Below are 56405 nucleotides of genomic sequence, written 5' to 3'. Positions count from 1 at the left end.
AGATCTCGCCGACTTCCGGCTCGGCGACGATGGTGTGGATCCACTTCTTCGCCGCCTCGATCTCCTTGGCGTTGGCCGACGCGATCTTGACCGTGCCGTCATCCTCGATATTGATCTTGGCGCCGGTCTTCTCGACGATCTCGCGGATCACCTTGCCGCCGGAGCCGATGACGTCGCGGATCTTGTCGGTCGGGATGTGCATGACCTCGATGCGCGGCGCAAATTCGCCGAGCTCGGCGCGCGAGGAAGATATGGCATGCGCCATCTCGCCCAGGATGTGCAGCCGGCCTTCCTTGGCTTGGCCGAGCGCGATGCCCATGATCTCCTCGGTGATGCCATCGATCTTGATGTCCATCTGCAGCGAGGTGACGCCGTTGGCGGTGCCGGCGACCTTGAAGTCCATGTCGCCGAGATGATCCTCGTCGCCAAGGATGTCGGAGAGCACCGCGAAGCGCTCGCCTTCCTTGATCAGGCCCATGGCGATGCCGGCCACGGGCTTGGCGATCGGCACGCCGGCATCCATCAGCGCCAGCGAGGTGCCGCAGACCGTCGCCATCGAGGACGAGCCGTTCGACTCGGTGATCTCCGAGACGACGCGCAGCGTGTACGGGAACTGGTCCGCCGAAGGCAGCATCGGGTGGATCGCGCGCCAGGCAAGCTTGCCGTGGCCGATCTCGCGGCGGCCCGGCGAGCCCATGCGGCCGGTTTCGCCAACCGAATAGGGCGGGAAGTTGTAGTGGAGGAGGAACTTCTCCTTGTACATGCCGGTCAGCGAATCGACGAACTGCTCATCCTCGCCGGTGCCGAGCGTGGCAATGACCAGCGCCTGAGTCTCGCCGCGGGTGAACAGCGCCGAACCATGGGTACGCGGCAGGACGCCGACTTCGGCGACGATCTTGCGCACGGTCTTCAGGTCGCGGCCGTCGATGCGCGAGCCGGTGTCCAGGATGTTCCAGCGTACGACCTTGGCCTGGAGCTCCTTGAAGACGCTTGCGATCTGCTCGGAGGAGTATTTCGGATCCTCGCCTTCGGCCGGCGTGAACGCGGCCTTGACCTTCGCCTTGACGGCGTCGACGGCCGCGTAACGGGACTGCTTCTCGATGATCTTGTAGGCGTCGCGAAGCTCGTCGCCGACAACCTTCAGCATCTCGCCTTCGAGCTGCGAATGGTCCGGCGCGGTGAAGTCGCGCGGATCCTTGGCGGCGACCTCGGCCAGCTTGATGATGGCGTCGATCACCGGCTGGAAGCTTTTGTGACCGAACACGACGGCGCCGAGCATGAGCTCCTCGCTGAGCTCCTTGGCCTCGGATTCGACCATCAGCACGGCGTCGGCGGTGCCGGCGACGACGAGGTCGAGCTTCGATTCCTCCATCTCGTCGATATGCGGATTGAGCACATACTCGCCGTTGATGTAGCCGACGCGGGCGCCGCCGATCGGGCCCATGAAGGGCACGCCGGACAGCGTGAGCGCGGCCGAGGTAGCGACGATCGACAGGATGTCCGGATCGTTCTCGAGATCGTGCTGGACGACGGTGACGACGATCTGGGTGTCGTTCTTGTAGCCGTCAGCAAACAGCGGGCGGATCGGGCGGTCGATCAGGCGGGAAACCAGCGTTTCCTTCTCGCTCGGACGGCCCTCGCGCTTGAAGTAGCCGCCCGGAATTTTGCCGGCGGCATAGGTCTTTTCCTGGTAATTGACGGTGAGCGGGAAGAAATCGAGGCCGGGCTTCGGCTCCTTCATCGAAACGACGGTGGCGAGAACCACGGTCTCGCCGTAGGTGGCGAGCACCGCGCCGTCAGCCTGGCGAGCGATCTTGCCGGTTTCCAGGATGAGCGGACGGCCGCCCCATTCGATTTCCACTTTGTGTTGATTGAACATATCTTGTCCTTCATGTGCGGAAAGGGCCGCGCCGTCTCAACGGTCGCGGAGCATCCCTTCCCTGGCTTCCTTCGGGCAGCCACGGGCAAGACAACGGGAAGCTCGACAGGTGGCGATTGCCGAGCGAGCATCCTGCAATCCTGCCCCATGACCGTCCATGGGCGGTTCCGAACGGCCCTTTGCGCTTCCGGAACCGGGTCTGGCCGACCGGTCGGCCGGTCCTTTGCGCACGACGCCGGAAACCCCTGTTTCCGAGACGCGCCATGCGCGAATGCGAATTTCGAGAGCGCGGCGCGCTCCACTCCAGCATCGGGCACCGGAGCGACCGGTCCGCCAATGCGCGACCGGCGGGCTCTCCGCAGAGAGCCCGCCGGTCAATTCGTCAGCGACGGAGACCGAGCTTGTCGATCAGCGTCTGATAGCGCGTGTCATCCTTGCGCTTGAGGTAATCAAGCAGGCTGCGGCGCTGGGAAACGAGAGCAAGCAAACCACGGCGGGAATGGTTATCCTTCTTGTGGTCCTTGAAGTGCTCCGTCAGGTTCTTGATGCGCTCGGAAAGGATGGCAACCTGGACTTCCGGGGACCCGGTATCGCCCTTCGCGGTCGCGAATTCGGCCATCAGTTCTTTTTTGCGATCGGCAGTAATCGACATCGTGTTTTTCCTTATCTGTTCGAGGAAACGGGACGCCCTCAGCCGGGATGTCGTCCAGCAGGGGCCGGTGCAAGCAGCGCGTCAGGGCGCGAAGCTGCCGCGCATATAGTGCAATTTCCCGCAAAACACCAGACTAATTGTCAAGCCGGCTTGTCGCATGTCCTGCCGCAAAAACAGAGGGTTCTGCTGCTACAGCCACTTCTTCCATTTGAAGAAGGCGACGAGCCCGACAGCAACGACCAGCATGAACAAAAGTGCCGCCGGGTAGCCGTAGTAGGCCTTGAGCTCCGGCATGTTCCAGGGCGAGCTATCCGGGTCGAAGTTCATGCCCCAGACACCGACGAGGAAGGTGAGCGGCATGAAGATCACCGAGACGATGGTCAGATAGGAGATGACGTCGTTGGTGCGTGCCTGGGTCAGCGACAGATGCATTTCGATCAAGCCGGTCAGCATGTCGCGCTGGGTCTCGACCAGTTCGATCAGCCGCAGCGCATGGTCGAGCGTGTCGTTGAAGAATATCTTGGTCTCGGCCTGCACGAAGGGCACGTCGTTGCGGATCAGCGTCGCCAGCGCGTCGCGCATCGGCCACAGAACGCCCTTCAGCACATTGGCGTCGCGCCGCAATTCGTGCAACTGCCGCATCTGGTGCTTGTGGGGCGTGTTGAGCATCTGGTCTTCGATGCCGTCGACCAATTCGCTCACCGTCTCGATCGGCGGGAAATAGCTGTCGACGATGGCGTCGATCAGCGCATAGGCGAGATAGTCGGCGCCGCGCGAGCGCAGCCGGTTGGGCATGGGAGCCGCGATGCGCTTGCGCACTGGATCGAACGGGTCGCCCTCGCGCTCCTGAAAGGTGACGACGAAATTCTCGCCGAAGAACACCGCGATCTGCTCGTAGCGATGCGCGGCGACATCGTCGATCATGCGCATGACGACGAAGGCGTGGTCCTCGAAGAAATCCACCTTCGGCCGCTGGCCGGTGTTGACGACATCCTCGAGCGCCAGCGGATGAAGGTCGAAAATCCGGCCGATCTCTTCGATCAGCGGGATGTTCGCGAGCCCCGTGCAATCAAGCCAGACGACCGGCCAGCGGTCGCAATGGGTGTTGAGCTCGTCGATGCTGGCATTGTCGATGGTTTTGTATTTCTCCGGCGAGATCAACGTCAGCCGAAGCTCGCTGCGCCGCGCCGCCGGATCGGCGATCAAGGTGCCGGGCGAAGCGCCGACCGGCGGCCGGCGGATTTTCAGCGGCGCCCGCTTTCCGACGGTCTCAGCCATTGCCACAATCCTCTGGGCCATAATCCTCTGGGCCATGATTCCTCTGGGCCATGATTCCTCTGGGCCATGAGCTCCCCTGGGGCGCGACGTCATAGCAGTTCGGGGATCGCTGAACTGCTCTAACCGTCGGTTTTCATGCAATTCCGACGAGAACCGTTACACGTTTTCCTGGAACTGCGAGCCGAAACTAGCCGAGTGCCGTCAACCGGCAAAGACCCGCTTGGGCTTGAACATGCCCTGTTCGATGGCGCCGATGGCGACGAGCTTGCCGCGCGCCGTGGCACAGGCCTCGTCGGCCTCGACCGGCGCGTCGCGCCCTCGAATGATGACGGGATTGCCGAGGCGGATCTTGGTCGCGGCGTCGTCGCTGACGGCGACCTGCGGCAAGCAGTCAAGCGCTGCGGCGGTCTCGACCAGCAGCGCATCGATGGCGCCGAAATCGACCGGCACCTCGGCTTCTTCGTCCGAATTCTCATCCGTCTTGCCGCCGAAGCGCGCCGCTTCGAGCTCGGCGACGGTGACGAAATCGTCCGCCGTGAACGGCTCGACCTCGACGCGGCGCAACTCGGAGATGTGGCCGAAGCAGCCCAGATCGCGACCCATGTCGCGCGCCAGCGAGCGCACATAGGTGCCCTTGCCGCACTCGACCTCGAAGACGGTTCTATCGACACCGTGCTCGACGATGTCCAAACGGCCGATTTCGATCTCGCGGGCGGGAATGTCGACCGTCTCGCCGTCGCGGGCAAGATCGTAGGCGCGCTCGCCGGCAATCTTGACGGCAGAGAATTGCGGCGGCGTCTGCATGATGACGCCGGTGTATTTCGGCAGCAGCGCCCGCACCTCGGCCTCGGCCGGGCGGCGGTCCGAGCTGTTCGTCACCGGCCCTTCGAGGTCGTCGGTCGACCGCTCCTCGCCCCAGGCGACGGCAAAGCGGTAGACCTTGGCGCCATCCTGCACGTAAGGCACGGTCTTGGTCGCCTCGCCGAGCGCGATCGGCAGCATGCCGGAAGCCAACGGGTCGAGCGTGCCGGCATGGCCGGCCTTCTCCGCTTGGAACAGCCATTTGATCTTGGAGACGGCTTCGGTCGAGCCCATGCCGACCGGCTTGTCCAGCACCACCCAGCCGGAGACCGGCCGGCCCTTCTTCTTGCCGCGGCGCGCCACCTATTCCTCGTCCTTGTCGTTGTTTTTATTCTGGTGGTCGAGATCGCGCGCGACCTCGGGCGATTTCAGCAATTCGTTGATCCTGGCGAAATTGTCGAAAGACGTATCGAGCCGGAAGCGAAACTCGGGCATGTACTTCATCTGCCTGAGCGCGCCCGAGACGCGGCCGCGAATGAATTTCGCATGCCTGTTGAGCGCCCCGACCACGGCATCGGCGTCGCCGACACCAAGCGGAGAAACGAAAGCGGTGGCGATCTTGAGGTCGGGCGACATGCGTACTTCCGAGACCGAGACGACACTGTTCTCGATCACCGGGTCGATGATTTCGCCGCGCTGCAGGGTCTCGGATAGGGCGTGACGCACCTGCTCACCGACGCGCAGCATGCGCTGGGAGGGGCCTGATGTTGTCGAACGGGACATTTTTCTTCAGTCCTGAAATCGTGAAGCGCGGGATGGGACCGCGCCACATGTCTCAACTACGAAACAAGGATCTCGGGCGGCAGCCTTGCGGCCGCCGCCCGGTGAATTCCGGCAAGTATATCCGAAATTAGAGCGTCCGGCTCACCATCTCGACGCGGAAGCACTCGATGACGTCGCCGACGCGCATGTCCTCGTAGTTCTGGAAGGCCATGCCGCATTCCTGACCGCCCGGCACTTCCGAAACCTCGTCCTTGAAGCGCTTCAGCGTCTTCAGCGTGCCTTCGTGGACGACGACGTTGTCGCGGATCAGGCGCACGCCCGCGCCACGCTCGACCTTGCCTTCGGTGACGCGGCAGCCGGCGATCTTGCCGACCTTCGAGATGTCAAAGATCTCGAGGATCTCGGCATTGCCGATGAAGGTCTCGCGCCGCTCGGGCGAGAGCATGCCGGAAAGAGCTGCCTTCACGTCATCGACGAGGTTGTAGATGATCGAATAGTAGCGGATCTCGATGCCGGCAGCGGCAGCAGCCGTGCGCGCCTGCGCATTGGCGCGGACGTTGAAGCCGATGATCGCAGCGCCCGAGGTCTCGGCAAGCGAGACGTCGGTCTCGGTGATGCCGCCGGCGCCCGAATGAACGATCCGTACCCTGACCTCGTCGTTGCCGAGCTTTTCGAGCGCAGCGTTGATCGCTTCGATCGAGCCCTGCACGTCGCCCTTGATGACCAGCGGAAACTCCTTCAGCCCGCTCGCTTGCAACTGCGACATCATCTGCTCGAGCGAGCCGCGCTGGCCGGCATGCTTGGCCACCGCCTTCTCGCGCGCCAGGCGCTGGCGATACTCGGTGATCTCACGCGCACGCGCCTCGTTGTTGACGACCGCGAAGCGGTCGCCTGCCTGCGGCGTGCCCTGGAGGCCGAGCACCTCGACCGGCATTGCCGGCGGCGCTTCCGGCACATGCTCGCCGCGATCGTTGACCAGCGCGCGGACACGGCCCCATTCGTTGCCGGCGACGATGATGTCGCCGGGCATCAGCGTGCCGGTCTGCACCAGCACGGTGGCGACCGGACCGCGGCCCTTGTCCAGCTGCGCCTCGATGACCGCGCCTTCGGCGGTGCGGTCGGGATTGGCCTTGAGGTCGAGGACTTCGGCTTGCAGCAGAATCGCTTCCAGCAGCTTGTCGAGATTGGTGCCCTTGGTCGCCGAAACCTCGACGTCCAGCACCTCACCGCCCATCGATTCCACGAACACTTCGTGGCGCAGCAGTTCAGTGCGCACCTTCTGCGGGTCGGCGTCGCGCTTGTCGATCTTGTTGATCGCCACGATGATCGGCACGCCGGCCGCCTTGGCGTGATTGATCGATTCGATCGTCTGCGGCATGACGCTGTCGTCGGCCGCCACCACCAGCACGGCGATGTCGGTCACCTGGGCGCCGCGAGCGCGCATCGCCGTGAAGGCGGCGTGGCCGGGCGTGTCGATGAAGGTGATCTTCTGACCGTTCTTCTCGATCTGGTAGGCGCCGATATGCTGGGTGATGCCGCCGGCCTCGCCGGAGACGACATTGGCGTTGCGGATGGCGTCGAGCAGCGAGGTCTTGCCGTGGTCGACATGGCCCATGATGGTCACCACGGGCGGACGCGACACCAGGTCTTCCGGACGGTCGGCGATGTTGAACAGGCCTTCCTCGATGTCGGACTCGGCGACGCGGCGGACCGTATGGCCGAATTCGGAAGCGACCAGCTCGGCCGTATCGGCGTCGATGACGTCGCCCGGCTTCAAGATCTGGCCCTGCTTCATGAAGAACTTGACCACGTCCACGGCGCGCTCGGACATGCGCTGCGCCAGTTCCTGGATGGTGATGGTTTCGGGCAGGATCACTTCGCGCATGACTTTCTCGCGCGGCTCGTTGTGCATCGCGCGCTTGAATTTTTCCTGGCGGCGGCGCATCGACGACAGCGAGCGGCCGCGCGCATCTTCATCCGACAGCGCGGTGTTCAGCGTCAGCTTGCCGCGGCGACGGTCTTCCTCGCCCTTGGTCGGCTTGGCCGGCCGCGCGACTTCCGGCGTGGCCAGACGGCGCACAGGCGCTCCGGCGCCGGCACCACCAGGGCGCCGCGGCTTGACCTCCTCTTCCTCGTCGGCCGTGGCCAGCTCGGCGGCTTGCGGGGCGCGGCGGCGCGCTTCTTCCTCGGCGCGGCGGCGGGATTCGGCCTCGGTTTGCAGACGTGCCTCCTCCTCGGCCTGACGGCGGGCGGACTCCTCACGCTCGCGCTTGCGGCGCTCTTCCTCCTCGGCGCGGCGCTTGGCCTCTTCCTGGGCGCGCTGACGATCTTCGATCTCACGCGCCTTGGAGCCTTCGAGCGCCCTGCGGCGCGCTTCCATCTCGCCGCGCGACAACTCGTTCAGCACCATTCCGGAGCGTTCCGGCTGCGGCGGCGCCTTCGGCGCTTCCGGCACGGCAGGCGCGGGTGCCGCGGCTGCGGGCTTCGGGGTGAAGACGGACGGCGCCACCGGCTCCGGCTTGTCGCCGGGCAGCGAGAACTTGCGCTTCTTGGTCTCGACCACGACCGACTTGGTGCGTCCGTGCGAGAAATTCTGGCGCACGGTGCCCTGCTCGAGGCCAGGGCGCTTCAGCGTCAAGGTCTTCTTCGGCGTAACGCTCAACGTCTTGTCGTCGCCCGATTTCGTATCGCTCATTCCATATCCTCTGCGGCATCATCATCGTCAGCAACGGCCGCAAGCATTGCCAAATCGTCCGGGGTTCCGCCCCGATAACGGTCGAGCGCAACCATGCGCTTCTCAACCGCCTTACCCGCATCCTGCGCGAGGACGGCAGCATGTATCACATTTGTACCCCCCAATGCCAAGCTCAACTCGGCTTCGGGGAAAAGTTTGTAGGCCGGTGTAGCGGGGCCGCCGAGATGAACGGTTGCCCGCCGCGCCTGACTGATCTTGCGCACGCCGTCGTCCGAGGCTTCCCTCGCGTGCAGCACGAAGAGCGCCTGCCCGTCGCGCACGGCAGCCTCTACCTTGGCGGCGCCCAGTACGACCGCTCCGGCCTTGCGAGCAAGACCCAACATGCCCAGGGCGGATCTGGAAAGCAGCCCGTCGACCATGTCGCCGAGTTCGGCTGGAACGGTGACCTGCGCCTTGAAAGCGCGGGCAAACAGGTTCTTCGCCGCTGCCTTGTCGATATGTAGGCGATCGGCGGTGACCCAGCAACCGCGGCCGGGCAGATTTCGCTTGATGTCCGGAACGACGGCCGAATCCGGGCCGACGACGAAGCGGATCAGTTCATCCGCTTCGGCCTGCCTGCGCGTGACGATGCAAGTGCGATCGTTCATGTCGTCCACGGGTTTTGCGATTGGTGGTCACCTCACGCACCGACGGTTTCACCGGCCGCTTCCTCAGCGGCCAGTTCTTCCTCGGAAATCCAGCCGGCCTTCTTGCGAGCGGTCAGCACCATCTGCTCGGCATCGGCGCGCGAGACGCCGTGATCGGCGAGCACACCGGGATAGACCTTGGTCTCGCCGTCCTTGCGTTCCTTCCAGCCGATCAGGTCGTCGGCGGCATAGCCGGCGAAGTCCTCGATCGTCTTCACGCCGTCCTCGCCGAGGGTCACCATCATGGCCGTGGTGATGCCGGGGATCTCGCGCAGCTCGTCCTCGACGCCGAGCGCCTTGCGCTTCTCGTCGTGCTCGGCCTCGATCTTCTCCAGATATTCGCGGGCGCGCGACTGGATTTCCGAAGCGGTGTCCTCGTCGAAGCCGTCGATCGAGGAGATTTCGCCAGAATCGACATAGGCGACTTCCTCGACGCTGGTGAAGCCTTCCGAGGCAAGCACCTGGCCGACCATCTCGTCGACATCGAGGGCTTCCATGAAGAGGGCCGAACGCTCGACGAATTCCTTCTGGCGGCGCTCGCTCTCTTCCTGCTCGGTCAGGATGTCGATGTCCCAGCCGGTGAGCTGCGAGGCAAGACGCACGTTCTGGCCGCGGCGGCCGATGGCCAGCGACAGCTGGTCGTCCGGCACGACCACCTCGATGCGCTCCGCATCCTCGTCGAGCACCACCTTGGCGACTTCCGCCGGCTGCAGCGCATTGACGATGAAGGAAGCGGCCGAAGGCGACCACGGAATGATATCGATCTTCTCGCCCTGCAATTCGCCGACCACCGCCTGGACGCGGCTGCCGCGCATGCCGACGCAGGCGCCGACCGGATCGATGGAGGAATCCCGCGAGATGACGGCGATCTTGGCGCGCGAGCCCGGATCGCGGGCGACCGACTTGATCTCGATGATGCCGTCGTAGATTTCCGGCACTTCCATGGTGAAGAGCTTGGCCATGAACTGCGGATGCGTGCGCGACAGGAAGATCTGCGGGCCGCGCTGCTCGCGGCGCACGTCGTAGACATAGGCGCGGACGCGGTCGCCATATTTGTAGTTCTCGCGCGGGATCAGCTCGTCGCGCCGGATGATCGCCTCGCCGCGGCCGAGGTCGACGATGACGTTGCCATATTCGACGCGTTTGACGGTGCCGTTGACGATCTCGCCAATACGGTCCTTGTACTCGTCATACTGACGATCGCGCTCGGCCTCGCGCACCTTCTGGACGATGACCTGCTTGGCCGACTGCGCGGCGATGCGGCCGAAATCCATCGGCGGCAGCTGTTCGGCGATGAAGTCGCCGAGCTGGGCGTCGGGATTGCGCTCGCGCGCCGTGGAAAGGGCGATCTGCGTCGCGTAATCCTCGACCTTCTCGACCACTTCCATCAGCCGCTGCAGCTTCATCTCGCCCGTATTGGGATTGATGTCGGCACGGATATTGGTTTCCTGCCCATAACGCGAACGCGCCGCTTTCTGGATCGCATCGGCCATCGCGGCGATGACGATCTGCTTATCGATCGACTTTTCACGCGCGACCGCATCGGCGATCTGCAGCAGTTCGAGCCTGTTGGCGCTTACAACCATTGTCTTTCTCCCGACTTCGCTCCGGGCATCGGCCCTGAAGCTCGATCAACTTTCCTGTTCGGTTTCGCTTTCTTCGCCGGCGACTGCATCTTCTTCCGCTTCGCCTCGGCGTTTTTTTGCTTCCTTGCGGGCCCTGTTGTCCTTCGACAGGGCCTCGCGAATAAGATCGTCGGTCAGCACCAGACGCGCCTCGGCAATCGCGTCATAGGGCACGCGCACCGTCGGCTTTTCGCCATAGGCCGCCTTGTCGCGCTCCAGCAAGATGCCGTCGGAGTCCGCCTCGGCGATCTTGCCTTTGAAGCGCTTGCGGTCGCCAATGAGGACCGACGTCTCCATCTTGACCAGATGGCCGGTCCAGGTGGTGAAATCCGATTTGCGCACCAGCGGCCGGTCGATGCCCGGCGACGAGACTTCGAGATGATACGCCTTTTCGATCGGATCTTCGACATCGAGCGCGGGCGAAACCGCGCGGCTGACCTCTTCGCAATCCTCGACGGTCATGGTGCCGTCGTCGCGCTCGGCCATGATTTGCAGCGTCAGCCCGTTCTGGCCGGTCAGTTGAACCCGCACGAGGCGGAAGCCGATGGCCTTCAGCACCGGCTGTATGATCAGCGCAATGCGCGCATCGATACCGCTTTCGCGGATGATACGGTCGTCGGCCTCGCTTGCCGCTGCGGTCATAAGTTTCCTGTCGCCTTGTCGCTCCGGCCGGCAGGTAACAAAAAAGAGCGGGACCGGGTGGACCCACTCTTCGTCATACCGACCAAGAATTTGAGGCTGATATAAACGATCCCGCCCGGCGTTTCAAGCCTGACCATGCATCGGACAAGCCCCGGGGGTAGCAGCGTTGCGTGCCGAGCGTGGCGGCTATGCGCCGGCGCCTCTGTAATCTTCGCCTGCCGGCACCCATCTATGTTGCAGTGCAGAAAGAAAGGTCGCGCGCACTGGCGCGCGAAGGTATTTGTCATGGACCGTGGATTGTTTTTTGTGATTGGCGATTTTCTTGGCACGTTCGGCAGCGCGGCTGCCGCATCGCGGGCCGTCGAGGCGAACCGCAAGCCGCGCCGCAGCGACCTGAAGAAACTCGGCATCGACCCGGCCGCTTTCGACAAGCTCGGCCGCTTTTAGGCCGCCCACGGAAGAAACGGACAATAGCTGAGTTCGAGCTTAAGCCTCGAGGCGCAGAATTCGTTGGCGGTCGCGGCTTCTTCGAGAGGCAGCCCTCGCCCCTACTTCTGGGCTTCTACGAGCGACGCAGCGATTGCAGCAATCGAACGGAACAAGACAAGCGGATCGTCCTTCGTCGGCAGAAATCCCCGTCTTTGCCAGAATTGCGCCGCCTCCCCGTCGATTGCATTGACCATGAGCGCACGTCCTCCAATCAGATCTGCAGCCTGAACGCAGCGCTGGAGCGCGTGCTTCAGCAAGCCAGTGCCGACACCGCGCCCAGCCCATTCTGTATCGGTCGCAAGCTGGCCAAGGAGAAGACAGGGCACCGGATCGGGCGGTTGCCCTGTGCGAATCGACCGGGGCAAGATCGACGGCACCACAGCCGTCGGCGCCAAGCTATAATATGCGACCACTCGGCCGGCCTCGTGGACAACGAGAACGGCCGTGAAGCCTTTCTCCTGATTGGAGAGCGCGCGCGTTTTCAGCCAGTGATCAAGTGTAGGTTTCCCGCAGGAAAACCCGGAAACGTCGTGAGCTGCGCCAAGCGGTTCGGGAGCCGATAAGGCCACGGCCTAGCGCTTTGCTGCGTAACCGGCTTCCCAGGGCGCGGGCCGCTTTGCCAATTCCACCATGTCGGGAACCGGAGCGACCGGGGCTGACAGAACCTCGATAAACTCCGCGAAGCCTTCCGGGCTCATGCGGATAAGGCGGCTGTCCATCAACACATCTTCGGCCGCGCGCACGGCAGCATCGCGCACGAAATCCGTGCGGGACCGGCCGCGGAGAGCGGCGGCACGATCAATGATCGCCACGTCCGCCTCCGGCAGGCGCATCGAGATCGGGTATTCCTTACGTTCCACGGTGGCGGCCATAATTATCTCCCTGCCGTTAATATGGCAGCATGTAGCGCGAATAATATGGCAGCATGTAGCTCGAACTGCAATACATGAATCATCCCAGGCCGGCCGCAAGCCGGGTTCTCTGCGACCGGGAAGACCACTTTGCAAGCGATCGCCCGCTGCTGAGCGGCTGGTTACCGGTTCCTGGGAAGTTAGTGCTCGGTCGGCCTACTTCCGGATAAAGGTCAGATAGGCGGGCCGCCTTCCCGCGCGAAGGGCCTTCGCCTCGTAGCGGGTGCCGGGCCAGCCCTCATAGGGCGTGTGCCAGTCGGCAGCCTCGTTTGCCTGCCAGGCGAAACCGCCAATTGCGCGGCAGGCGAGCAGCGTCCAGTTCACATAGCTGTCGATATCGGAGGCGAAGCGGAATCTCCCGCCCGGCTTCAGCACCCGGGCGAACCGGTCGAGATTGGCGGGGCTGACAAAGCGCCGCTTCCAGTGCTTCTTCTTCGGCCACGGATCGGGATAGAGCAGGTCGATGCCGTCGAGCGAGGCTGGCGGCAGCCAGTCGAGCAGACGCGTGGCGTCGTCGTCATAGACTTTCAGATTGGCGAGCGGGCGCTTGTCGAGCGCCGTCATCATCTTGGCCATGCCGTTGACGAAGGGCTCGACGCCGATGAAACCGGTCGCCGGAGCCTCCGTCGCGCGATGCAGAAGATGTTCGCCGCCGCCGAAGCCGATCTCGAGCCGACAGGCTGAAACGTCCGCCTTGAACAGCGTTCCAAGGTCCGCGGGTGCCTCCGCCGTCAGGTCGAGGCGATAGGCGCGCAAGCCACGTTCAAGCGCCTTGGCCTGCTGCGGACGAATGGTCTTGCCGTGCCGGCGGCCGAAAAATGCTTCGGTCGCGCGGCTTGGCCTGTCGGTTGGCTCCATGAACAGGTCTGGCGAAGCCGTCAGGCGGCAATCGCATCGGCAACCGCGTCCTTGAGCGCCTTGGCAAGGTCCGTCTTCTCCCAGGAGAAGGAACCGTCCCGGCCGGCCTTGCGGCCGAAATGGCCATAGGACGAGGTTTTCGCGTAGATCGGCTTGTTGAGGTCGAGATGACGGCGGATGCCGGAAGGCGAGAGGTCCATCACCTTGCGCAGCGCCTCCTCGAGCCTGGCCTCGTCGACCCTGCCGGTGCCGTGCAGGTCAACATACACCGACAGCGGCTGGGCGACGCCGATGGCGTAGGAAAGCTGGATGGTGCAGCGGTCGGCGAGCTTGGCCGCTACCACGTTCTTGGCGAGATAGCGCGCCGCATAAGCAGCCGAACGGTCGACCTTGGTGGTGTCCTTGCCGGAGAAGGCGCCGCCGCCATGGGGCGCAGCACCGCCATAGGTATCGACGATGATCTTGCGGCCGGTCAGGCCGGCATCGCCGTCTGGCCCGCCGATCACGAACTTGCCGGTCGGGTTGATGTACCAGTTGCAGTCGTCGGCAACCTTGAGTTCGCCAAGCGCCTCGCGGACGTATGGCTCGACGACATTGCGGACCTTCTTGGAATCCCAGCTCGAGTCGAGGTGCTGGGTGGAAAGCACGATCTGCGTCACTTCCGCCGCCTTGCCGTTGGCATAGCGCACGGTGACCTGGCTCTTGGCGTCCGGGCCGAGCTTGGCGGCCTCGCCGTTGCCTTCGTGGCGCGCGGCGGCAAGCAATTCGAGGATCTTGTGGCTGTAGTAGATTGGTGCCGGCATCAGGTCCGGCGTCTCGCGGCAGGCATAGCCGAACATGATGCCCTGGTCGCCCGCGCCTTCCTCGCCCTGGCGGTCGGCGGCATTGTCGACGCCCTGGCCAATGTCCGGCGACTGGCCGTGCAGCAGCACCTCGATCTTGGCCGTCCTCCAATGGAAGCCGGCTTGCTCGTAGCCGATCTCACGGATGGCCCTGCGGGCGACCGATTTGAACTTGGTCGGATTGACGACCGGGTGGCCCGCCGCATCCTTGAGGATGTTGCCTGCCTTGTCCTTCTTCAGCAGCGTCTCGGGAACCCTGACCTCGCCGGCGATGACGACGCGGTTGGTGGTGGCCAGCGTCTCGCAGGCAACGCGCACCTTCCACGGGTCCATGCCCGTCTTCCTGGCCTCGCGATAGACGAGATCGACGATCTCGTCGGAGATACGGTCACAGACTTTGTCGGGATGGCCTTCGGAGACGGATTCCGAGGTGAAGAGATAGTTCTGCCGCGTCACGGGTGTCCCCTCTTGAAAAGGATCGGCAAGGCTGCCGATTTTGGCGCGCCACGTGTTAGCGGTGCCGGGCGCCGCTCGTCAAGCGGCGCGACAGATCTGGCATGACTATCGGCACAATCAACTTGTGCCACCGGCGGCAGGGCACCGCCGGCGACATGAGCCTGGATTCACTCGGCGTCGTCCGGCGAAAGGGACTTCACAAGATCGATAATCCGGCGCCGCACCTTGACGTCGGGAATCTTGACGAAGGCACGATTGAGCTGAAGCCCTTCCGGGCTGCCGCAGAATTCGATCGCGAAAGTCATCGAGGCATCCTCGGCAAATCCCCGATTGCCGGTGACCGCCTCCTGACCGGGGGCGTCCTCGAAGAAGAAGGCGACAGGGACGCTCAGGATGGAGGCGATTGCCTGCAGGCGGCTGGCGCCGACCCTGTTGGTCCCCTTTTCGTACTTCTGTATCTGCTGAAACGTGATGCCGAGATTTTCACCCAGCTTTTCCTGGCTCATTCCAAGCATATTGCGACGCAGCCGAATACGACTGCCGACATGAATGTCGATCGGATTCGGCTTCTTCTTGTTCTCTTCTGTCATTTTTTCCTCGCCGAATTTTTCCGGCTTTTTCTATTTTTGCCGCCCAAACGAAACCGGAGCCACCTGCCCCAACAGACCCCTCCAACCGACTTCGAGAAAATTTTAGGCGTTACAGTATGAGTTTCTAATGTGCCGACTGTCAATTCACCCGTAGCCGCTGCCTTACATTCAATGTGAGGGCCGCGAGGGCAAACAGCAACATGATCAGCAATCCGTTAATTCGCCGCTGATCGGCGGTTAGCAGGGCGCGCCCGGAAACCGGCACATGGGCGTCGATGGCGCCGCGCGCATCGACCGCCAGGGCATCGACGATGCGCCCACGCGAATCGACAACGGCGGAGATGCCGTTGTTGGCCGCACGCAACAAAGGCACTCCATTCTCCACCGCACGAATCTGCGCCTGCCTGAAGTGCTGGTAGGGGCCTGGCGTGTCGCCAAACCAGGCGTCGTTGGTGACGTTCACAATAAGCTCGGATGACGCTGCTTCGATTGCAACGAGGTCAGGAAAGATGACCTCGTAACAGATGAACGGAACCGCGCGCAGGCCGTTCGGCACCGCGATCGGATGGCGTTCGTTGCCGGCGGCGAAATTCATCGGTCCGGCAACGAGCTGGCCTATGCCGAAACGCTCGAACAGGCCGGCAAAAGGCAGATATTCGCCGAACGGCACCAGATGCACCTTGTCGACAGCATCGACGATCTCGCCCTTGTCGTTGATCGCCACCACTGAGTTGTAATAACGGCTGCCGGCATTGCCTGCGCCACCCTCCTCGCGCACCACGCCGGCGATCAGCATCTGGCCGTCGCCCAGCATATCGCCCAAGGCCGTCAGCGCGTCCGGACGCTCCGTGAACAGGAACGGCACGGACGTTTCCGGCCACAGGATCAGTTGCGGCTTGGCATGGCCTTGCTCCGGTGCCTTCGCCGAAATCCCCATCAGCGTGGCGAAGATGCGGTCGCGCACCGAGGCATCCCATTTCTCGGTGAGGTCGACGGCGGGCTGAACGATGCGCACGTCGATCGAGCGGGTGGCCGGCGGGGCTGGGACGGCAAGCCTGAAATAGCCGAAGCCGACGTGAGCGGCAACGAGAGCGACGAACAAGGCCAAGCCCAGCCTGAGATGCCGGCGCGCCGCGACAAGCGCCGGCAGGGAAAAGACAAAAACGGCGAGCGCGTTCATGCCGATCATGCCCGTCACCGACACGCTTTGCATCAGGAGGGGCACCGGCATTGCGGCATAGCCGACGGCATTCCAGGGAAAGCCGGTGAACAGGAAATCGCGCAGCCATTCCGCAAGGCCGAAGCCGAAGGCAAGTGCGGCGATGCGGCCGATATCACTGCTCCAGCAAAGCCGCGCCACGAGCGTCGCGAAACCATAGAAGAAGGCGAGCCCAAAGGGGATGCCGACGACGGCGAAGGGCAGCGCCCAGGCGAAGCTGTCGGCCTCGACAAGAAGGGCCTGGCCGATCCACCAGAGGCCGGCGAGGAAATAGCCGAAGCCGAACCACCATCCGATGGCGAAAGCCGGGCGAAGGCGACGCAGCCAGCCGTCGGAGGCTTCACCGGTGGCGCCGTCGAGCAGCCAGACAAGCACCGGAAACGAGACGAAACAGACGGCGAAGAAATCGTAAGGCGCCTGGGCGAGAACCGCGAGCGCTCCCGCGACAAACGCTACCAGCGACCGCCGCCACCCCCACAGCAGAATTATCCGGCCGGCAAAGCGCTGCATTCAACTTTCCAAGTCGCGCGAATCAGGCAGCCAGAGATTTAACAGGCCGAGCCGGATGCTCCAAACACGAGTAAGCGCAACCAAATTCACGGTCGCGCTAACGGTGCCACCCTTCAATGCTGAGGCCGCTCAGTCGCTCGGCCTCCTCTTTGGGCACAATGCGCACGGTCTGTGTGGTCATCGATCGGCATGAGGCGAATATCAGGCCTGCTCGGTGCGCGCCGCGCGGCGGCGCTGCCGTTCGCCCTTCGGGCTCTGCACGATGCGCACCCGCTTGACGCGGCGCGGATCGGCGTCGAGCACGTGGAATTCGAAGCCCGGTATGGCCTGCACCACTTCGCCACGGGCCGGAACCCGGCCGAGCGTGTTGAAGATCATGCCGCCGATGGTGTCGACATATTCGCCGTGCTCGCCGGCGGCGAAATCCTCGCCGATCATCTTGGCGACTTCGTCGATCTCGGCCTTGCCGTCGACCACGAACACGCCCTCTCCGATCCGGGTGATCATCGGCTCGTCGTCGTCGTGCTCGTCCTCGATGTCGCCGACCACCATCTCGACGATGTCTTCGAGCGAGGCGAGGCCGTCGGTGCCGCCATATTCGTCGATGACCAGCGCCATCTGGGTCCGCGTCGTCTGCATGCGTCCCATCAGGTCGGAAGCAAGCATCGATGGCGGCACGAACAGCACCGGACGGATCAGGTCGAGATCGCCGATGGTGCGGGCGAGATCGACCTGGGCCAGATCGAGGATGGTCGGCGCCTGGGTCTTCCTGTTCGCCCGGCCCTTCTTGACGCGGGCGACCTTGGTAATGTGGGCAAGAACGTCGCGTATGTGGACCATGCCGCGCGGATCGTCGAGCGTTTCGGAATAGACCGGCATGCGGGAATGACCGGACTGTTCGAAGAGGCCAAGCAGATCGCCAAGCGAGGTGGTGATCTCGACCGCCTCGATATCGGCACGCGGCACCATGACGTCCTCGACGCGCACTTCGCGCAGCCGCAGGATGTTGTTGAGCATCGCACGTTCGCCGGGCGAGAAGGATTCGGCATCGGTGGCCGTCTCGGCCAGCGCGTCGGCGATCTCCTCGCGCAGGTTGGTGCCGTTGCGGTGCCTGAACAGGCCTAGCACGCGATCGAAGAGAGAAGGACCGGCATGCGGAGGCTCGGCGGCCACGCTGCCGGTCGGAATACTCGGACTGGAGCCCTCTTCCGATTTTTCGGAAGGCTTGGCCGCACTGCCGGCGTCCGGACGGGCGGCAGTTTCTGGTTTATCGTTCATCGCCATCAGGTCAATTGGTCTTTTTTGTTACGCGTAGGGATCGGGAATGGCAAGCCTCGCAAGCGCCGCGCGCTCGATCGCTTCCATCTCCTCGGCCTCGGCGTCGGTCTCGTGATCATGGCCCAGAAGATGCAGCAGGCCATGGATGACGAGATGGGTGATATGGTTCGCTAGCGGCTTGTCTTCCAGTGCGGCCTCACGCCCAACGGTCTCGGAAGCAAGCACGATGTCGCCCAACATCGGCGGCAACTCGGCGCCTTTCGGAACGGAAAAAGCCGGGAAAGACAGTACGTTGGTCGGCTTCTCCTTGCCGCGCCATTCGGCGTTGAGAGTGCGGATATGGGCGTCGTCGGAAAAAACGACGCTGAGCTCCGAAGCGCCGCTCGCGCCGGTTTCGGCAAAGGCGGCAGCGACGGCCTGATCGACCAGGTGCGCCAGCTCGGCCTCAGGGGGCCAGTCGCCGGCCTCGACGAAAATATCGATGTCGACCGGCGTCTTGCCGCTGGATCCCGGATTTTCAGCCATGGGGCTTGGATCAGCTCTCGGCGCCGAGGCCCCTGGCGAACTTGCCGTCCCGGTCATAGGCCTTGACGATCTCGGCAACCAGCGGATGGCGCACGACATCGCCCTCGTTGAAGCGGACCGTGACTATGCCCGGCACGCCGTCGAGGATGCGCAGCGCCTCGACCAGGCCCGACTTGGTGTTGGGCGGCAGGTCGATCTGGGTCGGATCGCCGGTGACGATCATGCGCGAGTTCTCGCCGAGACGGGTGAGGAACATCTTCATCTGCATCGGCGTGGTGTTCTGCGCCTCGTCGAGGATCACCGCGGCATGCGCCAGCGTGCGGCCGCGCATGAAGGCTAAAGGCGCGATCTCGATGACCTCGGCGGCGATCGCCCGCTCGACCTTGTCGGCCGGCATCATGTCGTATAGCGCGTCGTAGAGGGGCCGCAGATAGGGGTCGACCTTCTCCTTCATGTCGCCGGGCAGGAAGCCGAGCCGCTCGCCGGCTTCGACCGCCGGGCGCGACAGCACGATGCGCTCGACCATGCCGCGCTCGAGCAGCATCGCCGCATGCGCCACCGCCAGATAGGTCTTGCCGGTGCCGGCCGGGCCGATGCCGAAGACCATTTCGGAGCGCTCCAGCGCGCGCATATAGGCGTCCTGGTTGAGCGAGCGGGCATAGATCGTGCGCTTGCGCGTGGCGATCTGGGCGGCCGAAACCTTGCCCTTGCGCTCCATGGTGGGCAGCGTCAGCTGGTCGTCGGCGGCGATCGCCATGCGCACGGCGCCGTCGACGTCGGACTGGCCGATATCGACGCCCTTCTGCAGAATGCCGTAGAGCGTGTCGAGCGCGCGGCGCGCCTGCTCGGCGGCCGAAGCTGTGCCCTTGATCGCAAGCTGGTTACCGCGCGAACGGATATCGACGCCGAGCTTCTGCTCGAGACGGGCCAGATTCTCGTCGAACTGGCCGTATAGGGCGCTGGCAAGCTTGTTGTTGTCGAAGGTCAGTACGATGTGCGCCATGTCGGAGGCCCCGGATGCCTGGTTCTGGGGCGGATTCTTCAGTTCAGCAGCGCTCAACCGTCTCTCCTCATCTGCCGAGGCTTGTGGCTATGCATGTCGTTGTCCCGAAACCGCGAGCACTTTTTGGGCGACATGCATCAGGCCAACTCGGCGAACAGGCTGTTGGGACCTGTCTTCGTGATTCGTACGTCGATAATGTCACCGATTCCGCCGGCCTTGTCGTCAACAATAACAGGCTGCAGCCAGGGCGAGCGGCCGACGATCTGACCGGCATGGCGGCCGGGCTTCTCGATCAGCGTGCTGACGGTGCTGCCGACCAGGCTGGCGATGAATGCCTTCTGCTGCTCGTTGACCAGCGCCTGCAGGCGCTGCAGCCGCTCGTCCTTCACGGCTTCCGACACATGGCCGTCCATCTCGGCGCCCGGCGTGCCGGGACGCGGCGAATATTTGAACGTGAAGGCCGAAACGTAATTCACCTCGCGCACCAGTTCGAGCGTTGCCTCGAAATCCGCTTCCGTCTCGCCGGGGAAGCCGACGATGAAGTCGCCGGACATGGCGATATCGCCGCGGGCGGCGCGGATGCGATCGATGAGGGCCAGATAATCGCGTGCCGTATGCCTGCGGTTCATCGCCTTCAGTATCCGGTCGGAGCCAGACTGCACTGGTAAATGCAGATAGGGCATCAAGGCCGGCAGGTCACGGTGCGCGGCGATCAATTCATCATCCATGTCGCGCGGATGGCTGGTGGTGTAGCGCAGCCGCGCCAGGCCGGGAATTTTCGCCAGGCGGAAGAGCAGGCGGCCGAGGCCCCATTCCTCGCCGTTTTCGCCCTCGCCGTGCCAGGCGTTGACGTTCTGACCGAGCAGCGTCACCTCGCGCACGCCAGCCTCGGCGAGGCGCTCGGCCTCGGCGACGATCTGGGCCACCGGCCGCGAGACTTCGGAGCCGCGCGTATAGGGCACGACGCAGAAGGTGCAGAACTTGTCGCAGCCCTCCTGAACGGTAAGGAAAGCGGTGACGCCGCGCTTTGCCAGCTCGGCGCGCTTCGGCTGCGGCAGATGCTCGAATTTGTCCTCAATGGCGTAGTCGGTCTCGACGATCTTCTCGCCGCCGCGCACCCTCGCCAGCACGTCGGGCAGCCGGTGATAGGTCTGCGGGCCGATGACGAGATCGACGGCCGGCGCACGGCGTATGATTTCCGCCCCTTCGGCCTGCGCCACGCAGCCGGCGACGCCGATCAGCAGCTCACGGCCGGCTTCGGCGCGCTCGGCCTTCATGTCGCGGATGCGGCCAAGCTCCGAATAGACCTTTTCGGCCGCCTTCTCGCGGATGTGGCAGGTGTTGAGCAGCACCAGATCGGCGTCTTCGACGGCGTCGGTGGCGACATAGCCGTCGGCCGCCAGCGCATCGGTCATACGCTGGGAATCGTAGACATTCATTTGGCAGCCATAAGTCTTGACGAAGACCTTTTTCGCCGCCCCGGCATGCACCGGCTCGCGCTCAGGCGCGGTGCCGATGTCGTGGCTTTCAATCGTGTTCAATTCCATCGGGCGGCTTCTAACGCCTTTCCGCGACAAAAAACAGCCGATTCCGGCAGGCTACGGCGCCGCGCGTCGATTTTTCAAGCTATGCGCTGACGACTGGGACGCGGCTCGGCGAGCGCAGCCTGCATCATCTCGCGCACTCTCGCTTCCATCAATCTTGCCGTTTCCTTGCGGTTAGAACCCTTGGAGAAGGGCACCGGATCACCGAAATGCACTTCGGCATCGAGCGAGCCCTCGGCAAGCAAACCCTTCAAATGCGGTATCAGATCCTGGTCGCCGATCCAGGCGGCGATCGGCCGGTGGCGGCGGCCCATCGGCACGCCGTGCAGGCGCGTATAGGCGATCGCCACCGGCTGGATAAACACTTGGTCCGCCGCCCCTTCCGAAATCGCCATCGAGGCGGCACCGAACAAGGTGCTCTTGAACGGCAGCACCAGATTGCCGTCCCCGGTCGAACCCTCGGCGAACAGAACCATCGCATCGCCCTTGGCCATGCGTCTGGCGATCTCGCTCGCCTGGTCGCCGGAGGTGCGTTTGCGGTCGCGCTCGATAAAGACGGTGCGCTGCAGCTTGGACAGCATGCCGATCATCGGCCAGCCTTCCATGTCGGCCCTGGCGATGAACTTCACATCGACAAAGGAGCCGAGCACCATGATGTCGGTCCAGGAGATGTGGTTGGCAGCGATGAGCAAGGGGCGCTCTTTCGAGAGCGCGCCTTTGACGTGCACGCGCATGCCGAGCGCCTTGAGGATCATGCTGTGCCAGATCTTGAGGAGGACTGTCTCCGGCCAAAGCCTCGTCTTCATCGACAGGAGCTGCAGCGGCGCCAGCACCAGCGTGCCGGCGGCGACGAGGCCGAACGCCAGGAAAATCCGCAATTTCTTGACCATTCGCTCCGGCCCTATCCCACAGTCTGGCTAGCGAAGATCGCGGCGCATGACAAGCGCGCCGGTCGGGCCGTGCTCGGTCGACCGGTAGTAGTTCGGACGCTGGCCGACCTGACGGAAGCCGAGCCGGCGATAGAGCGCGATGGCCGGCGTATTGGTCTCGTCGACCTCGAGGAACAGCGCCTCGGCGCGCTGCGCATGCAATTCGCGCAGCACCGCATCGATCAATTGCCAGCCAAGCCCCTGGCGCCGATGGGCGCGAGCCACCGCGACCGTAAGGATCTCGCCCTCGCCTGCCGCGAGCCGCGCCAGCACGAAACCGACCGGCGGCTTCGCACCCTGCCCGGTCTCGCGCGCGGCGTAACCGAACACGGTGTCCTGTTCGAGCAGTGCCGCGAACTCGCCATCGGTCCAGGGGCGAACGAAATCCTCGCGATGCAGCACCGCAACGGCGGCGCTGTCGGCCACCGTCAGCGGCTCCAGCGCATAATCCCTGCGGCGCGGCTGAAAGAAAGGGATGCGCATCAGGATTTTTTTCCCTTTGGTGCATGATCTTCTCCAGAACCCGGCTTCCCGGATTCATGGTTCCGCCTTGGCAGAATGAAACCGGCCTGCGGCTTGGCGTCGGCGCCGCGCAGATAGAGCGGCTTCGGCTTTGCGCCTGGCCCTTTCGCGGCGGCCAGTCGGGCATAGGTCGCGATGTCGGCTGTGGCTACGGCCGGCCCGGTGTCGAAGTCCGGCCCGGCCGCTGCCGCAATCAGCGGCGCGGCGGTGCCGGTGAGGACCGCTTTCGCATCGACTGCCATTCCGGTCGCTTGGGAAAGCGTGGCCACCGTTGGTCCGTAAGTCAGAACTAACGCTTCATCGAAAAGTGCCGCATGGAGTTCCTCGCGGCCGGCGTCGAGCGCCGCCAGCACGGCACGGCCGGGAAAGGCATTCGCGGCTTCCGCCGCCAACGCTTCCAGCGTCGTCACGCCGATAGCCGGGATCTTCAGCGCCAGGGCCAAGCCACGCGCGGTCGAGACGCCGACGCGCAGGCCGGTGAAGGAACCGGGGCCGATCGAGACGGCTACAGCGTCCAAGCCTTGATAGCCGATCCCGCTGGCCTTCAATGCCGCCTCGATGACGGCCATCAGATGCTCGGCATGCCCTTTGCCGAGGTCGAGCACCTGGCGGCCGAGCTCGATGCCAGCGTCAGCGTCGTGTACGCAGGCGGCGCAGAGATTGGCGGCGCAGTCGATGGCGAGCAGCTTCATAGGGCCGGTTAACCAACTGGATCGAAACACATTCCCTGTGCCCGGCATGGCCCGCCGCCGCAAGGGCCACGCCGCATAAATGTTATGCGGCTTGGCTTTAGCACGACATCAGGAAGCTGGCCTTGACAGCGATCAGCCCGCAGCCGCGATGCGCAGCACGTGGTTGTCCCAGACATAATCGGGTTCGGCGCGCGTCCCGCCCGCACCGCCGACGATCTCGCCAGCGCCGGTCGTTGCCATGAAGTCGGCGCCGTCCGGCGCGAGACCGCAAACTTCGACCAGCGACTTCGTCGCGACAACGCGTCCGCTGGCGGCATCGATGACGGCCAGCGAATTACCCTCCGGCGAGGTCACGGCGACGGTGCCGGCATCGGGATTGGCGGCAACCGAGCCGATATAGTTGCGGAAGCCCGACAGCACGTCCTGCGGCATTTCCAAAAGCTCGAGCTCCTTGCCGCGCGCGGCGCGGCCGACCAGCGCCGGCCGGTCGATCGCCGGCCCGCGATACTGACAGCCGAACCAGACGGTGCCGGTCCGGTCGCGGTCCATGTGACGGATCGACAGCTGATGCAGCGCCGGCGGCAATTCGTGCTTTTCGATCAGGTCGCCAGTGATGCGGTCGACCAGCGCGTAGGACGGCTTCATCGTTGCGATGTTGAGCTCGGCGCGGCCGAAATCCGGATGCGTTTCGATGCCGCCATTGGCGATGGCGAGCGCCCTGCCGTCGCCGAGCAGCAGCAGTTCGTGCGGACCCATGCCGTAGGTCGGGAACTCGCCGACGCGGCTGAACTTCGCCCGCGCGTCATAGACGCCGACGACGCCGGCGGCGTTGTCGAAATCATTTTCCGTTGCATAGAGCAGCGCGCCGTCGGGCGAGAACACGCCGTGACCGAAGAAGTGCCGGCCGGCAATGCTGGCGATGATCAAAGGCTTCTCGCGGCCGGTGTGGTCGAAGACCATCGCGAAGGTGCCGGGCTGGCGGGCGAAGACGACCGAGCGTTTCGACACCGGATCGAACGCGACGTCGTGGCCACGGTCGGGCAGATCGAGCGTGTGCAGGATCTTGCCGGCCTCGGAGAGCACGGCGGCGCCGAAGCTGCCGTCGCGCCTGACGAAGGCCGTGGCGAAGACGGCGTCCGTTGCAAACGTCTCCGCCCAGGCGCGCGGCGCCATCGCGGCGGCGAAGCCGGCGCCGGCGGCACGCAGAAAGTCGCGGCGATCGATGAGCGGCGTCGTCACGGCGTCAATCACCATCCAGCGACGAAAAGCCGGCGGTCAGGCCAAACTCGGCGGTCATCCTGGTGCCGATCAGGGTCGAGAGGCTGGAGGTGATCAGCGCGAGATGCTCGAGCTTGTCGCGTAGCGCCGGATCGGCGAGCGCCTTGTCGATCGGGCCGCTAACAGACTTCGCCGTCGCCACGCCGTTGGTCAGCTGGATGTGGATGGATTCGGCCATCCACCGCGCATCGGCGGGCAGCGCATCGCCAAGCTTCGAGGCCTGAAACAGCTTGTCGATGCCGGACAGATTTCCGGCCAGCGAATTCAGCGTGTTCTGCGAGCGCCAGTAGATCGCCTGCTTCGGCTTGTCAGCATCGGGCTTCGCGCCAAGAAAACCCTTGAGCCGCACGTCGCGGATCATTTCCAGCTCATTGATAAAAACGCCGACCAGTTCCGTGACCGCTTCGGTGCCATCACGATAGAGCGGGTTCTTCGGCCCCGGATTGGCCCAGAGCGAGGCAAAACCATCGGGCTTGCTCCATGCTTCGCGGACCTCGCCGGCGATCGCCTGGATGTTGCTGGCCACCGCCGCCCCGTAGGCGCAGCGATAGGGATCGTCCTTACTGGCAAGCGTTTCGGCACCATCGCCGAATAGCACATATTCCAACGCACCGAGGCCCTGCATGGCAACGCTCTTTCGCGCGAGTTGCGCCGGATCGTCGGCGGATGGATCCTTGGCAACGAGGGTCGACTGCACCTGCCTCAATCCGATGCTCTTGCGGTCCGGCCAGTACAGCATGCGCTCCAGCCGGTTGTTTTCCTTGATGGGCCCGAAGGCGATGATCTCGGCCACCGACCAGGCTTCGACTGTGGCGGAAAACTCGGTACGCGCCGCGTCGAGATTTTGCTGGGACGGCGCATTGCAGAGCTGGCGCATCGCCTGGGTCAGGGTCCCGGCATGATCGTCGAGGCTGGCGTAGACCGGGCGGACGAAGCCGTCGATCGCGCGGCCGATAAGATCGGAAGCTTTGACCGCGGCCTGGGTCGGCAAGGCCGCGGCCAGCAAGAAAGGAAGGGCAAGCGCGGCGGCACGTCGGTTAAACATCAGAGCGACTCCAGGAATTTGATCAGCGCATCGCGGTCGGCCGCAGCTGCGCCGGCAAAGCGGTCGCGCGCCTTCTGGCCCTCGCCGCCATGCCACAGGATCGCCTCTTCGAGCGTCCGCGCGCGGCCGTCATGCAGATAGAAGCTGTTGCCATTGACCGTGGCGGTCAGGCCGATGCCCCAGAGCGGCGGCGTGCGCCATGCGCTGCCGCTCGCTTCCCCCACGCGCTGCCCGTCGGCGAGACCCTCGCCCATGTCGTGCAGCAGGAAATCGGAATAGGGCCAGATCAGTTGGAAGGCTTGCGCCTTGTTGGGCGTGCCGCGCATGGTGACGAATTTCGGCGTGTGGCAGGAAATGCAGCCCATCTCGTAGAACTGCTTCTTGCCGGAAAGAACCTCCGGCTTGTCGAGGTCGCGCCGCGCCGGCACAGCGAGGTTCTGCGAATAGAAGGTGACGAGGTCCATGACCGGGGGCGGCGCTTCCGCCGCGCCCAGGCGCTCTTGGACGCCATTCGGCAGGGTAAGGCACGCCTTCTCAGCCTCGGTGCAATCGCCCCAATGCTTCGGCACTTCAGGCGTCGAGATGCCGATATCGCCGGCAAAGGCATCGGCGGCCTGCTGCCGGATCGATGCGGCCTGCGCTTTCCAGCCGAAGCGGCCCAAAGTTATCGCGCCGCTCAACTCCTCGCGAACTATGTTCGGCCGGCCGGAGATGCCGTCGCTGTCGCGGTCATGCGGATCGGCAAGGGCAAGGATGTCGGCCGGGGCGATCTCCTCGATCAGTCCGAGCCCGATCATTGGCGGCGTCAGGCGCGGCGACAACGTCGTGCGCGGGTCGAGCGGGCCATAGCCCAGATTCTCGACCGAGTAGCGGGGCTTGCGCAGCAAAACGACGGCACCGTCGCCCAGCGTGACCTTCTCTTCCGAATAGTCGATGCGCATGTGGCCTTCACCCTTGAGGCCGGGAACGGCCAGATCCTGCAATTGCGAGCCATAGACAGGATCGGGGAAATTCGGCAGCTTGTGGTCGGCAAGTTCGGCTCTCTCCTCGGCATTGCTTGCATCGCGCGCCAGCCGCAAGAACATCGAGGTCGAGCCTGTGCCGCTTCCCGGCGGACGGCCGCGACCATCCTTCAGATGGCAGTTCTGGCATGCGCGTTCGTTGAACAGCGGCCCGAGCCCGTCGGACGCTTGGGTCGATGACGGCGACGACACCCAGTTCTTGCGAAACAGCGCATTGCCGAGCTTGAAGGTCCCTTCCTCCTCAAAGGTGATGTTGGCGGAAGGCTGCGAGAAGGCGTCGCGGTTGACGTCCTTCCTCGACGTGCCGGCGCCGCCCTGCATCAGCTCGAACGGTTCGGGCTTTGTAAAGTCGGTCGTAGGCTTGGTGACCGCCAACACCCGCGCCTGATCCTCCGGCGTCAGATCTGTGCGGCTCGTCGGCAGACCCGCCGGCTCGCCCGCCATGGCGGGAGCAGAAAGCGTGATTGCCAGCAGGAGCGTGGCACCGCGCCAGATCCGGTATCGCGGGTTCCTCGGGAGCAGCAGGCCGGCTATCTCGGCCCGCCATGAGCGGCGCGAAAAATCTATCGGGCGCCGCATTCCCGCATGTCCTTACTCCGCCTCGTTGGCCGAGTCGGCGTTGAGCTGGCCGTACTTTTCCTCGCCGATCGAGGCGAGCAGGTCGAGCTGACTCTCCAGGAAGTCGATGTGGCCTTCCTCGTCCGTCAGCAGATCCTCGAACAGTTTCATCGACACGTAGTCGCCCGCATCCTGGCAAATCTCGCGCGAGCGCTTGTAGGAGGTGCGCGCGTCATATTCGCCGGCGAGATCGGATTCGAGCACTTCCTTCACATTCTGGCCGATACGCAACGGCGCGACCGACTGCAGGTTCGGATGGCCTTCGAGGAAGATGATGCGGGCAACCAGCCGGTCGGCGTGATGCATTTCTTCGATCGATTCCGCCCGCTCCTTCTTTGCCAGCTTGGTGTAGCCCCAGTCTTCGAGCAGACGATAATGGACCCAGTACTGATTGACGGCACCAAGCTCCAGAAACAGGGCTTCGTTAAGCCGCTCGATGACCTGCGGTTCGCCTTTCATGGGTTCTGCTCCCGAATTGGCCGCGCAGTCCTCTGACGCGGTCCAGGTGTGAAACGATATCCGCGCCGCTCCCCTCTGAACGGGCGTGGTAGTTCTCGGTGACCCGAATGATCGTTTCCACCACATTTGGAAAGCAGCCGCAACAGCGGCCGCGCTTGCGCATGGCATGATAGACCTTGGCCGGCACGATAAGCTGCCAGGGATCTTCATCCAGCAGACCGATGATCGTCTGCTCGATCTCCTTCTCGGTGATGATGTTGCAATGGCAGATCAGCATTCACTTGCTCTGGCTAGCGGCGCTGTTCCGGCGCCGTTTGGCTTGTTTCTCAATTGAGCATGATCTTGTCCAAAAACCGGCTTCCACTTTTTGGGATCATGCTCGGGTGCTACTTGAACACCTTGTCCGGAGCATCAAGGCTGTCGGAGCCCTCGAAGGCGATGGCATTGAGCTTGAGCGAGCCGACCGCGCGTTCGATCGACTTGGTCTGGTCGATCAGCGCGTCGATCGCCGCCTGCACAGTGGCGTTGCCTTCCGCATTGCCTTCGGCGATCTGCTGGTCATAGGCCTCGCCGGCCAGCGCCCGCGCCTTGATCGCTTCCATCTTGGCGACCGAAGTATCGAGCTTGTCCGACAGTTCCTTGTCGATCGCAGAATCGGCCACCTTCACCATGTCCGACACCGACGGGCCGGAAACCACGGTGCCGTCGAGGCGCGTATAGTTGGCGTGATAGGCGGCGCGGATGCCGATCGCATCATAGAGATGCGAGTTGTAGGTGTTGTCGGAGAAGCAGTCCTGCTCCTCCTCCGGGTCGTGCAGCAAAAGGCCGAGCTTCATGCGCTCGCCGGCCAGCTCGCCATAGGAGAGCGAGCCCATGCCGGTGAGGATGGTGGAGATGCCGGCATTCGGCTCGCCATCGACGAGGGTCTTGCGGGCGGCGCCGTCTTCCTTCCAGTTGTTGACCATCTCCTGCAGGTCGGTGACCAGAAGGTCGCTTGCCGACTTCAGATATTCCGCGCGGCGGTCGCAATTGCCGCCAGTGCAGTTCTTGAGATCGTAGTCGGTGTACGGGCGCTCGCCGGCGCCTGGACCGGTCCCGTGCAGGTCCTGGCCCCAAAGCAGGAATTCGATGGCGTGATAGCCGGTCGCGACATTGGCCTCGACGCCGCCGGCTTCCTGCAGCGTGCCCGAGAGGAATTCCGGCGTCAGCTTCGAGGCGTCGACCTTCTTGCCGTTGATCTCGATCTCCTTGCTCGCAATGACGTTCGCCGTATAGAGCGAGTTCTCGTCCGACTCGGTGCCGTAGCTCTTGGCGACATAGTCGATCAGGCCTTCGTCCAGCGGCCAGGAATTCACCTTGCCTTCCCAGTCGTCGACGATCTTGTTGCCGAAGCGGTAGACCTCGGTCTGCTGGTAAGGCACGCGCGCCGCCTTCCAGGCATCGCGGGCAGCGTTGAGCGTCTCTGCCGAGGGCTTGGCGAGAAGCGCGTCGACGGCCTTGTCGAGCGCCTCAGCCGTGATCAGCGAATCCTCGTATTTGGCGAGCGCGATGTCGGCATAGGTCTTGATCACCGCCTTCGCATCGGTTTCGGCCTTCGCCGGCAGCACGAACACGGCCGCCGTCAGCGCCGCGGTGGCGCCGATCGCGGCAAGCCTGGTGCCCCAACGTAGCGCAATAGTTCGCGGCGTGATTATCGCTTTCATCAATCCCATCTCCTCAAAAATTCAATGACATAGGCATGCGGCCGCCGGCGCGCGGCGCCAGCGCAAGCACGAATGACCGGAAAGGCAAAGTTGCCGCGCAATGGCGCGGCCAATCAGCAAAAGACACCGAAATGCCTCCAATCGAAAGGGTTCAAGGCCCAGACATCAAAGGAATGCGCCAGCGGCGCAGCCCTCCATAAAGCGGCGGAGCGGCTGGAAGTCAACTGGCGGTACAGAGAAAATTCAATTGAAACAACAGTTTAGAATTATTCTAAACTGGAATTATCAACTTTAAGGCGGCGCATGCGGCGGACATCCGGATTGACAGGCGGCCATCCTGGGTGCGACCCGGACCACGGCTCTTGCGGCGGCGGCAGACAATCGCCACTTGGCGGAAGATCCTAGATTTGAAGGCAAAAAGGGCTGCGATGAAGAACGGGGTGGTCATTGTCGGTGCGGGTCATGCGGGCGTGCAGGCGGCCGCTAGCCTGCGTGAGGAAGGCTATGACGGGCCGGTCATCCTGATCGGCGACGAGAACGAGCCGCCCTATCACAAGCCGCCGCTGTCCAAGACCTTCATCAAGGATGCCGACGCCAAGCCGCAGCCTTTGCGCGGCGAGGCCTTCTATTCCGGCAATGCCATCGACTACCGGCCGGGCGTTTGGATCGACAGGATCGATGGTGGCGAGCGCAGGCTGGACGTTTCCGGCGGCGGCACAATTGCCTTCGACCGGCTGGTGCTGGCCACCGGCTCGCGGCCGCGCCTCCTCAAGCTCGATGGCGCGGAGCTCGCCGGCGTGGTGTCGCTGCGCTCGCTGGCCGATGCGCGGCTGATCCGCGAGTTGAGCGCGCAGAGCGAAGAGGTCGTCATCCTCGGCGGCGGCTTCATCGGCCTCGAAATCGCAGCGACGCTGAGGGCCGCCGGCCGCAGGGTCACCGTCGTCGAGGCGCTCGACAGGCTTCTCGGCCGCGCCGTGGCGCCGGCAATCGCGGCGCATGTGCGCCAGCGCCTGGAGGCGATGGGCGTGCGCCTGCTCACCGGCACCACGGTTGCCCGTCTGGAAGGCGAAGGCGGCCGCGTTTCGGCCGCGATCACGTCAAGCGGCGAGCGCCTGCCGGCGCAACTGGTGATCATCGGCATCGGCGTGGTGCCCAATGTCGAGCTGGCCGAAGCCGCCGGCATCGCGATCGCCAACGGCATCCGCGTCGACCAGCATATGCAGAGCTCGATCCCGGAAATCCTCGCCGTCGGCGATGCCGCCTCCTACCGGCACTGGTTCACCGGCGGCGACGTGCGGCTGGAATCGGTGCAGAACGCCACCGACCAGGCGCGGCTTGCCGCGCGCACCATCGTCGGCCATGCCGAACCCTTCGCGGCCGTGCCTTGGTTCTGGTCGGATATCGGCGACATGAAGTTGCAGATGGTCGGCCTGACGCAAGGCGGCGACAGCCATGTCGTGCTGGGCGAGCCGGCCGAGAACAGGTTCTCGATCTACCACTATGCCGGCAACCGGCTGCTGGGCATCGAATCCGTCAACCGCCCGGCCGACCACATGCTCGGCCGCAAGATGCTCGGCGCCGGCTTCTCGCCCGCGCCTCACACCGTGGCAGCCGGGCCGGATGCGCTGAAGGCGGCGCTTGCGGCCTTCAGCCAGGACGAGCCGGCAAGGGCCAGCGCGTAGAGATTGCCAATTTTTGCCATCAGCCTTACATTGGTTGAATGAGCACGATGAATATCTCACTGCCCGACAGCTTGAAGCATTTTGTCGATCAGCAGGTGACGGAGCGCGGCTACGGCACGAGCAGCGAATATGTGCGTGAATTGATTCGCCACGATCAGGATCGTCAGCGTTTGCGCGGTCTGCTTCTTGAAGGCGCTTCGTCCGCGCCAGGCGCTCCTGTCGGTGACGACTATTTCGCGGCGCTGCGCAAGCGAGCGCTGGGCCAATAATTGGTTGCCGTAAAGGCAATTATTCCTCGTGCCCTTGCCTTGCGGGATATCGAAGACACTGTCGATTATTATGCACGCGAAGCTGGTTCGCACGTGGCGCTAGCCTATGTCGAGGATCTTCAAACTGCCTACAAAGTGATAGCCAACCATCCTGCATCGGGCTCGCTGAGATATAGCTATGCGATTGGACTACCCGGTCTGCGCAGTGTGCAATTGAAGCGCTATCCGTACCTGATTTTCTATGTCGAACAGGCCGATCATATCGATGTGTGGCGGGTCCTGCACGCCAAAATGGATATTCCAGCCTGGTTACAGAATCCGAACTCCTGACGGCGAGTTGCCGCACCGGCCTGGGCCGCCAGGAGAATCATTCGCACCGTCCGCCCCTTAGGCCGCGCGCGCCTCGCGGATCGAGGTCTCCAATATATCCAGCGCCTCCGTCATGACGCCGTCCTGGATGGTGATTGGCGACAGGAAGCGGATGACGTTGCCGTAGACGCCGCAGGTGAGCAGGATGAGGCCCTTGTCGAGCGCCTTCAGCCGCACCGCATTGGCTAATTCCGCCGAGGGCAGGCCCTTCTTCACATCATTGAACTCGACGGCGTTCATGAAGCCCGGGCCGCGGATGTCGACGATCTCCGGCACGTCCTCGCGGATCGACGCCAGCCGCTGCTTCAGCCTGGCGCCGAGCGCGTTGGCGCGCTCGCACAGCTTTTCTTCCTCGATGACGTCGAGCACGGCATGCGCCGCGGCGACGCCGATCGGGCTGCCGCCATAGGTGCCGCCGAGCCCGCCCGGTCCAGGCGCGTCCATGATCTCGGCGCGGCCGGTGACGGCCGACAGCGGGAACCCGCCGGCGAGGCTCTTGGCCATGGTGGTGAGATCCGGCGCCACGTCATGGTGCTCCATCGCGAACATCTTGCCGGTGCGGGCAAAGCCGGTCTGCACCTCGTCGGCGACAAGAAGGATGCCGTGCTGGTCGCAGGTCTTGCGCAGTGCCGTCATGAAATCGCGCGGCGCCTCGTAGAAGCCGCCCTCGCCCTGCACCGGCTCGACGATGATGGCCGCGACCCTGGCCGGATCGACATCGGCCTTGAACAGCTTGTCGAGCGCTGCAAGCGAATCCGCGACCGACACGCCGTGCAGCGCGACCGGGAACGGCGCATGGAAGACATCGGCCGGCATGGCGCCGAAGCCAACCTTGTAAGGCACGACCTTGCCGGTCAGCGCCATGCCCATGAAGGTGCGGCCGTGGAAGCCGCCGGAAAAGGCGATGACCGCCTGGCGACCGGTGGCGTTGCGCGCGATCTTGATGGCGTTCTCGACCGCCTCGGCGCCAGTGGTGACGAAGACGGTCCTCTTGTCGAACTTGCCGGGCAGCATGCCGTTCAGGCGCTCGGCGAGGCGCACATAGCTCTCGTAAGGAACGACCTGATGGCAAGTGTGGGTGAAGCGGTCGAGTTGCGACTTGACCGCCTCGATAACTTTCGGATGGCGGTGACCCGTGTTGACCACCGCAATGCCCGACGAGAAGTCGATGTATCGGCGGCCCTCGACGTCCCAGATTTCCGAATTCTCGGCACGATCGGCGTAGATCTGCGTGGTCATGCCGACGCCGCGCGAGATCGACTGGTTCTTGCGTTCGGAAATGGCTGAATTCTTCATCTCACACCTCATCGGGCAGGCGCCCGCTCCGTTTTGATGCCGTCAAAGCCTCTTCTGACCTTATTTCAGGTTTTCCTCAAGTCGGCACATTGGCCCAGTCGATTGGGCCTGCCGCAAGGCCGAAATCGGTCTCGACCAGCCGGCCGATCATCAGGCAGAAACAGTTTCCTTTTCCGGCCGATCGATTATCCTCGCTGCAGCCGCGACGTGCCGCTGCCGGGAGCGGCTCCCGCGGGCCGAGGGAACCATGAGCAGGAACGCGACATCGTCCGCCTTGCCGTCCTTGCCGCTCCGCCCTGCATGTCGGGTGCGGGATGGCGCCAAAGCAGACGTGATCGTTGCTGCGGAGAGTTAAAAGCCAGGTCGCACCCCGTCGCGAACCTGCGAGAGAAAACTACACCCTCACAAACCCCTCGCTCGCTCGAAGCAGGTTGCGCGTATAATCCTCGCTCACGCGGTGGCCGATCAGCTGGCTTGCGGTCAGCGTCTCCACCGCTTCGCCGTTCTGCATCACCATCAGCCGTTCGCACATATGGGTGATGATGGCGAGGTCGTGACTGACCATCAGAAAGGTGAGCTTGCGCCGCCGCCGCACCTCTTCGAGCAGGTTCAGCACCTCGGCCTGGACAGAGGCATCGAGCGCCGAGGTCGGCTCGTCGAGCAAAAGGATCGAAGGTTCGAGGATCAGCGCGCGGGCGATCGCCACGCGCTGGCGCTGGCCGCCGGAGAGCTGGTGCGCATAGCGGAAGCGGAAACCCTTGCCGAGGCCGACTTCGTCCAGCGCGCGCTCGATGCGCTTCTCGCCATCCTGGATTGCGTGAATGGCGAGCGGTTCCTGCAGCAGTCGGTCGACGGTCTGGCGCGGATGCAGCGACCCATACGGATCTTGGAAGACCATCTGCACGTCGCGGTAAAAGGCCTTGTCGCGGGTCTTGCCAAGCGTCTTGCCGTTGACAGCGATGGTGCCGGCAGCGACAGGCGCAAGGCCGGTGATTGCCTTGAGCAGGGTCGACTTGCCGGAGCCGCTTTCGCCAACCAGCCCGTAGGACTCGCCTTCCCTGACTTCGAGGTTAACGCCCTTCAGCGCGCGGAAGCGATCGAAAATCACCTCCAGCCCTTCGATGGTGATGGCGGCCGTCATGCCGCCCATTCCGGCTTGCGGTCGAGCACCGGCAGCGGGTGTCGCTCGAAGCCGATTCTCGGCATGCAGTTGAGCAGGCCGCGCGTATAGGGATGCTGGGCTTCGCGCAGTTCGGACGCCTTGAGCTGCTCGACCACCTTGCCGGCATACATGACGACCACGCGGTCGCAGAAGGAGGACACCAGGCGCAGATCATGCGAGATGAAGATCAGCCCCATGCCGCGCTCGGCGACCAGCCTATCGAGAATGTTCAGCACATCGAGCTGCACGGTGACGTCGAGCGCCGAGGTCGGCTCGTCGGCGATCATCAGTTCCGGCCCGGCGATCAGCATCATGGCGATCATCGCGCGCTGGCCCATGCCGCCCGAGACCTCATGCGGGTGAAGGTCGAAGACACGGGCCGGATCGCGAATCTGGACCGCCCGCAGCATCTCCAGCGCGCGCTCGCGCGCTTCGGCCTTTCCAACTTTCTCATGCGTGCGCAGCGTCTCGACGATTTGGCGGCCGATGGTCATCACCGGATCGAGCGAGTATTTCGGGTCCTGCAGGATCATAGCGATGCGGTTTCCCCGCAGCGCACGGCGCCGGCTGGATGACACCGAGAGCAGATCGATGCCGTCGAAGCGCAGCTTTTTCGCCGACACCTCGGCCTGCGGCGGGGTCAGGCCCATGATGGCGCGGCCGGTCTGCGACTTGCCGGAGCCGCTCTCGCCGACGATGCCCAGCCGCTCGCGGCCGAGCGAGAAGGAAACGCCGCGAACCGCCTGCACGATTCCGGTGCGTGTCGGGAAAGTGACGCGCAGATCGTCGACTTCGAGCAGCGTGCCTTTCGTTTGCCTATCGGAATTGCCGCTCATTGGTTGCCGCTCATCGGTCGCCACTCATTGGTCGCCACTCCGGGGATCGAGCGCGTCGCGCAGGCCGTCACCGAGCAGGTTGAAGCCGAGGCTGACGATGAGGATGGCAGCGCCTGGCGCGGCAGCCACCCACCACTGGTCGAGGATGAAGCGGCGGCCGGACGCAATCATCGCGCCCCATTCGGGCAGCGGCGGCTGCGCGCCGAGGCCGAGGAAGCCGAGGCCGGCGGCGGTGAGGATGATGCCCGCCATGTCGAGCGTCACCCGGATGATCAGCGAGGAGATGCAGAGCGGCATGATGTGGCGCAGCACGATGCGGAAGGGCGAGGCACCCATCAATTGCACCGCCTTGATGTAGTCGGAATTGCGCACCGTCAGCGTCTCGGCGCGCGCGATGCGCGCGTAAGGCGGCCAGGAGGTGATGGCGATCGCCAGCACCGCGTTCTCGATGCCGGGGCCGAGCGCCGCAACGAAGGCCAGCGCCAGCACCAGCTTCGGGAAAGCCAGGAAGATGTCGGTGATGCGCATCAAAATGGCATCGGTCCAGCCGCCGGCATAGCCTGCGACGGTGCCGACCAGCAGGCCGATGGGCGCGGCGATGATGGCGACGAGGATGACGACATAGAGCGTCCAGCGCGAGCCGTAGAGGATGCGCGAGTAGATATCGCGGCCGAGGTCGTCGGTGCCGAACCAATGCGCGGCGCTCGGCGCCAGCAGACGGGCATTCTTCAGGTCACCCACGGTTGGCGAGTAGGGTGCCAGCACGCCGGCAAGCGCGGCTACCACCACCAACGCGAGAATGATGAGCAAACCGACGAGCGCGAGCCGGTTGGCTGTGAAGCGCCGCCAGGCCACATAGGCGCGGCCGAGCCTTGCCTGCATGCGCGAAGCCGGCCGCTCGCTGAGCAGCCATTCGCGTCGGGTTTGCATCGTCTCGGCGCTCATTCGACTTTCGTCCGTGGATCGAGGAGCCGATAGAGCAGGTCCGACAGAAGGTTGATGGCGATGAAGACCGAGCCGATGATGATGGTGCCGCCGAGCACCGCGTTCATGTCGGCGTTCTGCAATGAATTGGTGATGTAGAGGCCGATGCCCGGCCAGGAGAAGACGGTCTCGGTCAGCACCGAGCCTTCGAGCAGGCTGGCATAGGAAAGCGCGATCACCGTCACCATCGGCACAGCGGCGTTGCGCAGCGCGTGGCCCCAGATGATGCGCGTCTCCGACAGGCCCTTGGCGCGGGCGGCGACGATATATTCCTGCGCCATCTCGTTCAACATGAAGGAGCGCGTCATGCGGCTGATATAGGCGAGCGCGAAATAGCCAAGCAGGGAGGCCGGCAGGATGATGTGGCGGTAGGCGTCGTAGAAGACATCCCACTGTCCCTGCATGGCTGCATCGAGCAGGTAGAAGCCGGTGATCGGCGTGAAAGTGTATTCGTAGACGACGTCGAGCCGCGCCGGAAAGGCGACCCATTGCAGCTTGGCGTAGAACAGGACGAGGCCGAGCAGCCCCAGCCAGAAGATCGGCACGGAATAGCCGATAAGGCCGATGATGCGCACGATCTGGTCGACGAAACTGCCGCGACGGACAGCAGCGAGCACGCCGAGCGGCACGCCGATGACGGCGCCGATGATCGTGCCGAGCGTCGCCAGCTCGATGGTCGCCGGAAAGACGCGGCGGATGTCGGACATCACCGGATTGGTGGTCAACACCGAAGTGCCGAAATCGCCGCTGAGCGCGTTTTTGACGTAGATGTAGAACTGCTGGATCAGCGGCAGGTCGAGGCCCATCTCGCGGCGCGTGCGCTCGACGACGGCAGTAGGGGCCCGGTCGCCGAGCACGGCCAGCACCGGATCGATGGGAATGACGCGGCCGATGAAGAAGGTCACAGCGAGAAGACCGAGATAGGTCGTCACCGCGATGACCAGGAAACTGCCGAGCGCGGATAGAATGGCGACGGCACGGGCGCTGCCGCGCCCGGCCACCGCCTGGTTTTCAACTATGCTCACGCGGCGCGTCCGAGAACGCTATTCCTTCGAGACCGCACCGACGAAGTTGGTGTCGAAGCTCGGTCCGAGCGCGAAGCCCTTGAGGTTCTTGCGCAGGCCCGCCACTTCGAGCTGCTGGTGGATGACGACGAAGGGGCTGGTGTCGAGGATCTTCTTCTGCAGATCCTTGTACATGTCGGCGCGCTTAGCCGAATCCTTCTCCAGCAGCGCCGCCTCGGTCTGCTTGGTCAGGTCCGGAATGTCCCAGGCATTACGCCAGGCCAGGGTCTTGATCTTGGCGGCGTCGGAATTGTCCGGGTTCGAGGCGAAGGTCTGGGCATTGGAATTCGGGTCGAAATAGTCCTGGCCCCACTGGCCGATATAGATGTCGTGGTTGCGGGCGCGGTATTTGGTCAGCGTCTGCTTGCCGTCACCGGGAATGATCTCCAGCTTGATGCCGGCCTGACCCAGCGTCTGCTGGATCGATTCCGCCATGCCTGTCTCCGGCTGTTTACTGCGTACGTCCATGGTCACGCTGAAGCCGTTAGGCAGGCCGGCCTTGGCCAGCAGCTCCTTCGCCTTGGCGACATCGAGCTTGAACGGGTTGTCGTCGATGGCGCCGAGGTCGCCCTTGGGCAGGAAGGACTGGTGGATCTCGCCGATGCCCTTGAGGATGGTCGAGCCCAGCGCATCATAGTCGACCAGGTACTTGAAGGCCTGCCGAACCTCCGGCTTGGCGAGGTTGGCGTTCTTCTGGTTGAGGCTGATGTAATAGACCGTGCCCTTCGGCGCGCTGGTGGTGGTGAGATCGCCATTCTTGGCGATGGCGTCGAGATCGTTCGGCTCGAGGTTGCGGGCGACGTCGATATCGCCGGCCTCGAGCGCCAGACGCTGCGCCGAGCTTTCCTTCATGAAGCGGTAGATAACGCGGGCGAGCTTGGCCTTCTCGCCGTTGTAGTTGTCGTTGCGTTCCAGAACGACGACTTCATTGGCGCGCCATTCGCGCAGCTTGTAAGGGCCGGAGCCGGCATAGCCGGTCTTCAGCCAGGCATTGCCGAAGTCGTTGTCCCATTTGTAGTCGGCGCTCGGCGTGACGGCGGCGACATGTTCCTTGACCAGCTTGCTGTCGACGACCGAGGCGACGGTAGCCGACAAGCAGTTGAGCACGAAGCTCGGCGCATAAGCCTTGTCGACAACGAACTGGAAGGTGGTGTCGTCGACCGCCTTGGCCTTTTCGGTGACGTTGTCGCCGCTGATGCCGAACTGGTTGATGATGAAGGCGGGGCTCTTGTCCAGCTTGATCGCGCGCTCGAAGGAATAGGCGACGTCGGCGGCGGTGATCGGATTGCCGGAGGCGAACTTCATTCCGGGCTTAAGCTTGAAGGTGTAGGTCAGGCCGTCGTCGGAAATAGTCCAGCTCTCGGCGAGATCGCCCTTGACTTTGGAGGTGTCGCTGAGGTCGAGGCGAACCAGGAGATCGTAGGTGTTGCCGGTAACCTCAGCGGTTGACAGCTCGAACGCTTCGCCCGGATCCATCGAGATGATATCGTCGAAGGCGAAGCCTTCGACCAACGTGTCGGCAGGCGTGACCGCAAAGGCCGGCACCGCGAGCAGCGCCGACATCGCCACACCCGCGAGCAAGCCACGAGAGCGAAGAGCAAACCTTTCCAGCATCATGGTAGTCGTTCCCTGTTTTGTTGATTGTTGACCTGAGTTCCCGGCTCAGGGTTGCAGAATTCCTTGGGACCGATCGACGGCCCACCGACCCTTACCGTCGTGGTTTTTGTCCAGTTGGTCAACACCCTATTCGGCGGCGTTCGAACCCGCAACGCGCATTTTGCGAGATAGCTTATTGGGCCAGAATGGGCCACCGCGAGTCGACCCAGGCGCCGGCTAACCGAAGCCGTCGATTGGGAAAATCTGCCAAATCTTGGCCGCTTGGAAGTCGCCCGTCATTTCAGCTGCGCGACCAGGTTCGCGTCCGGAAAGCAGGTGGCGGTCTTGCCGTTCTTCGCTTGCCAGACGCCGATCGAGCGGCGTGTCTTGAAGCCGGGCAGGCCGTCGGCGCTGCCGACATCGTAGCCCTTCGCCTCCAGCGCTTGCTGGAGGGCAGCGATATCGGACCGGTGGAGATCGCCCACCCGCCCCCAGGTACCGGCAAAGGTGGCGTCGCCTTTGGTGATGCGATCGGCGGCGTGGCCGATGAACAGCGCATAGAGATCGCTGGTGTTGTATTGCTTCAGCACATAGAAATTCGGCGTGACGATGAAAGCGGGGCCGCTGCGTCCGGCCGGCATCAGCAGGAAACCCTCGGCCTTGAGTTCACTGGCCGGAAACGCCTTTCCGTCGGCGCGCCTGATGCCCATCGCCACCCAGTCGGAAATCTTCTTACCCTGGTCGGGTCCTTCGAGCGCGCAGGAGACGTTTGCCGGCGCAATCACCTCGGTCCCCCAGCCGCGCCCCCTCACCCAGCCATAGTGGACAAGATAGTTGGCGATGGAGGCGAGCACGTCCGGCGTCGAATTCCAGATGTCGGGCCGGCCGTCGCCGTCGAAATCGACGGCATGCTTGAGGAAGGACGTCGGCATGAATTGCGGCTGGCCGAGCGCGCCGGCCCAGGAGGACTTCATCGCATTGACCGGAGCGAGCCCGCGCTCGACGATCTCTAGTGCGGCCAGCACCTCGGTGCGGAAGAAATCCTTCTTCGTCGACATGAACGCCTTGGTGCCTAGCACCTCGAAGGCGTCGTAGGGCATCTTGGCGGCGCCGAAGCCGGTCTCGCGACCCCAGATCGCCAGCACGATCTCGCCAGGCACGCCGTAGCGCTTCTCGATGAGCCCAAGCACGCGGGCGTTGGCGCTTTCGCGCGACCGCCCTCCGCCGGTGACGGCCCGAATGATCTTCTCGGCGAAATAATTGGCGGGCGGACCGAACTCCGCCTGGTGCTGTTTTTGCGGCGTCGCCGGCTTCTCGCCGGGCATGACGAGATCCGGCAGTTTCAGGTTCGGCTTCACGCCGATGAAGGCGGCGTCGAAGGTCTTTTTGAAAATGCCTTTGGCCTCGGCCTCGGGCCAGAGGTCGTTTTGCAGCCAGGCCTGGAATTGGTTGTCGATGGGCGTGGCGCGAGCGGGCAGGGTGAGGAGAACGGCAAGCGCCGCAAGGAAAAATGCGAAGCCGAATTTGGAAAAGCCGCGTTCTGTCGCGCCCCCCTCTGTCCTGCCGGACATCTCCCCCACTTGGGGGGAGATTGGCTGTTTCGGTGCACCGCCTCTTCCTGCGACGTTGGATATTGGCGAAAGCCGGCGTGACGTCTGATCTCCCCCCTTGCGGGGGAGATGTCCGGCAGGACAGAGGGGGGTGGGACGGAGTGCGGCCTTTCCGGGAAAAACGCCAGTCACCAATCCCCTCCCCTCAAAACGCCGTCCTCGAGCGCAGCGCCGCGGCAAGCGTGCCTTCGTCGAGATAGTCGAGCTCGCCGCCGACCGGAACGCCATGCGCGAGCCTAGTCACCTTGACCTCGAAACCCGAGAGCTGATCGGTCAGGTAGTGCGCCGTGGTCTGGCCCTCGACGGTGGCGTTGACGGCAAGGATCACCTCCTTCACCTCGCCGCCGGCGACACGGTCTACCAGCGAGCGGATGTTGAGCTGGTCCGGGCCGATGCCATCGAGCGGCGACAGCGTGCCGCCGAGCACGTGATAGCGCACATTCATGGCGGCGGCGCGTTCCAGCGCCCAGAGATCGGAGACGTCCTCGACGACGATAAGCGTGCCGGCATCGCGGCGTGGATCGGTGCAGATCATGCACAGGTCGGAGGTGTCGACATTGCCGCAGGTCGAGCAGATGCGCACTTTATCGGCCGCCTCGCCCATGGCTGCGGCTAAAGGCTCGAGCAGCTGCTCCTTCTTCTTGATGAGATGGAGAGCCGCGCGCCTTGCCGAACGCGGCCCGAGCCCCGGCACCTTGGCCAGGAGCTGGATCAGGCGTTCTATCTCTGGACCGGCGATTCTTTTCGACATCGCTCTGATCTAGAGCAATTCCGGGAAAAGTGCGAAACGGTTTTCAGAGCGCTTTGGTGACATCCGCAACAGGAAATGATCCGCCATGCCGTCAAGACGGATCATTTGATGGCGGGTTGGCTCAGTAGGCTTCGAGCGGCCGGGACTGGCTGACAATCAGCGCGCCGATGGCGTCGGTGTTCTCGGGCGTCGACTGGAATCCCATCGCCGCTTCCTGCGGAGCGCTCGGAACGGAGGTGATGTAGCGACCTTTCAACGTGCCGCCGAAGCGGGAGGCGTCGGGCTCCTCCATCGGCTCCTGCATCGCCACCATGATCGGCTTCGCCGTGACGCGGCCGGCCTTCTGCCCTGGCGCGGCGGAGGCCGTCACATAGGTCTGCTGGGCAGCAACCGTTGTGGTCTTGGCCGGAAGCGCCGGCGCGGCAGCCGCGGTCGTAGCGGCCTGCTTGGCCGGATCAGCGTGAACGATCGTCTTGACCACCGGCTCGGCGGAAGCGACGAGGACCGGAGCGGTGGGGTCGGTCTTCTGCGACTTGCCGGAGGCCATGGCGACCATCGGCTCATCCGGCAACGGCTGCCAGTTGCGGCCGCGCTTCTCATAGAAGGCATTGCCGCCGGCCACCATCGTGTAGTGCATGTTCTTGTAGGGGAAACGCAGGCCGGCGGTGTGGAAGAACATCGTGTTCTTGAGCTTGGCCTTGCGCTCGCCTTTCAGCACTGCCTCGGCGGCTTCCTCGACATCTGGCAATGCCCGCGAATTCATCGGGCGCGTCAGCACGCCCGGGGCGAACTGGCCCTTTTCGCCGACGACCTCGCAGATCGTGCTGCCATGCTGTCCCGAGCGTAGCCGGTTCATCACGACCGTGCCGACGGCGATCATGCCGTCACGGCTCGACCGGTTGGACTCGAAGAACATCGCCCTTTGCAGGCACTCCTTGTCCTTCATCGAGTATTTATAGGAACGCGAGCTGAGGAAGCTCGGGGTGACGGCGTCGGTCAGGCTCGCCACCGACATGCCATGTGAAGCGGTCTGGCTGCAGCCGGCCAGGAGCAAGGGGGAAGCGGCGATGCCGATAAGCAGCAGCGGCGTCTTCCATCGCGTCGCGATCAACAAAAAAGCCTCATTTCCAGATGCCAGCCCGCCCCGAGATGTGGCAAGAATGAGACTCTTTCAGGCAAAAAGATGGCTAGATGGTTAGCAACCTCTGGACTTGGGTAAAACTTTATGAATGTCGCGAAATGAGCCCGTGAGCATGCCGGCAAAATGGTTAATATTGCGGCCCGGGCTCAATTTTCGTTCACAATCAATTAACTGGTGGCAGATGCCTTAGAACGGCAATTTCATTCCGGGCGGTATAGGCAAGCCCGCAGTCAATGCCTTGGTCTTTTCCTGCATGACCAGCTCGACCTTATTTTTGGCATCATTGTGAGCGGCCAACAGCAAGTCTTCGAGGATCTCCACCTCGTCGTCCTTCAGCAAGGACGGATCGATCTTCAGCGCCTTCATTTCGAACTTGCCGGTCAGGGTCACGCTGACCAGGCCGCCACCCGCCTGCCCAGTGGCTTCCAGGGTGGCGATCTCATCCTGCATGGCCTGGAACTTGGCCTGCATTTCCTTTGCCTTGCCCATCAGGCCGAGAAGATCCTTCATCGTGAAACTTCCTCTTGTTGGAATCTACGTTAACGCGAATATGATCTTGACCGAAACCGGTCCGTACTCTTTCCCTGACGCGTTCGTCAGCTCTAAATCTCTTCGTCGTCGGCAGCCGGCTCAACCGGCAGGTCGGCGTCAGCGCCTTCCGCTTCCGGCACATCGGGAATGCGCACGTCGATGATCTTGGCGCCGGGAAAGCGGGCGAGGATGGCGGCGACGGTCGGATCGCTCCTGGCATCGGAGAAGGCGTTCTCGCGCTTTGTCGTCTCCATCTCGGCCAGCGTCTTGCTACCCTCTTCCTTCGACAGCGAGACCAGCCAGTTGCGGCCGGTCCAGGCACGCAGCTTGGAGGTCAGGTCGTTGAGCAGCATCTTGGGCGCATCGTCGGTCAGGCTGACGTCGATGCGGCCAGGCTCGATGCGCACCAGCCGCACGCAGCGCTTGACCAACACCTTGAAGGCGATGTCGCGGTTGGCATCGGCCAGGGCCGCGATGTCGGCCAGCGACTTCACCGGAACGGCCGGTGTTTCGATGACCGGTTCGGGCGCCGGGACGAAGGCGGCGGGCGCGGGCTGCATCTCGACCAGCCGCATGGTCTGCCCTCCGCCGTTAGAGGCCGGCATCCGCGCCGGCGCCACGGCATTTGTGCCGCCGCCACTGCTTGCCGGCGCTCCATTGGCGCGCGGAGCGCCATTCGGCACAGGGGCCGCCCCCTCGAGCGATTTCAGCGCTTCGTCCAGCGTCGGCAGGTCGGCGACGTGCGCCAGCCGGATCAGCACCATCTCGCCGGCGCTGACCGGACGGTTGGAGGACTGCACCTCGGGAATACCTTTCAGGAGCATCTGCCAGGTTCGCGAGAGCACGCGCACCGACAGCGTGCTCGCAAATTCGGCGCCGCGCCGCCGCTCGTCCTCGGAGAGCGAGGCATCATTGGCCGCGGCCGGCACGAACCGCAGACGCGTAACGAGGTGGTTGAATTCCGCCAGGTCGGTGAGCACCGCGGCCGGATCGGCGCCGGTATCGTATTGTGCGCGGAATTCGGACAAGGCCGCCGCAACATCGCCCTTCATGACGTGCTCGAACAGGTCGATGATACGGGCGCGGTCGGCCAAGCCCAACATGGCGCGAACGGCGGCGGCGCTGACGGTGCCGCTGCCATGGGCGATCGCCTGATCGAGGATGGAGAGCGAATCGCGCGCCGAGCCCTCGGCGGCCCGCGCAATCATCGCCAAAGCCTCATCATCCACGGAAATGCCTTCCTTGGCGGCAATCGAGGAAAGATGCGCGACGAGCGCGCCGGCATCGATGCGCCTCAGGTCGAAGCGCTGACAGCGCGACAGAACCGTGATCGGCACCTTGCGGATCTCGGTGGTGGCGAAGATGAATTTGACATGCGGCGGCGGCTCTTCCAGCGTCTTCAACAGGCCGTTGAAGGCCTGGGTGGAGAGCATGTGCACTTCGTCGATGATGTAGACCTTGTAGCGGGCCGAGACCGGCGCGTAGCGGACGCGGTCGATGATGTCCCTGATGTCGTCGATGCCGGTATGGGAAGCCGCGTCCATCTCGATGACGTCGACATGGCGGCCTTCCATGATCGCCTGGCAATGCTCGCCGGGGGTCGAAAGGTCGACGGAGGGCTGGTCGACAGTGGCGGTTTTATAGTTCAGGGCGCGTGCGAGAATGCGCGCCGTCGTCGTCTTGCCGACACCGCGCACGCCGGTCAGCATCCAGGCCTGGGCGATGCGGCCAGTGGCGAAGGCATTGGTGAGCGTGCGGACCATCGGCTCCTGGCCGATCAGTTCGGAGAAATTGGAGGGGCGGTATTTGCGCGCCAGCACGCGATAGGCGCCGGCCTTACCTGTCTCCAGGCTTTCTGGCCCCGAATTTCCGGCTTCGCTCATTCGCCGTCAAAAGCTCCAAGGACCGCGACGGAAGGCGGCCGATTCCTGCGCATAGTCTCGCCCGCACGGCTCGGCGCCGTCAATGTCGCGGGAGAAAGGCGAAGAGGCGGGAGGCTGGAACAATGACCCGTTCCGGGCTCGTTAGGGCTGCTTCCTTCCGGACCTGACCCGGTTGGCGAGTGGATCGTCCACCACCAACCTCCCAAGCTCCATATCGGCAATTCAGCGGCGAAATGCAAGGGTCGTAGTGGATCACCGGCCAGGCCATGCGGTGCAGACGACCTTCAAATCCGCAGGAGCGGTCAATGATTCGCTTGCAGCCACCTTGCCGTCGCTCTAGCGTTCAGGGTTTGAAGCATTCTCGAAAAGTGAGGGAAACGCCCATGCTGCCTGGCCTAAAGGCCGGTTTCACACTGGACGCCCGATTGGAGGCGGACAGTGAGCAGCTCATGTGGCTCGGCCTGTGCGAGCTCCGGCTGATGAACGATCGCCGCTGGCCGTGGCTGGTCCTGGTGCCGCAGCGGCCGGGCGTGGAGGAAATCCACGACCTGACGCCACTCGACCAGACGATGCTGACCTTCGAGACCAATATGGTCGCCCAGGCGCTGAAGCGGGTGACCGGCTGCACCAAGATCAACACCGGGGCGCTCGGCAACATCGTGCGCCAGCTGCACGTCCATGTCATCGCCCGCAGCGAGAGCGACCCCGGCTGGCCAGGGCCGGTCTGGGGGCATGGCATGCGCGAGCCGTATGAGCGCTCCGACATCCGCCGGTTTGCCGAAAAGATCAAGGCAGCGCTATAAAGCCATCAGTGTCCATTCCTGCCCCTCCTCGAGTCTCCTATGAACTTTCGTCTGTTTGACGCGCCTTTGCGCGAGCCGAGCCAATTCGTCGGTTTCGCCGGCAACCGGATCGACCGGCAATCGGAAAACCGCGCCGACGACGCGGTCGAGAAGGCGCTTGGCGAGCGATCGGCGCGGCTGATGCTGATGCATGGCGGCAGGCTTTATCTGAAGCTCGACGACGGCAAATTCGACCCATGGTTCGAAGCGGCGGAAAGCCAGGCCTTCGAGGTTTCGCTCGACGGCGGCGTGCTGCTCGGCCTTTCGGAGAGCGGCCCGGTGCTGGCCGTGCCCGCCGGCATCGAACCGGAAAATCTCCCGGAAACGGTGAAGGCGATCGACTACCGCTCCGTCTATATGCAGGGGCTGATAGACGAAGCGGCGGCCGGCGCGCTGGCGCAGGGCGCTGCGCTGCTCGCCTGGCATGCCAGCCACGCTTTCTGCAGCAAATGCGGCAATCGCTCGGAGATGCGCGCCGGCGGCTACAGGCGGCATTGCCCGGCCTGCGGCACCGACCATTTCCCGCGCACCGATCCGGTGGCGATCATGCTGACGGCGACGCGCGAGAAATGCCTGCTCGGGCGCGGCCGGCATTTCGGGCCCGGCATGTATTCGGCCCTTGCCGGCTTCATCGAGCCCGGCGAGACGATCGAGGCGGCGGTGCGCCGCGAGACGCTGGAGGAGGCCGGAATCCGGCTCGGCCGCGTCGTCTACCACGCCAGCCAGCCCTGGCCGTTCCCCTATTCGCTGATGATCGGCTGCTTCGGCGAGCCGCTCAACGAGGACATCCAGGCCGACCTGAACGAGCTCGAAGACTGCCGCTGGTTTTCGCGCGATGAGGTGCGCTCGATGCTGGAGAGAACGCACCCCGGCGGCCTGATCACGCCGCCGAAAGGAGCGATCGCCCACCACCTCATCCGCGCCTGGGTCAACAGCGAATAGGAGCCGAGAAATGATCCGTCATACCGTCGTGTTCACGCTGAAGCATCCGCCGCATTCGCTGGAGGCGAAGCGGTTCCTCCACGATGCCAAGAAGATCCTGACGGGGATCAAGGGTGTGACGCATTTCGAGCAGCTGCGCCAAGTGAGCCCCAAGAACGACTATCAGTTCGGCTTCTCGATGGAGTTCGCCGACCAGGCTGCCTACACCAGATACAACGAGCATCCCGACCACGTCGCCTTCGTGCGCGACCGCCGGCTGCCTGAGGTCGAGAAATTTCTCGAAATCGACTATGTCCCGCTCGGCTTGGCTGAGATTGGATCGAGCGCCGGCGTCTAAGATTGACGCGGACCTCCATGAGGTCGTCATCCCAGGGCGGAGCGACGCGAAGCGGAGCGCAGACCCTGGGATCCATGCCGTTACCTCAGTCGAGGGGCGCAGCGGAGCAGAATCTGGACCGTCCTAACGCGTTGAAGTCCCGGCATGGATCCTCGGGTCTGCGCCGCGTCGCTTCGCTCCTTGCTTCGCCCGTGGATGACGAAGCATCAAGGCCTTTGCCAATCTCGAAGGTCCTAGGAACCACCTAATCGGCGACCTTCCACTGCTCGCGCGACGCGCTTGCCGGATAGACGCCGAGAATGCGCATCTCGCGCGAGAAGAAGCGCAATTCGTCGAGCGCCAGCTTGACCAGCGGATCATCGGGGTGGCCCTCGATGTCGGCATAAAACAGCGTCGCTGTGAAAGCGCCGAGCTGATAGCTCTCGAGCTTGGTCATGTTGATGCCGTTGGTGGCGAAGCCGCCCATGGCCTTGTAGAGCGCGGCCGGCACGTTGCGGACACGGAAGATGAAGGTGGTCATCATCTTGGCTTCCAGCGAGGGGCGCTCGGCCCATTGCTTGTTCTTGGTCAGCACGACGAAGCGGGTGACGTTCGAGTCGGTGTCCTCGACATTCTTCTCGATGATGTCGAGGCCGTAGAGCTCGGCGGCAAGCGCAGGCGCAAGTGCCGCCATCGTGCGGTCCTTGACCTCGGAGACCATCTTGGCCGATCCCGCCGTGTCGCCGGCGACAACCGGCTTCCAGCCATTCTTGCGGATGTATTTGCGGCATTGGCCAAGGGCATGGATATGGCTGTGCACGCTTCTGATCTCTTCGCGTTTCACGCCCGGCAGCACCATCAGCTGGAAATGGATGGGCAGGAAATACTCGCCGACGATGTGCAGGCGCGATTCCGGCAAAAGATGATGGATGTCGGCGACGCGCCCGGCAATAGTGTTCTCGATCGGGATCATGGCGAGCTCGGCCTTGCCGGTCTCGACCGCGTTGAAGGCGTCTTCGAAGGTGGGACAGGGCAACGGCTCCATCGAGGGGAACATGTTGCGGCAAGCGGTATCGGAATTGGCGCCCGGCTCGCCCTGGAAGGATATTCTGTTGGTCTTTTCAGGCATGCGCCAAGGTCTCGCTTACGGATGTCTCAGTTTGAAAGAATTTGCCTGGCGCGCTCGAGATCGTCGGGCGTGTCGACGCCGAGCGGCAGCGACCGGACGATCTCGGCATCGATGCGCATGCCGGCTTCCAGCGCCCGCAGCTGCTCCAGCCGCTCACGGCGTTCGAGCGGCGACGGCTTCAGCGCCACGAAGCGTTCCAGCGCTGTCCGGCGGTAGGCATAGAGGCCGATGTGGTGATAGAGCGGGCCCTCCCCCCACGGCGCCGTGGCGCGCGTGAAATAGAGCGCCTTCAGCCTTGTCGCCGAGAGCGGCGAGCCGACGATCTTGACCACGTTCGGATTTGTCCTTTCCTCGTCGCGCACAATCTCGACGCCGAGCGTGGCTATGTCGACCGACGGGTCGGCGAAGGGCCGCAGCGATGCGCCGATGATCTCAGGATCGATGGTCGGCAGATCGCCCTGGACGTTGACGATGGTTTCGACCTTTTTCTCCGGGTCCAGCAGGGTGAGGGCCTCGAAGATGCGGTCGGATCCCGATTCGTGGTCCGCGCGCGTCATCACCGCCTCGAAACCGTGATCCCTTACCGCCGAGGCGACCGCTTCGGTGTCGGTCGCCACCACCACACGGCCGAGCCCAGCCTCGGCGCCGCGGCGGGCGACATGGACGATCATCGGCGCGCCGGCGATGTCGGCCAGCGGCTTGCCCGGCAGGCGCGTCGAGGCCATGCGGGCGGGGATCAGGATCAATGTCGACATGGGACTTCTGGGACAGCCGGGGAAGCGGATGGAAAAGTGGCAAAACGTCTCACTGGAAGCGCCCTTATAGGTGTTGCAACGACGAAGCAAAAGACCTAGTTTCCGCGCGATTTAACGGGCCCGTTGGGGCCTTCGCTATACCGACGGACGGAGTGGACGGGACGGTCCGCCGGAAAAGGGAGCAAGGGGCGTATGGATTCCAACGAAGTCAACAAGCTGCTCGCCGGATTCCTCGGAACCTGTTTCGTCGTCTTTTCCGTGGGCATCGTTTCCGACGGGCTGTTTGCCTCCCCCGCTCCCGAGAAGCCGGGCTTCGCCATCGAGGCGGCCGAGCCGGCCGAAGGCGGCGGCGCTGCCGCGCCCGCGGCCGAAGCCAAGCCGATCGCCGACCTGCTCGCGACCGCCAATGCCGAGACGGGCGCCGCCATTTTCAAGAAGTGCCAGGCCTGCCATTCCGGCGAAAAGGGCGGCCCCAACAAGGTCGGTCCGGACCTCTGGGACATCATCGATCGCCCCGTCGCCGAGCATGAGGGCTTCGCCTATTCGGCCGGCATGAAGGATTTCTCCAAGGGCGGCGCCGAGAAGTGGACCTACGACAACCTCAACCACTTCATCAACGCGCCGAAGAAGTTCGTGAAGGGCACGGCGATGGGCTTTGCCGGCCTGCCGAAGGATGAGGACCGCGCCAACGTGATCGCCTATCTGCGCACGCTGTCGGACAATCCGAAGCCGCTGCCGCAGCCGGGCGCTTCGGCGGAAGCCAAGCCCGCCGAAGGCGCCGCCGCGGCGAAGCCGGCCGCAGGTACGGCACCCGCCAAGCCGGCCGAAGGTGCGGCTCCGGCAAAGCCGGCCGAAGGTGCCGCCCCGGCCAAGCCGGTCGCGCCCGCGCAATAAACATTTCGTCATAAAGACACCTTGGAAAAGCCGGGTTCGTCCCGGCTTTTTTGTTCGGAAAGCCGCATATGCTGAGACAAAAGCCGGCGCTTGCGGTTTTCACCGGCGTCAAATGATCTAGATTGCCGGTGGGTACTGTTGCGACGAGGAGAACGCATGACGGTCGGCCGCTCCCGGACGTTTTTCGCATCGATGCTGGCGATCGCCTTCGCCGCCAGCCTGCAGGCCAGCCTCGCTGATGAGTGGCACACCACGTCCTCGCTGACCGGCCCGTCCAAATACGGCGAAAATTTCCAACGCTACGACTATGTCAATCCGGACGCTCCCAAGGGTGGCGCCCACGACTCCGTCGTTGTCGGCACTTTCGACAGCTTCAATCCCTATATCGTGCCGGGGTCGCCGGCTGCGGGGCTCGCCGGGTTCGGCGGCGGCCTGCTCTACGACACGCTGATGGACCAGGCGACCGACGAGGGCAGCGTCAGCCACCCGCTGGTTGCCGAGGCCTATAAATACCCGCCCGACTATTCCTCTGCGACCTACCGGCTCGACCGGCGAGCGAAATGGCATGACGGCCAGCCGATCACGGTCGACGATGTGGTCTGGTCGTTCCAGGTGCTGAAGGCCAACGCCCCCCAATACAACCGCTATTTCGAAAACGTTACCGACGCGGTGGCGATTTCCGACCGCGAGGTCGAGTTTCATTTCAACCAGAAGGGCAACCGCGAGCTGCCCAAGATTATCGGCGATCTGGTCGTCCTGCCGAAGCACTGGTGGGAGGGCACCGATGCCAGCGGCAAGAAGCGCGACATCACCAGGCCGACTCTCGAGCCGCCGCTGGGATCAGCCGCCTACAAGATCGCCAGCTTCAAGCCGGGTTCCGAGATCGTCTGGCAGCGCGTGGCTGATTACTGGGGCGCCAAGCTGCCGGTGAAGATCGGCCGGGAGAACTTCGACACTCAGCGCTTCACCTACATACTGGACGAGAATGCTGCGTGGCAGGCCTTTACCAAGGGCGGGCTAGACGACATCAAGGCCGAAAACAGCTCGCGGCGGTGGGCGACGGCATACAACTTTCCGGCGGTGAACGCCGGCGACGTGATCAAAAAGGAATTCAAGACCACTTCGCCGGAGCCGATGCAAGCCTTCATGCTGAACCAGCGCCGGCCGCTGTTCCAGGATCGCCGGGTCCGCGAGGCGCTAACCTATCCCTATGACTTCGAGACGATGAACCGAACGCTGTTCTTCAATTCCAACACGCGCACCCAAAGCTATTTCCAAGGTACGGAACTCGCGTCGAGCGGATTGCCGCAAGGCAAGGAACTCGAAATCCTCGAGAAGTATCGCGACAAGCTGCCGCCTGAACTGTTCACCCAGGAATTCAAGCTGCCGGTCTACGACTCACCGCAAGCGGAGCGGAAATATCTGAAGCAGGCTGTCGACCTCTTCGCCCAGGCCGGCTGGGTGATCAAGGGCGGCAAGATGATGAACGCCAAGAGCGGCGCGCCGTTCAAATTCGAGATCCTCGGCACGTCCGACACGGATCAGATCCTCTCCGGCAACTATATCGCCAATCTGCGCAAGATCGGCGTCGATGCGACGCTGCGCATCATCGACCCCAGCCAGTACGTCAACCGCGTCAACAATTTCGACTACGACGTCATCACCAACGTGCTGCAGCAGTCGGATTCGCCCGGCAACGAACAGCGCGATTTCTGGAGTTCGAAGTCCGCCGATTCACCCGGCTCGCGCAATTACTCCGGCATCAAGGACCCGGTCGTCGACGCGCTGGTGGACCGCGTCATCTTCGCCACCGACCGCGACGATCTCGTCGCCGCCACTCATGCGCTCGATCGCGTGCTGTTGTGGAACTACTATACCGTGCCGCAATACTACCGGGCGGTGGTCTGGCTTGCCTACTGGAACAAGTTCGGCATGCCCGAAAAGCAGCCCAGCTACCGTGGCGCCGATATCGACTCCTGGTGGATCGATACGGCGAAGGAAAAGGCATTGACCGCCAAATACAGGGGTAACTGATGAGGCGGCAGACATTGCTTCCTCGTCGTGACTTCCTGGCGCTCGGCGCGGCGGCGACTGCCGCAGTGCTGCTGCCGGGTCGGGCTTTCGCTCAGACCCCGACCGGTGTCAAATTGCATGGGCTGTCGGCGTTCGGCGATTTGAAATACAAGCCTGACTTCGCGCATTTCGATTATGTCAATGTCGATGCGCCGCAAGGCGGCACCTTCAATTTCCAGCCTTTCAACTGGGTCGCGAACCAGACCCCGCTGACCTTCAGCACCCTGAATTCATTCGTCCCCAAGGGCGATGCGCCGCAGCGCACGGAAATGTGCTTCGATGCGCTGTTGGTGCGGGCGCTTGACGAGCCCGACGCCGTCTATGGGCTGATCGCCGACGGGGTCACGATTTCCGACGACCGCAACGGCTTCACCTTCTCGCTGCGCCCGCAGGCCCGTTTCCACGACGGCACGCCGCTGACGGCCGAGGATGCCGCCTTCACCTTCAAGCTGCTGAAGGACAAGGGGCACCCAGACTATTCGCTGTCGCTGACGCATCTGGAGGACGCCGTAGCGGTGGACGCCCACACGCTTGAACTCAAATTCTCAGGCAAGCAGGCCTCCCGCACGATTCTCAACGTCGTCCAGATGCCGATCCTGTCGAAAGCCTTCTATACGGCCAATCCGTTCGATTCCTCGCAGATGAATCCTCCGTTGGGTTCAAGCGCCTACAAGATCGGCCGCTGGTCGGCCGGGGCCTGGATCGAATATGAGCGGGTGGCCGACTATTGGGGCAACGATCTTCCGGTCAATCGCGGCCAGAACAATTTCCAGCGCATTCGCATCGAATCCTACCAGAACCGCAACGCCGCGTTCGAAGCGTTCAAGAAGGGCGAGATCCTCTACAGGGAAGAATCCGTTTCGCGTGTCTGGGCCACGGGTTACGATTTTCCGGCTGTCATGGCCGGCAAGGTGGTGAAGCACGAATTCCCGGCGGAAAAGGTGCCTTCCATGCAGGCCACCGCCGTCAATCAAAGGCGGGAACAGTTCCGGGACTCCCGCGTTCGGCAGGCGATCGCACTCTGCTTCGACTTCGAATGGACCCGACGCAATTTCTTCTACGGCTCATATGAGCGCTCGCAGTCTTGCTTCGAGAAATCGGATTTTCGCGCCGAAGGCGTGCCGTCGCCGCAGGAATTGACTTTGCTGGAGCCGCTGCGGGATCAGATTCCGCCCGAGACTTTCGGCGAAGCCGTGACCCAGGCTGTATCGAACGGCTCAGGCCGCGACCGCCAATTGCTGGGCAAGGCGGCGAAGCTTCTCGCCGAGGCCGGCTGGAAGCGATCCGGCGCGTTTGTCCTGAACGACAAGGGCGGACGGCTATCAGCCGAAATCCTCGTCGACGACGACGCGTTCGTGCAGATTTACTCGCCCTGGGTCGACAATATGAAGGCTGTCGGCATCGATGCCTCAATCCGGCTGGTCGATGCCGCGCAGTATCAATTGCGACAGAACACATTCGACTACGACATGATCTCCGCCGCCTTCTCCTTTAGCGCAACCCCGACCCGTGATGACCTCGAGACCTTCTTCCATTCGCGAAGCGCGTCGGTCTCAGGCTCTCGGAACCTGCCGGGCATAGCGAGTCCGGCTATAGACGCGCTGATCGACGCCGTCGGCGCGGCCAAGGACCGTGAGAGCCTCACCGTCGCCATGCGGGCGCTCGATCGGGCCTTGCGCGCTCGGCGCGATTGGATTCCAAGTTGGTATCTGGCGAATCACCGAAGCGCCTATTGGGACATGTTCGGCTTTCCCGAGCAGAAGCCCGATTTCGGCTTTCCGGTCGAAGCGCTGTGGTGGGTCGACAAGGGCAAGGCGGCGAAAATTGGCAAAGGGTGAATTTCTTGCGGGCGTCGGTGCCGCCCCTCACCTGCCTGCCGGCATCCTCTCCCCGTATAGTGACGGGGAGCGGGAAGCCTTCATCTATGGTTTCGCCAATCACAAGCGCCGTGGCGAACGTGCCGAGATCGCGGCCAGCCCCTTTCTCCCCGTCACTTTACGGGGAGAAATGTCCGGCAGGACGATGAGCGGCGGCGCCGACGCCGACAATTGGTCTGAAGCGATTGCCTCGGGGACGCCTCCAGATACAGTGGTCTTCCCCAAGGAGGGCAACATCTGATGGGCGCCTATATCCTGCGCCGCATCCTGCTGATGATCCCGACGCTGTTCGGCATCATGGCGATCTCCTTCGCCGTCATCCAGTTCGCGCCGGGCGGCCCGGTCGAGCAGGTCATCGCCAAGCTCACCAACCAGGGCGGCACCGATCGCCTCGGCGGCGGCGGTGGCGACGCGGGCGCCACCAATTTCGACGTCGCCGGCGATGTCGGCTCGAAATATCGCGGGGCCCAAGGGTTGGACCCCGAATTCATCAAGAAGCTCGAAAAGCAGTTCGGCTTCGACAAGCCGCCGCTCGAGCGCTTCGGCATGATGCTGTGGAACTATGCCCGCTTCGACTTCGGCGACAGTTATTTCCGCGACATCTCGGTGCTCGACCTGATCCTGGAAAAGATGCCAGTGTCGATCTCGATCGGGCTCTGGATCACGCTGCTCTCCTACCTGATCTCGATCCCGCTCGGCATCCGCAAGGCGGTGCAGGACGGCTCGACCTTCGATGTCTGGACGAGCGGCGTGGTGATCGTCGGCTATGCCATCCCCGGCTTCCTGTTCGGCATCCTTTTGATGGTGCTGTTTGCCGGCGGCTCGTTCTGGGATTGGTTCCCGCTGCGCGGCATCGTTTCCGACAATTGGGACCAGCTGTCCTGGCCGGACAAGATCATCGACTATTTCTGGCACATGACGCTGCCGCTGACCGCACTTGTGCTGTCGGCCTTCGCCACGACGACGCTTTTGACCAAGAACTCGTTCCTCGAGGAGATCCGCAAGCAATATGTGGTGACGGCGCGCGCCAAGGGTCTGTCGGAGCGCAAGGTGCTTTATGGCCATGTCTTCCGCAACGCCATGCTGATCGTCATCGCAGGCTTCCCGGGCGCCTTCATCTCGGCCTTCTTCACCGGCTCGCTGCTGATCGAGAACATCTTCTCGCTCGACGGGCTCGGCCTGCTCGGCTTCAAGTCGGTGATCGACCGCGACTATCCGGTGGTCTTCGCCAATCTCTACATCTTCTCGCTGCTCGGCCTGTTCGTCGCCCTGCTCTCGGACCTGATCTACACCTGGGTCGATCCGCGCATCGATTTCGAGCGGAGAGACGTCTGATGACGGCAGCTTCGGCAGAAACCAAGCCGGCCCGCGCCGCCCGGCCGTGGTTGTCGCCGCTCAATCAGCGGCGGCTGCAAAACTTCAAGGCGAACCGGCGCGGCTACTGGTCGCTGTGGATCTTCCTGTTGCTGTTCGTGCTGTCGCTGTTTTCCGAATTGATCGCCAACGACAAGCCCATCATCGCCTCCTACAAGGGCGAGATCCTGTTTCCGGTGCTGGTCGCCTATCCGGAGGAGAAATTCGGCGGCTTCTATGCCGTCACGGACTATCGCGATCCGGTGATTCAGGACGAGATCAATGCCAATGGCTGGATGATCTGGCCGCCGGTCCGCTACTCCTATCAAACGGTCAACAACGCCATCCCTGAAGCTGCGCCCGCCAAGCCGTCCTGGCTTTACGACAGGAAGACGCGCTGCAGCCAGTATCCGCAGGGCGGAGCCGATCCCAACTGCGTCGTCGGCAACTGGAATTGGCTGGGCACCGACGACCAGGCGCGCGACGTGCTGGCACGCGTGCTTTACGGCTTCCGCATCTCGGTGCTGTTCGGGCTGATCCTGACGCTCGGCTCCTCGCTGATCGGCGTCGCGGCCGGCGCGGTGCAAGGCTATTTCGGCGGCTGGACGGACCTTCTGTTTCAACGCTTCATCGAGATCTGGTCGGCGATCCCGGTGCTTTATCTGCTGCTCATCGTCTCCGCCATCCTGCCGCCCGGCTTCTTCATCCTGCTCGGCCTGATGCTGCTGTTCTCCTGGGTGGCGCTGGTCGGCGTGGTGCGGGCCGAGTTCCTGCGCGCGCGCAACTTCGAATATGTCAACGCGGCGCGCGCGCTTGGCGTGCCCAACCTCACCATCATGTTCCGCCATCTCCTGCCCAACGCCATGGTGGCGACGCTGACCTTCCTGCCGTTCCTGCTCTCGGGCTCGATCTCGACGCTGACCTCGCTCGACTATCTCGGCTTCGGCCTGCCGCCGGGTTCGGCCTCGCTCGGCGAATTGCTGAAGCAGGCGCAGCGCAATCTCAACGCGCCCTGGCTCGGCATCTCCGGCTTCATCGTGATTTCGCTGATGCTGTCGCTGCTGGTCTTCATCGGCGAGGCGACGCGCGATGCCTTCGATCCGCGCAAGACGTTCAAATGAGCGAGCCTCTGCTTTCCGTCCGCGATTTGAGTGTCGCCTTCGCGCAAGGCGGCACGCAATCGATCGCCGTCGACCACGTCTCCTTCGAGATCGGCAAGGGCGAGACGGTCGCGCTGGTCGGCGAATCCGGATCCGGCAAATCGGTCTCCGCGCTGTCGGTGCTGAAGCTGTTGCCCTATCCGTCGGCCAGCCACCCCTCGGGAAAGATCCTGTTCCACGGCGCCGACCTGCTCCACGCCAACGAAAGGACGCTGCGCGGCGTGCGCGGCAACAAGATCACCATGATCTTCCAGGAGCCGATGACCTCGCTCAATCCGCTGCACACGATCGAGCAGCAGATCGTCGAGGTGCTGAAGCTGCATCAGGGGCTGGGCGATCGCCAGGCCCACGCTCGC

At 63.6% G+C, this 56405-nt stretch carries 56 protein-coding genes and 1 other RNA gene (2 of these 57 cut by a window edge); 15 read left to right on the top strand and 42 right to left on the bottom strand.

Annotated elements, in window-relative coordinates:
- The 9 genes from pnp to rimP all read right to left on the bottom strand — a co-directional run.
- Positions 1-1879, bottom strand: the 5' portion of a protein-coding gene (gene pnp, locus P9230_RS08795) for a polyribonucleotide nucleotidyltransferase (protein WP_095824224.1). Its footprint begins 272 nt before the window's first position; only the first 1879 of its 2151 coding nucleotides appear in the window; the start codon lies at positions 1877-1879; its stop codon lies beyond the left edge, outside the window.
- Between the two features lie 382 nt (positions 1880-2261).
- On the bottom strand, positions 2262-2573 hold the full coding sequence (gene rpsO / locus P9230_RS08790) for a 30S ribosomal protein S15 (RefSeq protein WP_275955123.1): 312 nt from the start codon (positions 2571-2573) through the stop codon (positions 2262-2264).
- A 147-nt stretch (positions 2574-2720) separates the two neighbouring features.
- Positions 2721-3815, bottom strand: a complete 1095-nt coding sequence (corA, locus tag P9230_RS08785; protein WP_095824402.1) for a magnesium/cobalt transporter CorA — start codon at positions 3813-3815, stop codon at positions 2721-2723.
- A gap of 195 nt (positions 3816-4010) precedes the next feature.
- Entirely contained in the window at positions 4011-4973 is a 963-nt protein-coding gene (gene truB, locus P9230_RS08780; RefSeq protein WP_278118492.1) for a tRNA pseudouridine(55) synthase TruB, read from the bottom strand.
- Positions 4974-5393, bottom strand: a complete 420-nt coding sequence (rbfA, locus tag P9230_RS08775) for a 30S ribosome-binding factor RbfA (RefSeq protein WP_067324535.1) — start codon at positions 5391-5393, stop codon at positions 4974-4976.
- 127 nt (positions 5394-5520) lie between these two features.
- Complete coding sequence (infB, locus tag P9230_RS08770; RefSeq protein WP_095828019.1) at positions 5521-8088, bottom strand: translation initiation factor IF-2; 2568 nt, start codon at positions 8086-8088, stop codon at positions 5521-5523.
- Positions 8085-8735: an RNA-binding protein gene (locus tag P9230_RS08765; protein ID WP_095777502.1), complete on the bottom strand. Its 651-nt coding sequence runs from the start codon at positions 8733-8735 to the stop codon at positions 8085-8087. Before P9230_RS08765 ends, infB begins: the two co-directional genes overlap by 4 nt.
- Positions 8736-8767: 32 nt before the next feature.
- Positions 8768-10360 (bottom strand): transcription termination factor NusA, encoded by a 1593-nt coding sequence (nusA, locus tag P9230_RS08760; protein ID WP_066996346.1) that lies wholly within the window; start codon positions 10358-10360, stop codon positions 8768-8770.
- 45 nt (positions 10361-10405) lie between these two features.
- Positions 10406-11041, bottom strand: coding sequence for a ribosome maturation factor RimP (rimP, locus tag P9230_RS08755; protein ID WP_278118489.1), 636 nt, complete (start codon positions 11039-11041; stop codon positions 10406-10408).
- Positions 11042-11275: 234 nt separating this feature from the next.
- Here rimP and P9230_RS08750 point away from each other — a divergent pair, with 234 nt between their 5' ends.
- Positions 11276-11488, top strand: a complete 213-nt coding sequence (locus P9230_RS08750; RefSeq protein ID WP_141245549.1) for a hypothetical protein — start codon at positions 11276-11278, stop codon at positions 11486-11488.
- Positions 11489-11589: 101 nt separating this feature from the next.
- Here the strand turns inward: P9230_RS08750 and P9230_RS08745 are convergent, their stop codons facing one another.
- The 19 genes from P9230_RS08745 to P9230_RS08655 all read right to left on the bottom strand — a co-directional run bounded on the left by P9230_RS08745 (position 11590) and on the right by P9230_RS08655 (position 29534).
- Complete coding sequence (locus P9230_RS08745; RefSeq protein ID WP_278118487.1) at positions 11590-12099, bottom strand: GNAT family N-acetyltransferase; 510 nt, start codon at positions 12097-12099, stop codon at positions 11590-11592.
- A 3-nt stretch (positions 12100-12102) separates the two neighbouring features.
- Positions 12103-12402, bottom strand: a complete 300-nt coding sequence (locus tag P9230_RS08740; RefSeq protein ID WP_067324525.1) for a DUF1778 domain-containing protein — start codon at positions 12400-12402, stop codon at positions 12103-12105.
- Between the two features lie 195 nt (positions 12403-12597).
- The gene (locus P9230_RS08735) at positions 12598-13299 is read right to left on the bottom strand and encodes a tRNA (guanosine(46)-N(7))-methyltransferase TrmB (protein WP_278118484.1); all 702 of its coding nucleotides are present in this window, start codon (positions 13297-13299) and stop codon (positions 12598-12600) included.
- 20 nt (positions 13300-13319) lie between these two features.
- Positions 13320-14597, bottom strand: a complete 1278-nt coding sequence (metK, locus tag P9230_RS08730; RefSeq protein WP_095799322.1) for a methionine adenosyltransferase — start codon at positions 14595-14597, stop codon at positions 13320-13322.
- Between the two features lie 167 nt (positions 14598-14764).
- Positions 14765-15187 carry a helix-turn-helix transcriptional regulator gene (locus P9230_RS08725; RefSeq protein WP_095777507.1) on the bottom strand — a complete coding sequence of 141 codons (423 nt, stop codon included), beginning with the start codon at positions 15185-15187 and terminating at the stop codon, positions 14765-14767.
- A 139-nt stretch (positions 15188-15326) separates the two neighbouring features.
- Positions 15327-16916 (bottom strand): apolipoprotein N-acyltransferase, encoded by a 1590-nt coding sequence (lnt, locus tag P9230_RS08720; RefSeq protein ID WP_278118483.1) that lies wholly within the window; start codon positions 16914-16916, stop codon positions 15327-15329.
- Positions 16917-17117: 201 nt separating this feature from the next.
- Positions 17118-18194 carry a hemolysin family protein gene (locus P9230_RS08715; protein ID WP_067324766.1) on the bottom strand — a complete coding sequence of 359 codons (1077 nt, stop codon included), beginning with the start codon at positions 18192-18194 and terminating at the stop codon, positions 17118-17120.
- A gap of 27 nt (positions 18195-18221) precedes the next feature.
- A complete protein-coding gene (gene ybeY, locus P9230_RS08710; protein WP_278118480.1) occupies positions 18222-18719 on the bottom strand; it encodes an rRNA maturation RNase YbeY in 498 nt (165 codons plus the stop codon).
- 10 nt (positions 18720-18729) lie between these two features.
- Positions 18730-19722, bottom strand: a complete 993-nt coding sequence (locus P9230_RS08705) for a PhoH family protein (protein WP_245299624.1) — start codon at positions 19720-19722, stop codon at positions 18730-18732.
- Between the two features lie 137 nt (positions 19723-19859).
- Positions 19860-21269 (bottom strand): tRNA (N6-isopentenyl adenosine(37)-C2)-methylthiotransferase MiaB, encoded by a 1410-nt coding sequence (miaB, locus tag P9230_RS08700; RefSeq protein ID WP_278118478.1) that lies wholly within the window; start codon positions 21267-21269, stop codon positions 19860-19862.
- A 74-nt stretch (positions 21270-21343) separates the two neighbouring features.
- Positions 21344-22156 (bottom strand): lysophospholipid acyltransferase family protein, encoded by an 813-nt coding sequence (locus P9230_RS08695; RefSeq protein ID WP_095799321.1) that lies wholly within the window; start codon positions 22154-22156, stop codon positions 21344-21346.
- A 27-nt stretch (positions 22157-22183) separates the two neighbouring features.
- Entirely contained in the window at positions 22184-22678 is a 495-nt protein-coding gene (gene rimI / locus P9230_RS08690) for a ribosomal protein S18-alanine N-acetyltransferase (protein ID WP_095777510.1), read from the bottom strand.
- Positions 22678-23409 carry a tRNA (adenosine(37)-N6)-threonylcarbamoyltransferase complex dimerization subunit type 1 TsaB gene (gene tsaB, locus P9230_RS08685; protein ID WP_095799319.1) on the bottom strand — a complete coding sequence of 244 codons (732 nt, stop codon included), beginning with the start codon at positions 23407-23409 and terminating at the stop codon, positions 22678-22680. The genes rimI and tsaB overlap by 1 nt, the downstream gene beginning before the upstream one ends.
- Positions 23410-23541: 132 nt before the next feature.
- Positions 23542-24648: a DUF1513 domain-containing protein gene (locus tag P9230_RS08680; protein ID WP_278118474.1), complete on the bottom strand. Its 1107-nt coding sequence runs from the start codon at positions 24646-24648 to the stop codon at positions 23542-23544.
- A 4-nt stretch (positions 24649-24652) separates the two neighbouring features.
- Positions 24653-25732 carry an imelysin family protein gene (locus P9230_RS08675; RefSeq protein ID WP_278118471.1) on the bottom strand — a complete coding sequence of 360 codons (1080 nt, stop codon included), beginning with the start codon at positions 25730-25732 and terminating at the stop codon, positions 24653-24655.
- Positions 25732-27333, bottom strand: a complete 1602-nt coding sequence (locus tag P9230_RS08670) for a di-heme oxidoredictase family protein (RefSeq protein WP_127239959.1) — start codon at positions 27331-27333, stop codon at positions 25732-25734. Before P9230_RS08670 ends, P9230_RS08675 begins: the two co-directional genes overlap by 1 nt.
- Positions 27334-27345: 12 nt before the next feature.
- Entirely contained in the window at positions 27346-27831 is a 486-nt protein-coding gene (bfr, locus tag P9230_RS08665; RefSeq protein ID WP_067324504.1) for a bacterioferritin, read from the bottom strand.
- Entirely contained in the window at positions 27797-28108 is a 312-nt protein-coding gene (locus P9230_RS08660; RefSeq protein ID WP_066996295.1) for a (2Fe-2S)-binding protein, read from the bottom strand. Before P9230_RS08660 ends, bfr begins: the two co-directional genes overlap by 35 nt.
- Positions 28109-28217: 109 nt before the next feature.
- The gene (locus P9230_RS08655) at positions 28218-29534 is read right to left on the bottom strand and encodes an imelysin family protein (protein WP_278118469.1); all 1317 of its coding nucleotides are present in this window, start codon (positions 29532-29534) and stop codon (positions 28218-28220) included.
- Positions 29535-29606: 72 nt separating this feature from the next.
- On the opposite strand from P9230_RS08655, the gene P9230_RS08650 reads away from it, so the two are divergent.
- The 4 genes from P9230_RS08650 (at position 29607) to P9230_RS08635 (ending at position 31815) form a co-directional block, all read left to right on the top strand.
- Entirely contained in the window at positions 29607-29798 is a 192-nt protein-coding gene (locus tag P9230_RS08650; protein WP_127214990.1) for a hypothetical protein, read from the top strand.
- Positions 29799-29962: 164 nt separating this feature from the next.
- Positions 29963-31216, top strand: coding sequence for an FAD-dependent oxidoreductase (locus tag P9230_RS08645; protein ID WP_067324500.1), 1254 nt, complete (start codon positions 29963-29965; stop codon positions 31214-31216).
- A gap of 38 nt (positions 31217-31254) precedes the next feature.
- On the top strand, positions 31255-31485 hold the full coding sequence (locus P9230_RS08640; protein WP_067324498.1) for a type II toxin-antitoxin system ParD family antitoxin: 231 nt from the start codon (positions 31255-31257) through the stop codon (positions 31483-31485).
- Entirely contained in the window at positions 31486-31815 is a 330-nt protein-coding gene (locus P9230_RS08635) for a type II toxin-antitoxin system RelE/ParE family toxin (protein WP_067324496.1), read from the top strand.
- A 57-nt stretch (positions 31816-31872) separates the two neighbouring features.
- Here P9230_RS08635 and P9230_RS08630 read toward each other — a convergent pair whose 3' ends face one another.
- From P9230_RS08630 to ffs, 12 genes are all read right to left on the bottom strand, one after another.
- A complete protein-coding gene (locus P9230_RS08630; RefSeq protein WP_278118467.1) occupies positions 31873-33150 on the bottom strand; it encodes a 4-aminobutyrate--2-oxoglutarate transaminase in 1278 nt (425 codons plus the stop codon).
- 394 nt (positions 33151-33544) lie between these two features.
- On the bottom strand, positions 33545-34291 hold the full coding sequence (locus P9230_RS08625) for an ABC transporter ATP-binding protein (RefSeq protein WP_278118465.1): 747 nt from the start codon (positions 34289-34291) through the stop codon (positions 33545-33547).
- Complete coding sequence (locus P9230_RS08620; RefSeq protein WP_066996477.1) at positions 34288-35148, bottom strand: ABC transporter ATP-binding protein; 861 nt, start codon at positions 35146-35148, stop codon at positions 34288-34290. Before P9230_RS08620 ends, P9230_RS08625 begins: the two co-directional genes overlap by 4 nt.
- 24 nt (positions 35149-35172) lie before the next feature.
- Positions 35173-36093, bottom strand: a complete 921-nt coding sequence (gene nikC, locus P9230_RS08615) for a nickel transporter permease (protein WP_278118463.1) — start codon at positions 36091-36093, stop codon at positions 35173-35175.
- A complete protein-coding gene (locus P9230_RS08610; RefSeq protein WP_095824243.1) occupies positions 36090-37157 on the bottom strand; it encodes an ABC transporter permease in 1068 nt (355 codons plus the stop codon). Before P9230_RS08610 ends, nikC begins: the two co-directional genes overlap by 4 nt.
- An 18-nt stretch (positions 37158-37175) precedes the next feature.
- Positions 37176-38813, bottom strand: coding sequence for an ABC transporter substrate-binding protein (locus P9230_RS08605; protein ID WP_095777523.1), 1638 nt, complete (start codon positions 38811-38813; stop codon positions 37176-37178).
- Between the two features lie 275 nt (positions 38814-39088).
- Positions 39089-40363 (bottom strand): lytic murein transglycosylase, encoded by a 1275-nt coding sequence (locus tag P9230_RS08600; protein ID WP_278118460.1) that lies wholly within the window; start codon positions 40361-40363, stop codon positions 39089-39091.
- Positions 40364-40547: 184 nt separating this feature from the next.
- Complete coding sequence (gene recR / locus P9230_RS08595) at positions 40548-41153, bottom strand: recombination mediator RecR (RefSeq protein WP_278118458.1); 606 nt, start codon at positions 41151-41153, stop codon at positions 40548-40550.
- Positions 41154-41274: 121 nt separating this feature from the next.
- Positions 41275-42264: a cell wall hydrolase gene (locus P9230_RS08590; protein ID WP_067324486.1), complete on the bottom strand. Its 990-nt coding sequence runs from the start codon at positions 42262-42264 to the stop codon at positions 41275-41277.
- A gap of 216 nt (positions 42265-42480) precedes the next feature.
- Positions 42481-42804, bottom strand: a complete 324-nt coding sequence (locus P9230_RS08585; protein WP_066996259.1) for a YbaB/EbfC family nucleoid-associated protein — start codon at positions 42802-42804, stop codon at positions 42481-42483.
- Between the two features lie 92 nt (positions 42805-42896).
- Positions 42897-44708: a DNA polymerase III subunit gamma/tau gene (locus P9230_RS08580; protein WP_278118456.1), complete on the bottom strand. Its 1812-nt coding sequence runs from the start codon at positions 44706-44708 to the stop codon at positions 42897-42899.
- A 106-nt stretch (positions 44709-44814) separates the two neighbouring features.
- An RNA gene (gene ffs / locus P9230_RS08575) (signal recognition particle sRNA small type) lies at positions 44815-44911 on the bottom strand.
- Positions 44912-45091: 180 nt separating this feature from the next.
- Between ffs and P9230_RS08570 the strand changes: the two genes are divergently transcribed.
- From P9230_RS08570 to P9230_RS08560, 3 genes are read left to right on the top strand one after another with little or no spacing between them, the layout of a single operon-like run.
- Positions 45092-45511 (top strand): HIT family protein, encoded by a 420-nt coding sequence (locus P9230_RS08570; RefSeq protein WP_095799309.1) that lies wholly within the window; start codon positions 45092-45094, stop codon positions 45509-45511.
- Between the two features lie 39 nt (positions 45512-45550).
- Complete coding sequence (nudC, locus tag P9230_RS08565) at positions 45551-46492, top strand: NAD(+) diphosphatase (RefSeq protein WP_095799308.1); 942 nt, start codon at positions 45551-45553, stop codon at positions 46490-46492.
- A gap of 10 nt (positions 46493-46502) precedes the next feature.
- A complete protein-coding gene (locus tag P9230_RS08560) occupies positions 46503-46829 on the top strand; it encodes a Dabb family protein (RefSeq protein ID WP_278118454.1) in 327 nt (108 codons plus the stop codon).
- A 244-nt stretch (positions 46830-47073) separates the two neighbouring features.
- On the opposite strand, the gene P9230_RS08555 is transcribed toward P9230_RS08560, so the two are convergent.
- Together P9230_RS08555 and P9230_RS08550 are read right to left on the bottom strand one after the other, a co-directional pair.
- Complete coding sequence (locus P9230_RS08555) at positions 47074-47937, bottom strand: prephenate dehydratase (protein ID WP_066996244.1); 864 nt, start codon at positions 47935-47937, stop codon at positions 47074-47076.
- A gap of 26 nt (positions 47938-47963) precedes the next feature.
- Positions 47964-48692 carry a 3-deoxy-manno-octulosonate cytidylyltransferase gene (locus P9230_RS08550; protein ID WP_067324478.1) on the bottom strand — a complete coding sequence of 243 codons (729 nt, stop codon included), beginning with the start codon at positions 48690-48692 and terminating at the stop codon, positions 47964-47966.
- A 192-nt stretch (positions 48693-48884) separates the two neighbouring features.
- Here P9230_RS08550 and P9230_RS08545 point away from each other — a divergent pair, with 192 nt between their 5' ends.
- From P9230_RS08545 to P9230_RS08515, 7 genes are all read left to right on the top strand, one after another.
- Positions 48885-49586, top strand: a complete 702-nt coding sequence (locus P9230_RS08545; RefSeq protein ID WP_095799305.1) for a cytochrome c family protein — start codon at positions 48885-48887, stop codon at positions 49584-49586.
- 156 nt (positions 49587-49742) lie between these two features.
- Positions 49743-51620: an extracellular solute-binding protein gene (locus P9230_RS08540; protein ID WP_067324474.1), complete on the top strand. Its 1878-nt coding sequence runs from the start codon at positions 49743-49745 to the stop codon at positions 51618-51620.
- Positions 51620-53497, top strand: coding sequence for an extracellular solute-binding protein (locus P9230_RS08535; RefSeq protein ID WP_278118451.1), 1878 nt, complete (start codon positions 51620-51622; stop codon positions 53495-53497). The genes P9230_RS08540 and P9230_RS08535 overlap by 1 nt, the downstream gene beginning before the upstream one ends.
- Positions 53484-53777: a hypothetical protein gene (locus P9230_RS08530; protein WP_067324470.1), complete on the top strand. Its 294-nt coding sequence runs from the start codon at positions 53484-53486 to the stop codon at positions 53775-53777. Before P9230_RS08535 ends, P9230_RS08530 begins: the two co-directional genes overlap by 14 nt.
- Positions 53777-54871 carry a microcin C ABC transporter permease YejB gene (locus P9230_RS08525; RefSeq protein ID WP_066996227.1) on the top strand — a complete coding sequence of 365 codons (1095 nt, stop codon included), beginning with the start codon at positions 53777-53779 and terminating at the stop codon, positions 54869-54871. The genes P9230_RS08530 and P9230_RS08525 overlap by 1 nt, the downstream gene beginning before the upstream one ends.
- On the top strand, positions 54871-56010 hold the full coding sequence (locus tag P9230_RS08520) for an ABC transporter permease (protein WP_278118449.1): 1140 nt from the start codon (positions 54871-54873) through the stop codon (positions 56008-56010). The genes P9230_RS08525 and P9230_RS08520 overlap by 1 nt, the downstream gene beginning before the upstream one ends.
- Positions 56007-56405 carry the start of an ABC transporter ATP-binding protein gene (locus tag P9230_RS08515; protein WP_067324466.1) on the top strand. 1230 nt of this gene lie beyond the right edge of the window, so only the first 399 of its 1629 coding nucleotides appear in the window; it begins with the start codon at positions 56007-56009; the stop codon falls past the right edge of the window. Before P9230_RS08520 ends, P9230_RS08515 begins: the two co-directional genes overlap by 4 nt.

Source organism: Mesorhizobium sp. WSM4887, assembly GCF_029625865.1.
Classification (GTDB): domain Bacteria; phylum Pseudomonadota; class Alphaproteobacteria; order Rhizobiales; family Rhizobiaceae; genus Mesorhizobium.
This window is presented reverse-complemented; position numbering and strand designations above follow the sequence as displayed.

What these genes read in the sequence shown, in the direction of transcription:
- P9230_RS08545 (WP_095799305.1), top strand. Translation starts at nt 48,885, where the DNA reads ATGGATTCCAACGAAGTCAACAAGCTGCTCGCCGGATTCCTCGGAACC.
- tsaB (WP_095799319.1), bottom strand. Translation starts at nt 23,409, where the DNA reads ATGAAGCTGCTCGCCATCGACTGCGCCGCCAATCTCTGCGCCGCCTGC.
- P9230_RS08740 (WP_067324525.1), bottom strand. Translation starts at nt 12,402, where the DNA reads ATGGCCGCCACCGTGGAACGTAAGGAATACCCGATCTCGATGCGCCTG.
- recR (WP_278118458.1), bottom strand. Translation starts at nt 41,153, where the DNA reads ATGTCGAAAAGAATCGCCGGTCCAGAGATAGAACGCCTGATCCAGCTC.
- ybeY (WP_278118480.1), bottom strand. Translation starts at nt 18,719, where the DNA reads ATGGCTGAAAATCCGGGATCCAGCGGCAAGACGCCGGTCGACATCGAT.
- rimI (WP_095777510.1), bottom strand. Translation starts at nt 22,678, where the DNA reads ATGCGCATCCCTTTCTTTCAGCCGCGCCGCAGGGATTATGCGCTGGAG.
- P9230_RS08735 (WP_278118484.1), bottom strand. Translation starts at nt 13,299, where the DNA reads ATGGAGCCAACCGACAGGCCAAGCCGCGCGACCGAAGCATTTTTCGGC.
- P9230_RS08620 (WP_066996477.1), bottom strand. Translation starts at nt 35,148, where the DNA reads ATGAGCGGCAATTCCGATAGGCAAACGAAAGGCACGCTGCTCGAAGTC.
- rimP (WP_278118489.1), bottom strand. Translation starts at nt 11,041, where the DNA reads ATGACCGCAGCGGCAAGCGAGGCCGACGACCGTATCATCCGCGAAAGC.
- nusA (WP_066996346.1), bottom strand. Translation starts at nt 10,360, where the DNA reads ATGGTTGTAAGCGCCAACAGGCTCGAACTGCTGCAGATCGCCGATGCG.
- P9230_RS08645 (WP_067324500.1), top strand. Translation starts at nt 29,963, where the DNA reads ATGAAGAACGGGGTGGTCATTGTCGGTGCGGGTCATGCGGGCGTGCAG.
- P9230_RS08705 (WP_245299624.1), bottom strand. Translation starts at nt 19,722, where the DNA reads ATGGCGCACATCGTACTGACCTTCGACAACAACAAGCTTGCCAGCGCC.
- bfr (WP_067324504.1), bottom strand. Translation starts at nt 27,831, where the DNA reads ATGAAAGGCGAACCGCAGGTCATCGAGCGGCTTAACGAAGCCCTGTTT.
- P9230_RS08630 (WP_278118467.1), bottom strand. Translation starts at nt 33,150, where the DNA reads ATGAAGAATTCAGCCATTTCCGAACGCAAGAACCAGTCGATCTCGCGC.
- P9230_RS08580 (WP_278118456.1), bottom strand. Translation starts at nt 44,708, where the DNA reads ATGAGCGAAGCCGGAAATTCGGGGCCAGAAAGCCTGGAGACAGGTAAG.
- P9230_RS08600 (WP_278118460.1), bottom strand. Translation starts at nt 40,363, where the DNA reads ATGTCCGGCAGGACAGAGGGGGGCGCGACAGAACGCGGCTTTTCCAAA.
- P9230_RS08540 (WP_067324474.1), top strand. Translation starts at nt 49,743, where the DNA reads ATGACGGTCGGCCGCTCCCGGACGTTTTTCGCATCGATGCTGGCGATC.
- nikC (WP_278118463.1), bottom strand. Translation starts at nt 36,093, where the DNA reads ATGAGCGCCGAGACGATGCAAACCCGACGCGAATGGCTGCTCAGCGAG.
- P9230_RS08725 (WP_095777507.1), bottom strand. Translation starts at nt 15,187, where the DNA reads ATGACAGAAGAGAACAAGAAGAAGCCGAATCCGATCGACATTCATGTC.
- P9230_RS08640 (WP_067324498.1), top strand. Translation starts at nt 31,255, where the DNA reads ATGAGCACGATGAATATCTCACTGCCCGACAGCTTGAAGCATTTTGTC.
- P9230_RS08670 (WP_127239959.1), bottom strand. Translation starts at nt 27,333, where the DNA reads ATGCGGCGCCCGATAGATTTTTCGCGCCGCTCATGGCGGGCCGAGATA.
- P9230_RS08660 (WP_066996295.1), bottom strand. Translation starts at nt 28,108, where the DNA reads ATGCTGATCTGCCATTGCAACATCATCACCGAGAAGGAGATCGAGCAG.
- P9230_RS08535 (WP_278118451.1), top strand. Translation starts at nt 51,620, where the DNA reads ATGAGGCGGCAGACATTGCTTCCTCGTCGTGACTTCCTGGCGCTCGGC.
- P9230_RS08525 (WP_066996227.1), top strand. Translation starts at nt 53,777, where the DNA reads ATGGGCGCCTATATCCTGCGCCGCATCCTGCTGATGATCCCGACGCTG.
- nudC (WP_095799308.1), top strand. Translation starts at nt 45,551, where the DNA reads ATGAACTTTCGTCTGTTTGACGCGCCTTTGCGCGAGCCGAGCCAATTC.
- P9230_RS08655 (WP_278118469.1), bottom strand. Translation starts at nt 29,534, where the DNA reads ATGAAAGCGATAATCACGCCGCGAACTATTGCGCTACGTTGGGGCACC.
- P9230_RS08765 (WP_095777502.1), bottom strand. Translation starts at nt 8,735, where the DNA reads ATGAACGATCGCACTTGCATCGTCACGCGCAGGCAGGCCGAAGCGGAT.
- lnt (WP_278118483.1), bottom strand. Translation starts at nt 16,916, where the DNA reads ATGCAGCGCTTTGCCGGCCGGATAATTCTGCTGTGGGGGTGGCGGCGG.
- miaB (WP_278118478.1), bottom strand. Translation starts at nt 21,269, where the DNA reads ATGGAATTGAACACGATTGAAAGCCACGACATCGGCACCGCGCCTGAG.
- P9230_RS08625 (WP_278118465.1), bottom strand. Translation starts at nt 34,291, where the DNA reads ATGACGGCCGCCATCACCATCGAAGGGCTGGAGGTGATTTTCGATCGC.
- P9230_RS08555 (WP_066996244.1), bottom strand. Translation starts at nt 47,937, where the DNA reads ATGCCTGAAAAGACCAACAGAATATCCTTCCAGGGCGAGCCGGGCGCC.
- P9230_RS08520 (WP_278118449.1), top strand. Translation starts at nt 54,871, where the DNA reads ATGACGGCAGCTTCGGCAGAAACCAAGCCGGCCCGCGCCGCCCGGCCG.
- P9230_RS08605 (WP_095777523.1), bottom strand. Translation starts at nt 38,813, where the DNA reads ATGATGCTGGAAAGGTTTGCTCTTCGCTCTCGTGGCTTGCTCGCGGGT.
- P9230_RS08715 (WP_067324766.1), bottom strand. Translation starts at nt 18,194, where the DNA reads ATGAACGATAAACCAGAAACTGCCGCCCGTCCGGACGCCGGCAGTGCG.
- P9230_RS08570 (WP_095799309.1), top strand. Translation starts at nt 45,092, where the DNA reads ATGCTGCCTGGCCTAAAGGCCGGTTTCACACTGGACGCCCGATTGGAG.
- rbfA (WP_067324535.1), bottom strand. Translation starts at nt 5,393, where the DNA reads ATGTCCCGTTCGACAACATCAGGCCCCTCCCAGCGCATGCTGCGCGTC.
- P9230_RS08675 (WP_278118471.1), bottom strand. Translation starts at nt 25,732, where the DNA reads ATGTTTAACCGACGTGCCGCCGCGCTTGCCCTTCCTTTCTTGCTGGCC.
- P9230_RS08650 (WP_127214990.1), top strand. Translation starts at nt 29,607, where the DNA reads ATGACCGGAAAGGCAAAGTTGCCGCGCAATGGCGCGGCCAATCAGCAA.
- infB (WP_095828019.1), bottom strand. Translation starts at nt 8,088, where the DNA reads ATGAGCGATACGAAATCGGGCGACGACAAGACGTTGAGCGTTACGCCG.
- P9230_RS08695 (WP_095799321.1), bottom strand. Translation starts at nt 22,156, where the DNA reads ATGGTCAAGAAATTGCGGATTTTCCTGGCGTTCGGCCTCGTCGCCGCC.
- P9230_RS08585 (WP_066996259.1), bottom strand. Translation starts at nt 42,804, where the DNA reads ATGAAGGATCTTCTCGGCCTGATGGGCAAGGCAAAGGAAATGCAGGCC.
- P9230_RS08550 (WP_067324478.1), bottom strand. Translation starts at nt 48,692, where the DNA reads ATGTCGACATTGATCCTGATCCCCGCCCGCATGGCCTCGACGCGCCTG.
- P9230_RS08560 (WP_278118454.1), top strand. Translation starts at nt 46,503, where the DNA reads ATGATCCGTCATACCGTCGTGTTCACGCTGAAGCATCCGCCGCATTCG.